The sequence below is a fragment of the Phreatobacter sp. genome (assembly GCF_027532945.1).
Lineage (GTDB): Bacteria > Pseudomonadota > Alphaproteobacteria > Rhizobiales > Phreatobacteraceae > Phreatobacter.
Genome location: NZ_JAPZTZ010000008.1, coordinates 54,408 through 109,390, shown reverse-complemented (window position 1 = coordinate 109,390; position 54,983 = coordinate 54,408). Strand labels below are relative to the sequence as shown.

54 protein-coding genes (1 of these 54 only partly in view) are annotated in these 54,983 nt (G+C 68.6%); 32 read left to right on the top strand and 22 right to left on the bottom strand.

Annotated elements, in window-relative coordinates; genetic code table 11:
• Positions 1-202 precede the first annotated feature (202 nt).
• Together fumC and O9344_RS06455 are read left to right on the top strand one after the other, a co-directional pair.
• Entirely contained in the window at positions 203-1,594 is a 1,392-nt protein-coding gene (gene fumC / locus O9344_RS06460; protein ID WP_298474402.1) for a class II fumarate hydratase, read from the top strand.
• An 80-nt stretch (positions 1,595-1,674) separates the two neighbouring features.
• Positions 1,675-2,538: a DMT family transporter gene (locus O9344_RS06455; protein WP_298474400.1), complete on the top strand. Its 864-nt coding sequence runs from the start codon at positions 1,675-1,677 to the stop codon at positions 2,536-2,538.
• A gap of 57 nt (positions 2,539-2,595) precedes the next feature.
• Here the strand turns inward: O9344_RS06455 and O9344_RS06450 are convergent, their stop codons facing one another.
• The 4 genes from O9344_RS06450 to O9344_RS06435 form a co-directional block, all read right to left on the bottom strand.
• Complete coding sequence (locus O9344_RS06450) at positions 2,596-3,033, bottom strand: flagellar protein FlaG (protein ID WP_298474398.1); 438 nt, start codon at positions 3,031-3,033, stop codon at positions 2,596-2,598.
• Positions 3,034-3,180: 147 nt separating this feature from the next.
• Positions 3,181-3,663 (bottom strand): hypothetical protein, encoded by a 483-nt coding sequence (locus O9344_RS06445; protein WP_298474396.1) that lies wholly within the window; start codon positions 3,661-3,663, stop codon positions 3,181-3,183.
• Between the two features lie 3 nt (positions 3,664-3,666).
• Complete coding sequence (locus O9344_RS06440) at positions 3,667-3,996, bottom strand: rod-binding protein (RefSeq protein WP_298474394.1); 330 nt, start codon at positions 3,994-3,996, stop codon at positions 3,667-3,669.
• Entirely contained in the window at positions 3,996-5,096 is a 1,101-nt protein-coding gene (locus O9344_RS06435; RefSeq protein WP_298474392.1) for a flagellar basal body P-ring protein FlgI, read from the bottom strand. Before O9344_RS06435 ends, O9344_RS06440 begins: the two co-directional genes overlap by 1 nt.
• Positions 5,097-5,338: 242 nt before the next feature.
• Between O9344_RS06435 and O9344_RS06430 the strand changes: the two genes are divergently transcribed.
• A complete protein-coding gene (locus tag O9344_RS06430) occupies positions 5,339-5,788 on the top strand; it encodes a flagellar assembly protein FliX (protein ID WP_298474390.1) in 450 nt (149 codons plus the stop codon).
• A 203-nt stretch (positions 5,789-5,991) separates the two neighbouring features.
• Positions 5,992-6,408, top strand: a complete 417-nt coding sequence (gene dksA / locus O9344_RS06425; protein ID WP_108178645.1) for an RNA polymerase-binding protein DksA — start codon at positions 5,992-5,994, stop codon at positions 6,406-6,408.
• 184 nt (positions 6,409-6,592) lie between these two features.
• On the opposite strand, the gene flgH is transcribed toward dksA, so the two are convergent.
• From flgH to flgF, 4 genes are read right to left on the bottom strand one after another with little or no spacing between them, the layout of a single operon-like run.
• A complete protein-coding gene (flgH, locus tag O9344_RS06420) occupies positions 6,593-7,342 on the bottom strand; it encodes a flagellar basal body L-ring protein FlgH (protein ID WP_298474471.1) in 750 nt (249 codons plus the stop codon).
• A gap of 41 nt (positions 7,343-7,383) precedes the next feature.
• Positions 7,384-8,391: a flagellar basal body P-ring formation chaperone FlgA gene (flgA, locus tag O9344_RS06415; protein WP_298474387.1), complete on the bottom strand. Its 1,008-nt coding sequence runs from the start codon at positions 8,389-8,391 to the stop codon at positions 7,384-7,386.
• A gap of 3 nt (positions 8,392-8,394) precedes the next feature.
• Positions 8,395-9,183: a flagellar basal-body rod protein FlgG gene (flgG, locus tag O9344_RS06410; protein WP_298474385.1), complete on the bottom strand. Its 789-nt coding sequence runs from the start codon at positions 9,181-9,183 to the stop codon at positions 8,395-8,397.
• A 12-nt stretch (positions 9,184-9,195) separates the two neighbouring features.
• Positions 9,196-9,945: a flagellar basal-body rod protein FlgF gene (gene flgF / locus O9344_RS06405; RefSeq protein WP_298474383.1), complete on the bottom strand. Its 750-nt coding sequence runs from the start codon at positions 9,943-9,945 to the stop codon at positions 9,196-9,198.
• 321 nt (positions 9,946-10,266) lie between these two features.
• Between flgF and fliL the strand changes: the two genes are divergently transcribed.
• The 5 genes from fliL (at position 10,267) to O9344_RS06380 (ending at position 16,898) form a co-directional block, all read left to right on the top strand.
• On the top strand, positions 10,267-10,782 hold the full coding sequence (gene fliL, locus O9344_RS06400) for a flagellar basal body-associated protein FliL (protein WP_298474381.1): 516 nt from the start codon (positions 10,267-10,269) through the stop codon (positions 10,780-10,782).
• 11 nt (positions 10,783-10,793) lie between these two features.
• Positions 10,794-11,951 (top strand): flagellar motor switch protein FliM, encoded by a 1,158-nt coding sequence (gene fliM, locus O9344_RS06395; RefSeq protein ID WP_298474379.1) that lies wholly within the window; start codon positions 10,794-10,796, stop codon positions 11,949-11,951.
• Positions 11,951-12,433: a DUF6468 domain-containing protein gene (locus O9344_RS06390; protein ID WP_298474377.1), complete on the top strand. Its 483-nt coding sequence runs from the start codon at positions 11,951-11,953 to the stop codon at positions 12,431-12,433. Before fliM ends, O9344_RS06390 begins: the two co-directional genes overlap by 1 nt.
• Before the next feature lie 10 nt (positions 12,434-12,443).
• Positions 12,444-13,166 (top strand): flagellar protein FlbB, encoded by a 723-nt coding sequence (locus tag O9344_RS06385; protein ID WP_298474375.1) that lies wholly within the window; start codon positions 12,444-12,446, stop codon positions 13,164-13,166.
• Positions 13,167-13,304: 138 nt separating this feature from the next.
• Positions 13,305-16,898: a hypothetical protein gene (locus O9344_RS06380; RefSeq protein WP_298474373.1), complete on the top strand. Its 3,594-nt coding sequence runs from the start codon at positions 13,305-13,307 to the stop codon at positions 16,896-16,898.
• A gap of 9 nt (positions 16,899-16,907) precedes the next feature.
• Here O9344_RS06380 and fliP read toward each other — a convergent pair whose 3' ends face one another.
• On the bottom strand, positions 16,908-17,630 hold the full coding sequence (fliP, locus tag O9344_RS06375) for a flagellar type III secretion system pore protein FliP (RefSeq protein WP_298474469.1): 723 nt from the start codon (positions 17,628-17,630) through the stop codon (positions 16,908-16,910).
• Between the two features lie 195 nt (positions 17,631-17,825).
• Complete coding sequence (locus tag O9344_RS06370) at positions 17,826-18,797, bottom strand: flagellar biosynthetic protein FliO (protein WP_298474370.1); 972 nt, start codon at positions 18,795-18,797, stop codon at positions 17,826-17,828.
• A gap of 214 nt (positions 18,798-19,011) precedes the next feature.
• On the opposite strand from O9344_RS06370, the gene flgB reads away from it, so the two are divergent.
• The 8 genes from flgB (at position 19,012) to O9344_RS06330 (ending at position 27,400) form a co-directional block, all read left to right on the top strand.
• On the top strand, positions 19,012-19,446 hold the full coding sequence (flgB, locus tag O9344_RS06365; RefSeq protein ID WP_298474368.1) for a flagellar basal body rod protein FlgB: 435 nt from the start codon (positions 19,012-19,014) through the stop codon (positions 19,444-19,446).
• A gap of 11 nt (positions 19,447-19,457) precedes the next feature.
• Positions 19,458-19,874, top strand: a complete 417-nt coding sequence (gene flgC / locus O9344_RS06360) for a flagellar basal body rod protein FlgC (protein ID WP_298474365.1) — start codon at positions 19,458-19,460, stop codon at positions 19,872-19,874.
• Between the two features lie 4 nt (positions 19,875-19,878).
• Positions 19,879-20,187 carry a flagellar hook-basal body complex protein FliE gene (gene fliE / locus O9344_RS06355; RefSeq protein WP_298474363.1) on the top strand — a complete coding sequence of 103 codons (309 nt, stop codon included), beginning with the start codon at positions 19,879-19,881 and terminating at the stop codon, positions 20,185-20,187.
• Positions 20,188-20,196: 9 nt separating this feature from the next.
• The gene (fliQ, locus tag O9344_RS06350; RefSeq protein ID WP_298474361.1) at positions 20,197-20,463 is read left to right on the top strand and encodes a flagellar biosynthesis protein FliQ; all 267 of its coding nucleotides are present in this window, start codon (positions 20,197-20,199) and stop codon (positions 20,461-20,463) included.
• A 91-nt stretch (positions 20,464-20,554) separates the two neighbouring features.
• Positions 20,555-21,298: a flagellar biosynthetic protein FliR gene (gene fliR, locus O9344_RS06345; RefSeq protein WP_298474467.1), complete on the top strand. Its 744-nt coding sequence runs from the start codon at positions 20,555-20,557 to the stop codon at positions 21,296-21,298.
• Positions 21,299-21,302: 4 nt separating this feature from the next.
• A complete protein-coding gene (gene flhB / locus O9344_RS06340; RefSeq protein ID WP_298474359.1) occupies positions 21,303-22,373 on the top strand; it encodes a flagellar biosynthesis protein FlhB in 1,071 nt (356 codons plus the stop codon).
• A gap of 151 nt (positions 22,374-22,524) precedes the next feature.
• Positions 22,525-25,245 (top strand): response regulator, encoded by a 2,721-nt coding sequence (locus O9344_RS06335; RefSeq protein ID WP_298474357.1) that lies wholly within the window; start codon positions 22,525-22,527, stop codon positions 25,243-25,245.
• Between the two features lie 37 nt (positions 25,246-25,282).
• The gene (locus tag O9344_RS06330; RefSeq protein WP_298474355.1) at positions 25,283-27,400 is read left to right on the top strand and encodes a DUF294 nucleotidyltransferase-like domain-containing protein; all 2,118 of its coding nucleotides are present in this window, start codon (positions 25,283-25,285) and stop codon (positions 27,398-27,400) included.
• 5 nt (positions 27,401-27,405) lie between these two features.
• Here O9344_RS06330 and O9344_RS06325 read toward each other — a convergent pair whose 3' ends face one another.
• The 5 genes from O9344_RS06325 to O9344_RS06305 all read right to left on the bottom strand — a co-directional run bounded on the left by O9344_RS06325 (position 27,406) and on the right by O9344_RS06305 (position 31,182).
• Positions 27,406-27,714, bottom strand: coding sequence for a hypothetical protein (locus O9344_RS06325; protein ID WP_298474353.1), 309 nt, complete (start codon positions 27,712-27,714; stop codon positions 27,406-27,408).
• A 22-nt stretch (positions 27,715-27,736) separates the two neighbouring features.
• The gene (locus tag O9344_RS06320) at positions 27,737-28,165 is read right to left on the bottom strand and encodes a hypothetical protein (RefSeq protein ID WP_298474351.1); all 429 of its coding nucleotides are present in this window, start codon (positions 28,163-28,165) and stop codon (positions 27,737-27,739) included.
• Between the two features lie 96 nt (positions 28,166-28,261).
• Entirely contained in the window at positions 28,262-28,864 is a 603-nt protein-coding gene (locus O9344_RS06315; RefSeq protein WP_298474349.1) for a hypothetical protein, read from the bottom strand.
• Between the two features lie 88 nt (positions 28,865-28,952).
• Positions 28,953-30,581 carry a fumarate hydratase gene (locus tag O9344_RS06310; RefSeq protein ID WP_298474347.1) on the bottom strand — a complete coding sequence of 543 codons (1,629 nt, stop codon included), beginning with the start codon at positions 30,579-30,581 and terminating at the stop codon, positions 28,953-28,955.
• 112 nt (positions 30,582-30,693) lie between these two features.
• Positions 30,694-31,182 (bottom strand): cupin domain-containing protein, encoded by a 489-nt coding sequence (locus O9344_RS06305; RefSeq protein WP_298474345.1) that lies wholly within the window; start codon positions 31,180-31,182, stop codon positions 30,694-30,696.
• A gap of 213 nt (positions 31,183-31,395) precedes the next feature.
• On the opposite strand from O9344_RS06305, the gene recA reads away from it, so the two are divergent.
• The 4 genes from recA to O9344_RS06285 all read left to right on the top strand — a co-directional run bounded on the left by recA (position 31,396) and on the right by O9344_RS06285 (position 37,982).
• A complete protein-coding gene (gene recA / locus O9344_RS06300; protein WP_298474343.1) occupies positions 31,396-32,475 on the top strand; it encodes a recombinase RecA in 1,080 nt (359 codons plus the stop codon).
• Positions 32,476-32,757: 282 nt separating this feature from the next.
• Positions 32,758-35,415 (top strand): alanine--tRNA ligase, encoded by a 2,658-nt coding sequence (alaS, locus tag O9344_RS06295; protein WP_298474341.1) that lies wholly within the window; start codon positions 32,758-32,760, stop codon positions 35,413-35,415.
• Positions 35,416-35,513: 98 nt separating this feature from the next.
• Positions 35,514-36,677, top strand: a complete 1,164-nt coding sequence (locus O9344_RS06290) for a cyclic nucleotide-gated ion channel (RefSeq protein ID WP_298474339.1) — start codon at positions 35,514-35,516, stop codon at positions 36,675-36,677.
• A gap of 66 nt (positions 36,678-36,743) precedes the next feature.
• On the top strand, positions 36,744-37,982 hold the full coding sequence (locus O9344_RS06285) for an amino acid permease (RefSeq protein WP_298474337.1): 1,239 nt from the start codon (positions 36,744-36,746) through the stop codon (positions 37,980-37,982).
• Positions 37,983-37,995: 13 nt separating this feature from the next.
• Here O9344_RS06285 and O9344_RS06280 read toward each other — a convergent pair whose 3' ends face one another.
• Both O9344_RS06280 and O9344_RS06275 read right to left on the bottom strand, forming a co-directional pair.
• On the bottom strand, positions 37,996-38,439 hold the full coding sequence (locus O9344_RS06280) for a GNAT family N-acetyltransferase (protein ID WP_298474335.1): 444 nt from the start codon (positions 38,437-38,439) through the stop codon (positions 37,996-37,998).
• A 14-nt stretch (positions 38,440-38,453) separates the two neighbouring features.
• Complete coding sequence (locus O9344_RS06275; protein ID WP_298474333.1) at positions 38,454-38,897, bottom strand: GNAT family N-acetyltransferase; 444 nt, start codon at positions 38,895-38,897, stop codon at positions 38,454-38,456.
• A 151-nt stretch (positions 38,898-39,048) separates the two neighbouring features.
• Between O9344_RS06275 and O9344_RS06270 the strand changes: the two genes are divergently transcribed.
• Positions 39,049-39,387 carry a hypothetical protein gene (locus O9344_RS06270; RefSeq protein WP_298474331.1) on the top strand — a complete coding sequence of 113 codons (339 nt, stop codon included), beginning with the start codon at positions 39,049-39,051 and terminating at the stop codon, positions 39,385-39,387.
• 280 nt (positions 39,388-39,667) lie between these two features.
• Here O9344_RS06270 and O9344_RS06265 read toward each other — a convergent pair whose 3' ends face one another.
• Positions 39,668-40,888, bottom strand: a complete 1,221-nt coding sequence (locus O9344_RS06265) for an NADP-dependent isocitrate dehydrogenase (protein ID WP_298474329.1) — start codon at positions 40,886-40,888, stop codon at positions 39,668-39,670.
• Between the two features lie 290 nt (positions 40,889-41,178).
• On the opposite strand from O9344_RS06265, the gene O9344_RS06260 reads away from it, so the two are divergent.
• Complete coding sequence (locus tag O9344_RS06260) at positions 41,179-42,369, top strand: MFS transporter (RefSeq protein ID WP_298474327.1); 1,191 nt, start codon at positions 41,179-41,181, stop codon at positions 42,367-42,369.
• Between the two features lie 4 nt (positions 42,370-42,373).
• Here O9344_RS06260 and O9344_RS06255 read toward each other — a convergent pair whose 3' ends face one another.
• Positions 42,374-43,654, bottom strand: a complete 1,281-nt coding sequence (locus O9344_RS06255) for an MFS transporter (protein ID WP_298474324.1) — start codon at positions 43,652-43,654, stop codon at positions 42,374-42,376.
• A gap of 166 nt (positions 43,655-43,820) precedes the next feature.
• Here O9344_RS06255 and O9344_RS06250 point away from each other — a divergent pair, with 166 nt between their 5' ends.
• Both O9344_RS06250 and O9344_RS06245 read left to right on the top strand, forming a co-directional pair.
• Positions 43,821-45,038: a TrmJ/YjtD family RNA methyltransferase gene (locus tag O9344_RS06250; protein ID WP_298474322.1), complete on the top strand. Its 1,218-nt coding sequence runs from the start codon at positions 43,821-43,823 to the stop codon at positions 45,036-45,038.
• Between the two features lie 139 nt (positions 45,039-45,177).
• On the top strand, positions 45,178-46,497 hold the full coding sequence (locus O9344_RS06245) for a TadE/TadG family type IV pilus assembly protein (RefSeq protein WP_298474320.1): 1,320 nt from the start codon (positions 45,178-45,180) through the stop codon (positions 46,495-46,497).
• 4 nt (positions 46,498-46,501) lie between these two features.
• On the opposite strand, the gene O9344_RS06240 is transcribed toward O9344_RS06245, so the two are convergent.
• Positions 46,502-47,404: a DMT family transporter gene (locus O9344_RS06240; protein ID WP_298474318.1), complete on the bottom strand. Its 903-nt coding sequence runs from the start codon at positions 47,402-47,404 to the stop codon at positions 46,502-46,504.
• Between the two features lie 178 nt (positions 47,405-47,582).
• Between O9344_RS06240 and O9344_RS06235 the strand changes: the two genes are divergently transcribed.
• Complete coding sequence (locus O9344_RS06235; protein WP_298474316.1) at positions 47,583-49,088, top strand: NAD(P)/FAD-dependent oxidoreductase; 1,506 nt, start codon at positions 47,583-47,585, stop codon at positions 49,086-49,088.
• Positions 49,089-49,159: 71 nt separating this feature from the next.
• Here O9344_RS06235 and O9344_RS06230 read toward each other — a convergent pair whose 3' ends face one another.
• The gene (locus O9344_RS06230; protein WP_298474314.1) at positions 49,160-49,480 is read right to left on the bottom strand and encodes a DUF1476 domain-containing protein; all 321 of its coding nucleotides are present in this window, start codon (positions 49,478-49,480) and stop codon (positions 49,160-49,162) included.
• A gap of 294 nt (positions 49,481-49,774) precedes the next feature.
• Between O9344_RS06230 and purC the strand changes: the two genes are divergently transcribed.
• The 5 genes from purC to purQ all read left to right on the top strand — a co-directional run bounded on the left by purC (position 49,775) and on the right by purQ (position 52,993).
• On the top strand, positions 49,775-50,563 hold the full coding sequence (purC, locus tag O9344_RS06225; protein WP_108178677.1) for a phosphoribosylaminoimidazolesuccinocarboxamide synthase: 789 nt from the start codon (positions 49,775-49,777) through the stop codon (positions 50,561-50,563).
• Between the two features lie 18 nt (positions 50,564-50,581).
• Positions 50,582-51,250: a hypothetical protein gene (locus tag O9344_RS06220; RefSeq protein WP_298474310.1), complete on the top strand. Its 669-nt coding sequence runs from the start codon at positions 50,582-50,584 to the stop codon at positions 51,248-51,250.
• A 90-nt stretch (positions 51,251-51,340) separates the two neighbouring features.
• Positions 51,341-51,934 carry a hypothetical protein gene (locus tag O9344_RS06215; protein WP_298474308.1) on the top strand — a complete coding sequence of 198 codons (594 nt, stop codon included), beginning with the start codon at positions 51,341-51,343 and terminating at the stop codon, positions 51,932-51,934.
• Between the two features lie 106 nt (positions 51,935-52,040).
• Positions 52,041-52,280: a phosphoribosylformylglycinamidine synthase subunit PurS gene (gene purS / locus O9344_RS06210; RefSeq protein ID WP_298474306.1), complete on the top strand. Its 240-nt coding sequence runs from the start codon at positions 52,041-52,043 to the stop codon at positions 52,278-52,280.
• 14 nt (positions 52,281-52,294) lie between these two features.
• A complete protein-coding gene (gene purQ, locus O9344_RS06205) occupies positions 52,295-52,993 on the top strand; it encodes a phosphoribosylformylglycinamidine synthase subunit PurQ (protein WP_298474304.1) in 699 nt (232 codons plus the stop codon).
• 478 nt (positions 52,994-53,471) lie between these two features.
• Here purQ and O9344_RS06200 read toward each other — a convergent pair whose 3' ends face one another.
• Complete coding sequence (locus O9344_RS06200; RefSeq protein WP_298474302.1) at positions 53,472-54,680, bottom strand: pilus assembly protein; 1,209 nt, start codon at positions 54,678-54,680, stop codon at positions 53,472-53,474.
• A gap of 173 nt (positions 54,681-54,853) precedes the next feature.
• Here O9344_RS06200 and purL point away from each other — a divergent pair, with 173 nt between their 5' ends.
• On the top strand, positions 54,854-54,983 hold the 5' portion of the coding sequence (gene purL, locus O9344_RS06195) for a phosphoribosylformylglycinamidine synthase subunit PurL (protein ID WP_298474300.1). 2,081 nt of this gene lie beyond the right edge of the window; the window shows 130 of its 2,211 coding nt (coding positions 1-130); it begins with the start codon at positions 54,854-54,856; the stop codon falls past the right edge of the window.

The following is a 54,983-nucleotide window of genomic DNA, read 5'->3' as shown; positions in this document are numbered from 1 at the left end:
TAGGGGCTTGGCCGGGAATAGTGTGACCCTTCCGACACGGCAGAAGTTAACCGGCAGGATTTGCCGGGTGCCTCGGGCGAGGGGATGCGCGATTGCGCATGGCCATCTGCGGGGCTATCTGCGCTGGCATCGAGACCGCGCGGGAGCGCCGCGACGTCGATGCTCCGCCTGCCCGGCGGCTTTGACAGGAAAGGCTCCGACCATGGCGTCCACCCGCACCGAAACCGACACGTTCGGCCCCATCGAGGTTGCCTCCGACCGCTACTGGGGCGCCCAGGCCGAGCGGTCGCGCGGCAATTTCCGCATCGGCTGGGAACGGCAGCCGCTGCCCGTCGTGCGGGCGCTGGGCATCATCAAGCGTGCCGCCGCCGAGACCAACATGGCGCTCGGTCGGCTCGATCCTGCCATCGGCGAGGTGATCGTCCGCGCCGCTCAGGAGGTGATCGATGGCAAGCTCGATGAGCATTTCCCGCTCGTCGTCTGGCAGACCGGTTCTGGCACCCAGTCCAACATGAATGCCAACGAGGTCATCTCTAACCGCGCCATCGAGATGCTCGGCGGGGTGATGGGCTCGAAGAAGCCGGTCCATCCCAATGACCACGTCAACATGAGCCAGTCGTCGAACGACACCTATCCGACGGCGATGCATGTCGCGGCGGCCGAGGAGATCGTCCACCGGCTCTTGCCGGCGCTGCGCCATCTCCATGCCGCGCTCGCCGCCAAGGCGGAGGCCTGGGGCCATATCGTCAAGATCGGCCGCACCCATACCCAGGACGCGACGCCGCTGACCCTCGGGCAGGAGTTCTCCGGCTATGCCCAGCAGGTGGCGAATGGCATCGCCCGGATCGAGCAGACCCTGCCCGGCCTGATGGAGCTCGCCCAGGGTGGCACGGCGGTCGGCACCGGCCTCAATGCGCCCGTCGGTTTCGCGGAAAAAGTTGCCGCTCGCATCGCCGCCATCACCGGCCTCGCCTTCACCTCGGCGCCCAACAAGTTCGAGGCGCTCGCGGCCCACGACGCGATGGTCTTCGCCCACGGCGCGATCAACACGGTCGCGGCCTCGCTGTTCAAGATTGCCAATGACATCCGCTTCCTCGGCTCGGGGCCGCGCGCCGGCCTCGGCGAGCTCGCCCTGCCGGAGAACGAGCCGGGATCCTCGATCATGCCGGGCAAGGTGAACCCGACGCAGTGCGAGGCTATGACCCAGGTTTGCGTCCAGGTCTTCGGCAATCACGCGGCGCTGACCTTCGCCGGCTCCCAGGGGCATTTCGAGCTGAACGTCTTCAACCCCGTCATGGCCTACAATTTCCTGCAGTCGGTGCGCCTGCTCGCCGACGCTTCGGTCTCCTTCACCGACCATTGCGTCGCCGGCATCGTGCCGCGCGAGGACAATATCCGCGCCGGCGTCGAGCGCTCGCTGATGCTGGTCACGGCTCTCGCCCCGACCATCGGTTATGACGCGGCGGCCAAAATCGCCAAGACGGCGCACAAGAACGGCACGACGCTGAAGGAAGAGGCGCTGAAAACAGGCCTCGTCTCGGCGGAGGATTACGATCGGTTGGTCGATCCCGCCAAGATGATCGGGCCGGGCTGACGCCCGCGCGAGGTATCCGGCATGTCTGCCCAGCGGTGGTGCCGGTAGCCCGGACGGCATGAAGCCGCTAGGCCGGCATCATGCTCGTCCGCGACTTCATCCTGCTGATGGGGGTCTGCCTGATCTGGGCGACCAACTTCGTCGTGACGAAGCTGGTCCTCGTCCATCTGGACATTCCCCCGCTGCTGTTCTCCTCGCTGCGCTTCGCCTTGGTGCTGCTTGTGGCGCTGCCCTGGCTGCTGCCCTGGCCGCGGCCGCACTGGCGCATCGTCGTGGTCGGGCTGATGATGGGGGCCGGGGGCTTCGGCCTCGTCTCGATTGGTCTCATGACGGCGACGCCATCGAGCGCGGCCGTGGTGACCCAACTCGGCGTGCCGCTCACCGCGCTCCTCTCGGTGTTCATGCTGGGCGAGAAGATCGGCTTGCGCCGCGGCATCGGCATCGCGCTCGCCTTCTCCGGCGCGGTCATCGTCATGTACGACCCCAAGGGCTTTTCGCTGTCCTTCGGCCTGCTCTTCGTCCTCGGCAGCGCCTTTGCCTCGGCCTTCGGGGTGGTGCTGCTGAAGAAGACCGAGAATGTCGCGCCGCTGCAGTTCCAGGCCTGGGTGGGGCTTGCCTCGTCCATTCCGCTCGGCCTCGCCTCCATGACGCTGGAGACCGGCCAGGTCGACCGCGCGCTGGCCGCAGGCTGGCCCTTCCTCGCGGCGCTCGCCTACACCGCCATCGCCGTCTCGCTGCTCGGGCACAGCCTGTTCTTCAAGCTGGTCATGAAATACGAGGCCAACCTCATCTCTACGCTGACGCTCATGTGCCCGCTCATGGGGATCGGGCTCGGCGTGCTGGTGACCGGCGACCCTTTTGACCTCCTGATGATCGCCGGCACGGCCGTGGTCCTGGCGGGGGTCGCCATCATTCTGGTGGCGCCCAAACGGCGGACGACCTGAGGCTCCAACGACAAAAGCCGCCCTCGCGGCGGCGGGTGGTCAGCCGGGCAGCGGCGGTCAGGCGACCTTCTCGACCCGCGGGTTCTCGGCAGCGTCCAGCTCTTCCTTGCGCGCCATCTCGCGCGCATAGGCCTTGAGCTTGAGGATCATCTCGTCGGGGAACTGGCGCACGACCTCGCCGGTCTGGCTGTCCACGGTGCGATAGACCAGCACGCCGGCGGCGTCGTCCTTCTCGATGCGGCGCTGGAGCGATTCGCGCATCGTGTCGGCGATGCGCTCCATGCGCGCGCGCCTGTCCGCGAGAATGCGATCGTCGCGCGCCGCCATGTCGCCGGCGCGGCGATCGTCACTCGCGGAGCCAGCACTATTGGACGCAGGCTGGCTCACCCGCTGCATGCGGGGCATTTCCGTCCGCACCGCTTCACGGTACTGGACGGCGTCCGACCGCGCGGTCGAAATCGTGCCGACGGCCGGCCGTGAGGACACAATGTCCATGACCGGTACTCCCTGTGGGGGAAGGACCTCGTGATCCCTCTTCTCCCAAGTGCCGGATCATGACGCGGAAATCCTAAACCCGCGTTAGGACTTATGGTAAATGTTGCGGCCGCGAATTCTGTCGAATACCGCGGAATGTCACCGCCTTTACAGCGAGCGTACGATGGCCACCGGGGCCGCGGCGCGCGGCGGCGGGGCGGCCGTGCGGCCATTGGCGCCGTAGAGGGTCGGCGAGCGCTTGGCCTCCACCGTCGCGGAGACGTGGCGGATGATGCCCTCGGCCACCGCATGGGCCGTCGCGAGCACGGCGAGATTGACCTCCAGGGCCTCCTGCATCGCGGCGTGATCCGCCTCGAGCGCCGCAAGGCCGCGGGCCGCATGGGCGCGAACCACCTCGCGGTGGAGCTTCATGCGGCCGAGATCGGCGAGATAGCGGCGCGACAACTCCGCTTTGCGGGCCTCCAGCGGCTGGGCGGCCTTCACCTTGGCGGTGCGGACCAGCGCGGTCTCCTCCTGCAGCACGCCGGTCAGCTCGGCCATGGTGGCGCGCAGGCCGGTGACGAGGGCGAGGGCTTCCTGGGCCGTGGTGATCGGCGCGGGCAGGGCGGCGGGACGGGGCTGCTGCTGCATGGGTCAGCTCCTTGCTGGAAGGCGGCGCGGCGCGGCTTCCTGCGCGCCGATTAGTTCACGGTAGATGTGGTTGGCGAGCCCGATACCGCCCTGCGAGGAGACGGATTTGGCGTATTCGTCGACCAGCATGCCGCGCCAGGCCTCGCTCTGCTTGCCGCCGAGGGGCGAGTCGTTGCCGAGGCCGGTGAACATTTGGGAGAACATGGTGTTGAGGAACACCTGCTCGAAATTCTGGGCCTGGTTCCAGGCGCGGTTCTCCCTGGACCCGGCGACCTTGGCAGCGGCCGGGGTATAGGCGTTGACGGCGGCGCGTTCGGGCGTCTGGCTGCGCATCAGAGCACCTCGATCTCGGCCTGGAGGGCGCCGGCCGCCTTGATGGCCTGGAGGATGGAGATCATGTCGCGCGGGCCGATGCCGAGCGCGTTGAGCCCATCGACGAGCTCCTGCAACGACACGCCCTCGCGGACGAGGGCGAGGCGCTTGCCCTCTTCCGTCGCCTGGATCTGGGTGCGGGGCGTGACGACCGTCTGGCCCTGCGACAGCGGGTTCGGCTGGCTCACCTGCGGCCGCTCGGAGATGGTGACGGTGAGGTTGCCCTGCGCCACCGCGACCGTGGAGACGCGCACGTCCTTGCCCATGACGATGATGCCGGAGGCCTCGTCGATGACGACCTTTGCGACCTGGTCGGGCTGGACGCGCAACTGCTCGATCTCGGTGAGCAGGGCGACGATGTTGCCCTCGAAGCGCTGCGGCACCTTGAGGTGGACCGTCGCCGGATCGGTCGGCTCGGCGGTCGGGGCGCCAATGAAATCATTGATCGCGGCGGCAATACGGCGCGCCGTGGTGAGGTCCGGGTTGCGCAGGGCGAGCTTCACCGAGGCGAGGCGGTTGATGGCGAAGTTCACCTCGCGCTCGACAATGCCGCCATTGGAGACGCGGCCGACGGTGGGTACGCCGCGGGTGATGCTGGCAGCGGCGCCCTGGGCCTGGAAGCCGGCAATGGCGACGGCGCCCTGGCCGACCGCATAGACCTCGCCGTCGGCGCCGATCAGCGGTGTCACCAGCAACTCGCCGCCCTGCAGCGAGCGGGCATCGCCCATGGCCGAGACCTTGATGTCGATGCGCGTGCCCTGGGTGGAGAAGGGCGGCAGGTTGGCGGTGACCATGACCGCGGCGACGTTGGCCGTGCGCAGGTTCATGCCGCGGGTGTTGACGCCGAGGCGCTCCATCATCGACTGGATGGACTGGCGGGTGAAGGGCGAGTTGTTCAGCGTGTCGCCCGTGCCGTTGAGGCCGACGACGAGGCCGTAGCCGATGAGCTGGTTCTCGCGGATGCCCTCGACATCGACGAGATCCTTGATGCGCGAGGTGTTGGCTCCCGCCGGGGCGGCGAGGGCGAACAGGCTCAGGAGGACGACGAGACGGCGGAGCATGGGTGTTCCGATCGTGGGTTCGCTGAAAGCCTCGCACAGGCCATGCCAAGACCATGCGATTCCCCAAGTTGTTGATTTGTTATGGTGATTGCCGAAAGGCGGGGTCATCCTCCCGGCCTTGATGGGGGTCACCCGGCAAGTCTTGCCGGGCATTAACGGCCCCTTAACCACGCAGGGGGTCTTCTTAACCTCATAGAAAGACGTGTTGCGCCTTCCTGAAGCGCCCGTCCCGGAGAAGGACCATGCGGATCATTACGCCGCCGACCGTCGGAGCGGTCGCCCAGGGCCCGGCCACGCAACGGGCCGATCGGCCGCGCTCGGCTTTCGAGCTGCCCGGCGGCAAGGCTGAGACGCCCTCGACCGCCGCCGCCCGCCCCACCGTCGCTGCGGCGGGCCTCGAGACGCTGCTCGCGGTCCAGGGGATGCAGCCCGAGGACCGGCGCGAGAAGCGCCGTCGCGCCATGCAGCGCGGCCGCCAGTCGCTGGACCTGCTCGACGATCTGAAGCTGTCGCTGCTTGCCGGTGAGCCCATGCCTTCGGTGTTGTTGAAGCTTCGCAGCGTCACCGCCACGGCGCTCGAAGGCTCGGGTGATCAGGGTCTCGATGACGTCCTCGCCGAGATCGATCTGAGGGCGCAGGTGGAGATCGCCAAGCGAGAGGCGGCGGCGCGTGAGGGCGGCGGCGAACGGTAATCGTCGCCAGCCGATTCCCGCGGCGCAAGCGTCTGAAATCCAGACAATTCCTGCCTTCTGGCACGGTTCCTGCCTCTCGGTGGCGCCCGTGTCCCCTTCCGTGACGCCCCGATGACCCGGTTTCAGGTTGTCTGGCATCGGAGCGGATGCTATGAGCGCGCCGAAACACGGGCTCAACACCGTGAATCAGAGGGGTTCGTTGCATGACGTTGGAGTTGGAAGCGGACTACCGCCCGAGCGACTCAGAGCCGTTCATGAACGAGCGGCAGCGCGAGTACTTTCGCAAAAAGCTGCTGTCCTGGAAGGACGACATCCTTCGCGAGGCGAAGGAGACCCTCCAGAACCTGCAGGACGAGAACCAGAACCACCCCGACATCGCTGACCGTGCATCCTCAGAAACCGATCGGGCCATCGAGCTTCGGGCCCGCGACCGCCAGCGCAAGCTGATCGCCAAGATCGACGCTGCGCTCGCCCGGATCGAGGACGGCACCTACGGTTTCTGCGAGGAGACGGGTGACCCGATTTCGCTCAAGCGCCTTGAGGCCCGTCCCATCGCGACCCTGTCGCTGGAGGCCCAGGAGCGCCACGAGCGCCGTGAGCGGGTCTATCGCGACGAGTGACGTTGCGGGCACCTTCGCTCAGCATGTGAGGCCGCCTCCGGGCGGCCTCTTCTTTTGGCTGTGCCCATAACGGCCAACGCCGCCCGCGTTGGGAGAACGCGGGCGGCGCCGGACTTGCCGTATTCGCCTGGGGAGCGGGGACGGCTGGGAGCTCGGGGAGGAGCGGGGAGGAGCGGGGAGGGCGTCAGAAGGGCAGGAGGACGTCGAGGACCTGCTGGCCGTAGCGCGGCTGCTGCTGGTCGGTGATCTGGCCGCGACCGCCGTAGCCGATGCGGGCCTGGGCGATCTTGTTGGAATCGATGGTGTTGTCGCTCTCGATGTCCTCCGGCCGGACGACGCCTGCGACGATCAATTCGCGCACCTCGAAATTGACGCGCACCTCCTGCTTGCCCTCCAGGACGAGGTTGCCGTTGGGCAGCACCTGCATGACGACGGCGGCGACGTTGGTGGCGAGCGTCTCGGAGCGGGTGACGGTGCCCTTGCCCTCGTTGGAATTGGTGCCGGTGGTGGAGACGAGGCTTGCCGGATCGGCGCCGGTGCGGGCGATCAGGCGCTCGGCGCCAAAGAGGCTCGGGGTGCCCATGGTCTGCGAGCCGGTGCGCGACTGGTTGGTGGTGTTCTGGACGTTGGCCTGGTCCTGGAACTTCACCTTGACGGTGAGGATATCGCCGACGCGCTGGGCGCGCTGGTCGCGGAAGAAGGCGCGCGAGCCGTTGCGCCACAGCGAATTGGGATTGTGCGAGATGGGCTGCGGCTCCGGCATGGGCATGGAGACCGGCCGGTAACCGGGCTGGGTCTGGGGGTTCTCAACCGCGGAGAGCTGCGGGGCCCGGCCGACATTGCGCAGCCGGTCCGGGGCGCCGCAGGCCGCGACCGACAGGCCGGCGGCGACGATAAGGAGCGGGCGGAGGCTGTGCTGGCTGCGGGCGAACATGGCGGATCCTGACGCGGGACGGCGGATGGCGGGCATGGTCATCACGGCGTCCTCGCGGTGGCGACGGCGGTGGTGGTGGTGACGGGCGGGGTGATGGATACGCGGTTGAGGCCGGTGACGGTGGCCTGAAGCCGCTTGCGCGACTGCAGGTTCTCCACCTGGATCATGTCGCCCTCGGCACCGGCCTCCAGCGCACGGCCGCGCATGGTCAGCGACAGGCCAGGCATCTCCATGGTGATGAGGACATTGCCGTTGCGCTCGACGAGCTCGGGCTTCATCAGGTCGGCCATGCGGAAGGGGCGCTCGGGACCAATGGGGCGGCGCGCCGCCATGCCCACGGCCTGTGTCGCGCTCACCACGGTGTCGAGGGTCAGCGCCGGCACCTGCGTGCGCGGCTTGCGGTCGATGACCAGGTCGGAGGAGCGGATGACCTCGCCGCGGCCGAGGGCGCGGGCGAGCACGACGAACTCGACCAGTTCGACCGCCGTCCCCTGAACCCGGAAGCCGCCATTGCGGTCGGTGCGGGGCGAGCCGCCGATGCCGAGCACGGCCTCGAAGCGGCCGGTGCGGGGGTCGTGCTCCATGCGCAGGATGTCGAGGCTACCCGACACGCCCTTCTCCACGGCGATGGGGCGGGTGCCGCGATCGAAGGCGACCTGGATGCGGTTCGAATCGGACAGGCCCATGGACGAGGCGAGCGCCATGGCGATGCGCTCCTCCATCTCGGCGAGCGGCAGGATGCGGGCGTCACGCGTGATCGAGACTTCGCGGTTGCGGTCACCTGTCTCCGGTTCGAGGCCGACGCGGCGGGCCGCCTCGATGATACGCCAGGCCGGCATCTGGCCGGTATGGCCGGGGTCGGGCGAGCGGAAGACCGGCACATCGGCGAAGCGGCCGGCATGCTGGAACAGGTCGCCGAGGCGCACCACCTCGCCGGATACGGCGACCTCGAGGCGCAGCACCGGGCGCGGCGGCGGCTCGTCGGCCGCCACGGGCGCCGCGGCGAGACCGAGAACGAGGCTTGCGAGGAGGGTCCGGAGGGTCCGCATGGCTCAGCGCATCAACTGCGAGGTGGACTGCAGCATCTGGTCGGCCGCGGAGATGATGCGGGCGTTCATCTCGTAGGCGCGCTGGGCGGCGATGAGGTCGGAGATTTCCGACACCGCCGTCACGTTCGACTGTTCGAGGTTCTTCTGCAGCAGCTGGCCCATGCCTTCGTTGCCCGGCGTGGTGGTGATGGCCTGGCCGGAGGCGGAGGTCTCGAGGAACAGGTTGTCGCCGATCGATTCGAGGCCCGCCTTGTTGACGAAGCGCGAGAGCTGGATCTGGCCGATGGTCTGGGCGGCGGTCTGGCCGGGCAGGGTCGCCTGGACGACGCCGGCGGCGCTGATGCTGACCGCCGTGGCGTTGTTCGGCACGGTGATGCCGGGGTCGAGCTGGTAGCCGTCGACGGTGACGATCTGGCCGTCGGCATTGCGCTCGAAGGAACCGTCACGGGTGTAGGCGGTGCGGCCGTCGGGCAGCTGGATGCGGAAGAAGCCCTCGCCGCGGATGGCGACGTCGTAGTCCTTCTCCGTCGCCAGCACGTTGCCCTGGGTCATGATGCGCGAGGTGCCGGCGGGCTTGACGCCCGAGCCGATGGAGATGCCGACCGGCAGCAGGTTGCCCTGCTGCGAGTTCTGCGTGCCGGCCCGGCGCTGGTGGTCGTAGAGCATGTCCTGGAACTCGGCCCGCTGGCGCTTGAAGCCCGTGGTCCGCATGTTCGCGATGTTGTTGGAGATCACCTCGACGGTGAGCTCCTGGGCCTTCATGCCGCTGGCGGCGGTGTGGAGCGCGCGCATGGGTCAGGTTCCTCAGGAGGTGGGGTTGCCGAGGGAGCGGATCGCATCCCGGCGCATCTGGTCGTGCCGCTCGAGGTTGGAGGCGAGCGACTGGTAGGCGCGGGTGACCTCGATCATCCGCGACAGGGCAAGGACGGGAGCGACGTTCGAGCTTTCGAGAGCGCCCTGGCGGACGTCGGTGAGCGCGACCGTCTCGGCGCGGCGGCCCTCGCGGAGGCGGAAGAGGTTGTCGCCTTCCTTCTCCAGGGCGCGCGGCTGGTCGCCGTCGACGATGCGCAGGCGGCCGCGGATGCCGCCGGAGGAGGAGACCGAGCCGTCGCGACCGATGGTGATGCCGACGTCGCGGGCCTCGAAGACGATGGGGCCGCCTTCGCCCATGACGAGCTGGCCCTGCTTGGTGACGAGCTGGTTCTGGGCGTTCAGCTCGAAGGAGCCGTTGCGGGTGAAGCGCTCGCCCTCGGGCGTCTGGACGACGAAATAGCCGCGGCCGTTGATGGCGACGTCGAGCACATTGCCGGTCTGGGTGATGCCGCCCTGGCCGAGATTGGTCGCGGTGGCGCGATCCCAGACGAAGGACATGCGCCGGTCGGCGCCGCGCTGGAACGTATCGTCCCGCGCGACAGGCATCAGGTATTCCTCAAAGACAACGTCGTCCTGCTTGAACCCCGTGGTGTTCAAGTTGGCGAGGTTGTTCGCAATGACGTCGAGCTCGCGCTGCAGGGCGACCTGCCGCGAAAGTCCGACCAGACCAATGTTTTCCATCGGACCGATCCCCTGATGTTCCGACCCTGATGGACCATCTCTCCCAAGACGGTCCGGGGCCGGTGCTCCCCAGCTGGACCGCAGGGCCGTTCTCCCAAACGGGTCCGGCGATCCGCAAAGGTCGTCGCAGGAGCCGTGCCAAGCGGGTGGGTAAAGGAAAATCAACCACTTAAGGCAAGGAAGCGGTAAGGGGGCGCTAGGCACGAACGGCCATCCCTGCGCTTTCGTCCCGGCAAAACTTGCCGATCCTTAACGGACGTAAACGGGCCGTTAACCATTTTGGCGCCACTGTCCCAACATGAGAATCCGGGGCGCTAAGTGATGGCGAAGAAACCCAAAAAGGCCGAAGGCGAAGCCGAGGACGGCGAAGAGGGCGAAGGCGCCCCCGAAGCCGGTGGCGGCAAGAAGAAGCTCATCATGATGGGCGGGGCCGCCGTGCTCGTGCTGGCCCTCGGTGGTGGCGGCTGGTTCTTCTTTTTGCGCAAGAAGCCCCAGCAGGTCGCGGCGCCGGCGCCCGTCGAGGTCGCCAAGCCTGTCGCCTTCGTCGATCTGCCGGACATGACGGTCAACCTGTCGGTCGGCCAGGACCGTCCGCAGTACCTGCGCGTGAAGGTCGCCCTCGAGGTCTCCGACACCAAGGTCGCCGACCAGATCCGGCCGATCATGCCGCGCGTGGTGGACGCCTTCCAGCTCTACCTCAGGGAGATGCGTCCCTCGGATATCGAGGGGTCGGCCGGCATCTTCCGCCTGCGCGACGAACTCACCCGGCGCGTCAACACCGCCGTCCATCCGGCACGGGTGAATGCCGTGCTGTTCCGCGAAATCGTCGTGCAGTGACGGGCTGATCGATGGCAGGCGATATCGACCAGGACGCCCTTGCCGCCGAATGGGGCATGGCCCTTGAGGAACAGGGCGCCACCGGCAACGACGCCGCCCAGTCCTGGGAGACCGTCGGCGAAGACGGTATGGCCCATGTCGGCGTCGGCTCGAAGGGCGGCGCCGAGCGCATCCTCAACCAGGAAGAGATCGACAACCTCCTCGGTTTCTCCATCGAGGACCTGGCGCTGTCCGACAATGGCGGCATCCGCGCCATCATCGACTCGGCGATGGTCGCCTACGAGCGCCTGCCGATGCTCGACATCGTGTTCGACCGCCTCGTGCGGTTGCTCACGACCAGCCTGCGCAACTTCACCTCCGACAACGTCGAAGTCTCGCTCGACCGCATCCACGCGGTGCGCTTCGCCGATTACCTCAATTCCATCCCGCTGCCGGCCATCCTCTCCATCTTCAAGGCGGAGGAATGGGACAATTTCGGCATCGCCACCGTCGATTCGAGCCTGATCTACTCGATCATCGACGTGCTGCTGGGCGGCCGCCGCGGCGTCACCGCCATCCGCGTCGAGGGCCGGCCCTACACGACCATCGAGATGGGCCTCGTCAAGCGGATGGTCGAGGTGATCCTCGCCGACGCCGAGGCCGCCTTCCGGCCGATCTCGCCGGTCAATTTCAAGATCGACCGGCTGGAGACCAATCCGCGCTTCGCGGCGATCTCCCGCCCCAACAACGCGGCGATCCTCGTCCGCTTCCGCATCGACATGGAGGAGCGTGGCGGCTCCATCGAGATGCTGCTGCCCTATGCGACGCTGGAGCCGATCCGCGATCGCCTGATGCAGACCTTCGTCGGCGAGAAGCTCGGCCGCGATCCGGTCTGGGAAGGGCATCTCTCCACCGAGATCTTCCAGGCCCGCACCCATGTCGAGGCCGTGCTCTACGAGAGCGAATTCCCGCTGCGCAAGCTGATGAACCTCAAGGTGGGGGACACGCTCGTCCTCGACATGAAGCCGGACGCCCTGGTGAAGGTGCGCTGCGGCGACGAGACCCTCACCGAGGGACGCATGGGCCGCGTCGGCGACAAGGTCGCGGTGCGCATCCAGAAGCCGCTGCGGCGGGGCCGGACAACCATGGCGCAGTTCGAGCAGGTGTCCTCAGGCGGACAGGAGATGTGATGAGCAGCTTCACGGTGTCCATGATCATCGAGTTGCTGGTGGCAGGCCTGCTGGTGGCCACCATCGCCTATTGCGTGACCCTCAACCGGCGGCTCACCCGCCTGCGCTCCGACGAGCAGTCGCTGAAGGCGACCATTGCCGAGCTCATCACCGCCACCGAAATCGCCGAGCGGGCGATCCAGGGCCTCAAGGTCACGGTGCGCGAATGCGACGGCACGCTCGGCGAGCGGCTGCGCACCGCCGAGCGCTTCCTGGTCGACATCGAGCGCGAGGTGAAGGCCGGCCAGACGGTGGTAGAGCGGATCAGCCGCATCACCGAAGCTGCCCGCGACGCCGGCAAGACCCGCGCGCCGATCCCGGCGGTCGAGCCAATCGTGCCGGTTCTCGTCCGCGAGCCGGCGGAGGGGCAGGGGGCAAGCGCTGCCTCGACCCTCGCCGCCGCCAAGGCCTTCGCCGCCCGCGTCCAGACGCGCGCCGCCTGAGGAGGGCTCCATGCGGGACCTGCGCCTTCTGCCGATCGTCACCTTCGCCGCTGGCGGCCTGCTCTTCCTGAAGGCCGTCGGGCTGCTGAGCGGCGACATGGCCGGTCCCCGCGCGGTCCGGGCGCAGGACACCTCGATCCCTGGCATCGAGTCGCCCGCAGACGCCAATCTCGTCACCGGTGCGACACCGGCCGCTGCGCCGGCTGCGGCCGCGCCGCCCCCGCCGCCGCCCCAGGCGGTCCCGGCCAATCAGCCGCCGGCCATTTCCTCCGCCGAGCGCGCGATCCTCGAGCGCCTGCAGGAGCGTCGCCAGGAACTCGACACACGCCAGCGCGAACTGGAGATGCGCGAGAACCTGTTGCGCGCCACCGAGCGCCGCATGGAGCAGCGCATCAATGAGCTGCGCGAACTGGAGTCGCGCATCACCGGGCTCGAGCAGCGTCGGGACGAGGCCGAGCAGACCCGCTTCCGCGGCGTGGTCAGCATGTACGAATCCATGCGGCCCAAGGACGCGGCGCGCATCTTCGACAGCCTCGACATGAGCGTTCTGATCGAGGTGGCCCGCGCCATGCGCCCGCCGAAGCTTGCCGACGTCATCGCCCAGATGCAGCCGGAGCCCGCCAAGCGCCTGACGACCGAGCTCGCCCGCCGGCCGCAGCAGCAGGCTGCCGTCGATCCGCGCTCGGTGTCGCCCGACACGCTGCCGAAGATCGAGGGCCGCCCGACGCGGTAACCGCAACGCGGTGTTAATCACGCCTGTCCATGATGCACCGACAGCGGGGGCATGGAGCGCCTGCAAGCCTGTTCCTCGGAGCCGGCGGAAGGGTCGAGTGGCGATCCCATGGACGGGAACGCATGGTGCGTAAGGCGTTTGACGCGGGCCGGCCTGACAGCCGCCCTGTTTTGTCATGTCTCCGTCGCCGCCGTCGAAGCCCAGACCGCCCGCCCCGCCCCGCCCGCGGCGGTTCCTGTCGCTCCCGCCGCGCCAGCGGCTCCGACACCCCCCGCGGCCAAGGCTGAGGTCGCCTCTTCCACCTCCGGTGGCCATGCCCGTCTCGTCTTCTCCTTCGATCAGCCGTTGGCCGCTGAGGTGAAGGTGACGGGCGGCGTGCTGGTCATCAGCTTTGCCCGTCCCGTCGACATGCAGGTCAACCAGCTGACCGCGCAGCTCGCCGACTACGTCACCGCCGTGCGGCGCGATCCCGATGGCAAATCGCTGCGCTTCGCCCTGTCGCAGCGGGTCACCGTCAACTCCATGGAGGCCGGCGAGCGGCTCTTCGTCGACCTCCTGCCGGACAGCTGGCGTGGCAACCCGCCGGGCCTGCCCAACGAGATCGTCGAGGAACTCACCCGCCGTGCCCGCGATGCCGAGCGCCGCGCCCGTCTTGCCGAGGCGCAGCGGGTGGCGCGGGCCCTGCCGCCGGTCACCGTGCGGGTCGGCAATCACCCGACCTTCTCGCGTTTCGTCTTCTCGCTGCCCGAGCCGGTGGGCGTCGCCATCGACCGGGCCGGCGACAGGCTGACGCTGCGCATCGCCAAGCCCTTCACCGCCGAACTGAAGCATGTGCGCGACGCGCTGCCCGCCTTCGTCTCCGAGATGGAGGCTGACACCGGCGCCGATGAACTGGTGTTCCGCATGGCGGTGTCGCCGCAGGCGGATGTGCGCGCCTTCCGGGAAGAGGGAACCTATGTCCTCGACCTGACGATGCGTGGCGGCCAGCCGACGGCGGCCGGCCGGGCCGCTCCCGCCGCCCGCGTGCCGAGCTCCGCGCCTCCCTCCGCCATGGTCCTGCCCGGCAATGTGCCGACGCCGCCGCTCGCCGCGCCGCCGGTGGCCATGCCGATGCCCGTGCCGCCGCCTGCGCCGCGCCTCGCGAGCGCTCCGCCGGCTCCGCCCGCCGCCCCTGCGGTGATAGCGCCGGCCGCCGCGGCACCCGTTGCTGCCGCGCCCCTTCCCGTCGAACGGCCGATGGCTCCTGTGCCGGACAATCCTCCGGTCGAGACTGCCGAGCCTGCGCCCCGGCCCGCTGCCGCCCCCGGTCCGGCTGGCCCGGTCGCCGTCCAGGCGCGCCGCGCCGGTGGCACGATCCGCATCCTCGTGCCCTTCACCAAGGAGACGCCCGGCGCCGTGTTCCAGCGCGGCGACACGCTGTGGCTGGTCTTCGACACGCTGGAGGACGTGGCGCTCGCCGGCTTGCAGGCGGAGGCCGCGGGAAGCTTCTCGTCGGTCGATGCCTCGCGCTCGCGTTCCGGCATCGCGGTGCGCATCGGCCTGGAGCGCGCGAGCCTCGCCTCGGCCGGGCGCGACGGACTCGCCTGGATCATCACCCTTGCCGATACGGTCCTCGAACCGCCGCGGCCGGTGCACCTGACGCGCGCCAGCGACCAGGGTGATCGCCTCATCGCCACCGTCGACTTCCCCAATGCCGGCTCGGTCCACCGCCTCACCGATCCGCTGGCGGGTGACACCCTGCTCGTCGTCACCGGCGCAGGGCCGGCCCGCTCCTTCGTCCAGCAGCGCGACTTCGTCGAGTTCTCGGCGCTGGCCGGCAGTCACGGCCTCGTCGTCCAGCCCATTGCCGACGACCTGCAGGTGACCATTTCCGGCGACAGCGTCGCGATCGGCCGCCCCTTCGGCCTGCAGCTGAGCGCCGGCCTCGCACGCCCACCCTCCGTCCAGCGGATGGTCCGCCGTCCGCGCACCATCGCCTTCGATCTCGAATTGTGGGCCGCCGACGAGCGCGCCGCCTTCCGCGACCGCGAGAGTGACCTCCTTGCCAATGCCGCCGCGGTCCACGAGACCCATCGCACCGCCAGGCGTCTGGAGCTCGTGCGCTTCTACATGGCGCAGCAGCGCTGGGCCGAGGCCAAGTCGGTGCTCGACGCCATCGTCCGCCAGGACCGCCGCATCGCCGAGGACGGCACCATCCAGGGCCTGCGGGGCGTCGTCGCCATCATGATGCATCGCCCGACCGATGCGCTGCGTGAGTTCTCCCATCCCGCCATGTCGGCGGCGCCGGACATCGCCATGTGGCGCGCCACGGCGCTCGCCATGGATGGACGGTCGAAGGAGGCGCACGAGACCTTCGAGGCGGCCGATGTCTCGCCGGCGACGCTGCCGAACCCACTCGCCCGCGCCGTCCTCACCCGCGCCGTCTCGGCGGCGCTGGACGCCGGCTCGGTGGACCGGGCCGACAAGCACCTCGCCGAACTCCAGGAGATCGGCGTGCCGCCGGAGGCCGAGCAGCAATTCGCCCTGCTGCGGGGGCGGCTCCTCGAGGCCAAGGGCCAGGAACGCGACGCGCTCATCGCCTATTCCCTTGCTGCCAACGGCCCGGACCTGCCCTCGCGTGCCGATGCCGACCAGCGTCACCTCGCGGTGCGGCACAAGCTGGGCGATGTCGACCGCAAGGCGGCGATCGAGGAGCTTGAGGCGCAGAGCTATGCCTGGCGCGGCGACGACATCGAGGCGCGCACGCTCGCCCTCCTCGCCAAGCTCTATGCCGACCAGGGCCAGTTCCGCGACGCTTTCACCACGATGCGCCTGGCCATGCGCGTCCATCCGCGCTCGGAATCGGTGCGCGGCATGCAGGACGACGTCGCCCGCCATTTCGAGCGGCTGTTCCTCGAGGGCAGCGCCGACCAGATGAAGGCGGTCGACGCCCTGGCGCTGTACTACGATTTCCGCGACATGACCCCGCAGGGCCGCCGCGGCGACGAGATCATCCGCCGCCTCGCCGACCGGCTCGCCGGCATGGACCTGCTCGACCAGGCGGCCTCGCTGCTGCAACACCAGATCGACCGGCGCCTGACCGGAGCGGCCCGCTCGCAGGTCGCCGCGCGCCTCGCGCTCGTCCACCTGATGAACCGCAAGCCGGCCGCGGCGCTGCAGGTGCTGCGCACGACGCGCCTGTCCGAATTGCCCGAGGAGCTGCGCAACCAGCGCTACCTGCTCGAAGCCCGCGCCCATGCCGACATGAACCGCCCCGAACAGGCGATGGAGATGATCGGGGGGATCCGCACGCCCGAGGCGGAGATGCTGCGCGCCGACATCCTGTGGGGGGCCCAGCGCCATCGCGAATCGGCCGAGCAAAGCGAGCGCTGGGTCGCCTCCCGCAGCGCCGGTGCTCTCGGCGACGATGAGCGTCGCCACATCCTGCGCGCCGCCATCGGCTATGCGCTGGTGGACGACACGCTCGGCCTCGACCGTCTGCGCGGCCGTTACCGTGCGGCCATGCGCGGCACCCCCGACGAGCGCGCCTTCGACGTCGTGACCTCGCCGATCGAGGCGCGCGGTGTGGAATATCGCGAGATCGCCAAGTCCATCGCCGACCGTGACACGCTCGACGCCTTCCTCAAGAACTACCGGGAGCGCTATCCGACCGAGACGCCGGGGGCCTCGCAGCCCACCGCCTCGACGCCGCAGCAGCAGTCTGGCACTGGCGGCGGGCAACGGCCGGGCTGAGGCGTCGCCTTACGGCCCGAAACTTCGCACCAGGCTGCCGGCGACCAGGTTCCAGCCGTCGACGAGGACGAAGAAGATCAGCTTGAAGGGCAGGGACACCGTCACCGGTGGCAGCATCATCATGCCCATCGACATGAGCACCGAGGCGACGACGAGGTCGATCACCAGGAAGGGCACGAAGAGCAGGAAGGCGATCTCGAAGGCGCGGCGCAGCTCGGAGATCATGAAGGCAGGCACGAGGACGCGGAAGGACACTTCCTGCGGCGTCGCCGGGATGGCTTCGCGCGAGAGCTCCTGGAACAGGGCGAGATCCTTCTCCCGGACGTGCTTCAGCATGAAATCGCGGAAGGGGCCCGAGGCGCGCTCGAAGGCCTGCGGCGCATCGATCTGGTTCTCGATCAGCGGGCGGATACCGAGGTCGTAGCTCTGCTGCAGCGTCGGCGCCATGACGAAGCCGGTGAGGAACAGCGACAGTCCGACGATGACGGCGTTGGGGGGCGCGGTCATGGTGCCGATGGCGGTGCGCAGCAGCGACAGCACCACGGCGATGCGCACGAAGCTCGTCACCATGATGAGAATGGACGGCGCCACCGACAGGACGGTGATGAGCGCGATGAGCTGGATGACGCGCTCGTTCACGCCGGCGCCCTGGCCGAGATTGATCGAGATGTCCTGGGCGGCGGCCGGCCCGGTGGCGAGCGTGGCTGCGGCGAGCAGGGCGAGGCCGGCCATCCGGCGGGCCCGCCGGGCGTCGGTCCTGCGATGAGGGGTCTCAGCGGCCATGGCCGTCCTGCACCGGGGCGAATCGTCTCCGGAGTGTAGCAGTTCGCGGCGGGCGGGCCTGTGGACGGGGACGCGGCGGCAGGTCGCGGAACGACAAAGGGCTCCCGGTGGGGAGCCCTCGCGTCATCTGCGGGGTGGCGGGTTTCAGCCCTTGGGCGGCGTCGGACCGCGGCCGAGCAGGGCGGCCATTTCTTCCTCGAGGCTGTCGAAGACCGACTTCTCGTCGGGCGACAGGCTCTTGGGTGCCGTGGCGGGGGCCTGGGTCATGGCCGGCCGCGGTGCCGGAGCGGGCGGGGTCGCGGGGCGGACGGGGGCAGGCGCCACGGCGGCGGGCGCCGCGCCGATCGGCTTCTTCAGCGCTGCCTCGAGACGGGCAGCGACATCGTCTGGGACGGCAGCGCCGGCAGACGCCGGGCTCGCCGGACGGGCGGGCGGCGGAGTGGGCGTTGCCGGCCGCACGGGTTGCGTGACCACCGGGGTGATCTTCGGCACCTCCGGACGGGCGACCTCGGGGCGCGCGATGTCCGGGCGAGGCGGCTCAGGCCGGGCCACCGGAGGCGGCGGGGGCGGAGCGCGCGTCGGCTCGGGCCGCAGGGTCTGCTGCGGCGCGGGCTGCGGCGCGGGGCGGGCCGGTTCGGGCATCCGCAGCGAGGTTTCGGGGCGCATGGCCGGGGCGGGGGCCGGCAGCTCGCCGGCCGCCTGACGCGCCGCCTCGCGCAGGGAGGCGCGCTGCGCCGGCATGGGCGGATCGGGCTCGACATAGACGGGGGCCTGCGCCGCCGCGACCTCGCGCAGGGCGGCGGCCTGCACCGGTGCGCCACGGACGATGGAGGTCTCGACCACGACATCGGTCGGCCCGCCGAGCAGCAGGAGATGCTCCACATTGTCGCGGCGGATCAGCACGAGCTTCCGGCGCTGGTCGACGTCCGCATAGTCGAGCACGGCGAGGCGCGGCTGGCGGCCACGGCCGCCCGAGCCGATGCCGAGGCCACGGCCGCGGACGATACGGAAGATCCACGCCGTCAGTCCGATCAGCACCAGAACAGCGGCGAAGGCGACGATGAACGTCGCGGCCAGCGGCGCGTTCGGGCCGAGCAGATTGCTGATGTAATTCATCGAGACCGATCCCGTGGCATTCCCGACGCCCGCCCCCGAAGGCAGGCCTTAAAACTATGTTGAGGTTAACAGACCCGGCAAGGCTTGCCGATCTCGACCTCGCCGGATGGTTAACCCGCCCGGCCAGAGGTTGAAAGTCCCTTAACGGTTAACCGGTCGTTAACCATGTGCTGGGCATCCTTTGCCTACCACAGGGGCGGGGACATCGGCTGCCATGGCCACCAGCGACGTGCCGATCTTCTCCATGCTCCGCAACCGGATGCGGTGGCACCAGGACCGGCAGAAGCTGCTGGCCGAGAATGTCGCCAATTCCGAGACCCCGGGCTACCGGGCGCGCGATCTCGCCCCCCCGAACTTCGATTCCATGCTGCGGGGCGGGCCACGCGCCGCAGCCTCCGCCGGCGCCAGCACGGGCGTCGGGCCGGTTCGCACCGATCCCGGTCATATCGGGGCGACTGGCTCCACCGTGCAGAATCGCTTCGATGTCCGCCGCAACACCGGCCTCGTCGCGACCCCGGACGGCAACCGCGTGAACCTCGAGGACGAGATGCTCAAGGTGGCGCAGAACCAGATGGACTACCAGGCCGTCGCAGGCCTCTACCAGCGCTCGCTTGGCCTGGTCCGCATCGCAATCGGCAAGAAAGCCTGAGGAGACGACGCATGTCCGAGGATTTCCTCAAGTCGATCCGCATCGCCGCCGGCGGCATGCGGGCCCAGGCCGGGCGCATGCGCGTCTCGGCGGAGAATATCGCCAACGCCAATTCGACCGCCGCGACGGCGGGCGGCGACCCCTATCGCCGCAAGATTCCGACCTTCCGCACCACCTTCGACCGCGAGCTGCAGGCGACCACCGTCCAGCTCGGCCCGGTGCGGCAGGACCAGAGCGAGTTCCGCACCCGCTACGACCCCAACCACCCCGCCGCCGACCCGCGCGGCTACGTCAAGGTGCCGAACGTCAATTCTCTGGTGGAGAGCATGGACCTGCGTGAGGCCCAGCGCAGCTACGAGGCCAACCTTAACGTCGTCACCTCCACCCGGCGCATGATCCAGCGCACGATCGAACTCCTGAGGTCGTAAGGCCATGTCATCCTCCTCGATTGCCGCCAATGCCTATGCGACAGCCGCCAGGCTCTTCGCCCCCAACACTGCCGCGACGCGTCCGACGGGCCAGGGCGGCAGCTTCGGCGACCTTCTGAGGGGCGCCGTGCAGAACCTCGACCAGACGGCGCGCCAGACCGACCAGCGCACCGCCGCCATGGCCGCCGGCCGCGCCGACCTCATCGACGTGGTCACTGCCGTCGCCGAGACCGAGGTCGCCGTCGAGGCGCTGGTCTCGGTGCGCGACAAGGTCGTGCAGGCCTATGACGAAATCATGCGGATGCAGATCTAGGAGAGATCGATGAACCCGGCCGACATTCTCGACATCGCCCGCGACGGCATCCTCACCGTGATCCTGGTCTCCGCGCCGCTCATGGTCGTCGGCCTCGTGGTCGGCGTGATTGTCTCGCTCATCCAGGCGCTGACCCAGATCCAGGAGCAGACGCTGGTCTTCGTCCCGAAGATCCTTGCCATCTTCGCCACGATGATCATCGCCCTGCCGTTCATGGGCGACATGATGAACAGCATTACCGCGCGCATCATGGCGAAGGTGGTCTCCGGCGGGTGAATCAGCTTGGATCCGGCGTGTCCGCACCGAGCGGACGCGACCGGCCGCTCCAGGAGGGGCGATCCCCGTGACCCTGCCGATCTCGCCCGAGATGATCGTCGTCTTCCTGCTCGTCTTCGCGCGGGTCGGGACGATGATGGCGCTGATGCCGGGGCTCGGCGAACGGTCGCTGCCGGTGCGCGTGCGCCTCGGCGTTGCCCTGCTTCTCACTCTCGTGCTGTTTCCTCTCCACCGGCCGCTCTACGAGATCGACCTTGGGCGCCCCGCGGGCGTCTTCATGGTGCTTTTGATGGAGATCGCGGTCGGCTTCACGCTGGGGATGGCCGGCCGCATCGCGGTCTCGGCGCTGCTCACGGCCGGCGTCGTCATCGCCCAGGCCATGGGCATCGGATTTGCCATGCAGGTGGACCCCACCCAGGGCCAGCAGGGCGCCGTCATCGGCACGTTCCTGTCGCTGGTCGGCGTGGCGCTGGTCTTCTCGACCGACCTGCACCACCTCGTCATCGCCGCCATCTCAGACAGTTTCACCATCATCCGGCCCGGCGTGCTGCCGGCCTCGGGCGATGCGGCGCAGTTCCTGACCATGGTCATGGCCAAGGCCTTCGTCATCGCCATCCAGCTCTCGGCGCCGTTCCTAGTCTTCGCGCTGGTCTTCAACATCGGCCTCGGCGTGCTGTCGAAGCTGATGCCGCAGATGCAGGTCTTCTTCATCGCCATGCCGGTCACCATCGGCGTCGGCTTCCTCATCCTCCTCCTCGTCCTCTCGGTAATGATGGCCCACTACATGGGCTCGCTCGAGGCCGTGCTCGGGGAGATGGCGGTCAACCGGAGGTGATGCGGTGGCCGAGGGCGATGACGACAAGGACCAGAAAACACACGACCCTACACAGAAGAAGCTCGACGATGCGCTGAAGAAGGGCGACGTCGCGAAGAGCCAGGACCTCGTCGCCTGGTTCCTGTTGTTCATCTCGACCCTCGTCATCGCCACCATGGGGGCGAGCAGCGCCGGCAGTCTCGCCGTTCCGATGAAAAACCTGCTCGCCAATGCCGACCTGCTGCAGGTCGACCGGTCCGCGCTGATGCAGCTTCTCATCTCGATCATCATCGCCATCGTCGTGGCGGTGGGCCTGCCGATGCTGGCACTGTTCCTGACCGGCGTCGGCGCCAACCTGATGCAGCACCGCCTGGTCTTCTCCGGCGAGAGCCTGAAGCCGAAATTCTCGAAGATCTCGCCGCTGGCGGGGTTCAAGCGGATCTTCGGGCTTGATGCGATCGTCAATTTCGCCAAGGGCGTCGCCAAGATCACCATCGTCGGCACGGTGATCTTCGTCGTGCTCTGGCCGCAGCGATCCAGCGTCGACGCCATGGTCCGCATGGACGTGGAAATGCTGCTGCCCCACACGTTCGCGCTGGTCATGAACGTGCTGATGGCCGTCGTGGCGATCCTCGCCATCATCGCCATCGCCGACTACGTCTACCAGTACCAGCGCTGGTACACCCGGCAGAAAATGTCGATCCAGGAGCTCAAGGAGGAGTTCAAGCAGTCCGACGGTAACCCGGAGATCAAGGCGAAGATCAAGCAGATCCGCCGCGAGCGCTCCCGCAAGCGGATGATGGCCAACGTCCCCAACGCCACCGTGGTCGTCACCAACCCGACCCACTTCGCCGTGGCGCTGAAATACGAACCGGGCATGGCCGCCCCTGTCTGCGTCGCCAAGGGCATGGACCTCGTCGCCCTGAAGATCCGCGAGATCGCCACCGCCAACGACGTGCCCATTGTCGAAAACGTGCCGCTCGCCCGCGCCCTGCACGCCAGCGTCGAGATCGACCAGCCGATCGAGGAGGAGCACTACCGCGCCGTCGCCGAGGTCATCGGCTACGTCATGCGGCTCAAGGGCACGCTGCGCTGAGGCCTGCCGCTTGGCGCCTGCCGGCGCGATTTGGCCCTTGCCGTGGCCCCGCCGCCCTTGCCTCGCGGGCGGCGAAGCGGCACCACTAGAGTTGAGAATCATCCGCCCGGATTCTCGCGTCCGATCCAGCAACAGCGGCACACCCGACGCCATGGCCCTTGCCGAAAAGACCGCCCGTGCCGATGCCGCCGCCCGCGCCGGCGGACGCCGTTCCGTGGACCGGTCGGATCAGGCCGGTTCTACCGCCATGGTGCTGGTGGTCGCGGTGGTGCTGGTCGGGGCAGCGCTGTTCTTCCTGATGATCGGCCGCGACAACGCCTATCCTTACGTGATCGGCCTTTTGGCGACGCTGGCGGTCTGCGGCGTCTTCTCGCTCTTCGCCTATGCCTCCGGCATCCTGCGCTTCGCCACCGAGGACGGGCGCAACGACGTGACCAAGGCGATTGCGGCCAGCGCCGGCGAGGCGCTGGTGGTGAGCGAGCCCTCGGGCCGTGTTCTCTATGCCAACCCCGCCTATCTCGCCATGACCGGGGCGACCGGCGAGGACGACGTGCGCGGCGTCGAGCGCGCCTTCACCGGCGCGCCGGAGATCTCGGAGGCCATCTACCGCCTGTCGCAGGCCGCCCGCGAGGGCCGCCGCCACCAGGAGGAGGTGCGCCGCGCCGATGGGCCCGAGCCGCGCTGGCTGCGCCTCAAGGTCCGGCCGCTGAGCGGGGAGGGGGCCGAGCGCGTGCGCGGCGCCGCCCGCCCCAGCGTCTGGACGGTCGAGGACATCACCCGCGACCGCGCCAGCGCCGAGAGCGCCTTCGAGACGCTGCAGAAGGCCATCGACTTCCTCGACCATGCCCCGGCCGGCTTCTTCTCCATGGAGCCGGACGGCGAGATCGGCTACATGAACGCGACCCTCGCCGGCTGGCTCGACCATGACCTCACCGAGGTCGGTCCCGGGGGGCTGGCGCTGGCCGACATCCTCGCCGCCGATGCTGCGGCGCTGCTGCGCACCGTTCCCGCCAAGCCCTCCGACGTCACCACCGCGACCTTCGACGTCGACATGAAGCGCCGCTCCGGCGAGGCCCTGCCGGTGCGGCTCCTGCACAAGGTCGCCTTCTCCGCTGACGGCGCGCCGGGCGCCTCGCGCACCCTCGTCATCAACCGCGGCCGCGGCACCGATAGCGGCGACAGCCTGCGCGCCGCCGAGGTTCGTTTCGCCCGCTTCTTCAACTCCTCGCCCCTGGGCATCGCCACCGTGGACCGCGACGGCCATGTCGGCCGCGCCAACCCGATCTTCGCCCGGATGCTGGCCGAGGTTGCGCCGACCACCGAGGTCGGGCCGCGCTCGATCCTGTCGCTGGTGAAGGAGAGTTCGCGCCCGCTGCTCATCCAGGCCATCGGCGAGGCGGCCGCCGGCAAGGGCGACCTTGCTCCTGTCGATGCCGCGTTCCAGGGTGACGGCAACCGGTTCTGCCATTTCTTCGTCGCGCCGGTGGATGACCCGGAGCAGCCGGGCGAAGCGGCCATCGTCTATGCGGTGGAGACGACCGAACTGCGCCAGCTCCAGGAGCAGTTCGCCCAGTCGCAGAAGATGAACGCGGTCGGCCAGCTCGCCGGCGGCGTGGCGCATGACTTCAACAACTTGCTGCAGGCCATTATCGGCCATGCCGACCTGCTGCTGATGGACCACAAGCCTGCGGACCCCTCGTTCAACGACGTCATGCAGATCAAGCAGAACGCCAACCGCGCGGCGAGCCTGGTTCGCCAGCTCCTGGCCTTCTCGCGCAAGCAGACGTTGCGGCCGCAGGTGGTGCAGCTCGGCGACGTGCTCTCGGACATCTCCATGCTGCTGCGCCGCTCGCTCGGTGAGCGCGTCGGCCTCGACATGGTCCATGGCCGCGACCTCTGGCCAATTCGCGCCGACGTCACCCAGCTCGAGCAGGTGATCCTCAACCTCGCGGTGAATGCGCGCGATGCCATGCCGGAGGGCGGCAAGCTGACGATCCGCACCGCCAATGTTCCGGCGGGCGAAGTGGCGCGCCACCGCTCCAAGGACGATCCGGTGGAGATGCCGGAGACGGATTCGGTGATGATCGAGGTCACCGATACCGGCACCGGCATTCCCGACGACATCAAGCAGAAGATTTTCGATCCGTTCTTCTCGACCAAGGATGTCGGCAAGGGCACGGGCCTCGGCCTGTCGACGGTCTACGGCATCGTCAAGCAATCAGGCGGCTACATCTTCGTCGACAGCCAGGTCGGCCGCGGCACGATCTTCCGCATCTTCCTGCCGCGCCATGTCGAAGGCGAGGAGCCGGTCGTGGTCGCTCCGCCGGTGGCGCCCGAGCGCACGCCGGCCGCCCCCGCCGCCATGCTTGTCTCCGGTGGCGTTGAGGCGCCGGGCGCGCCGTCCGCCGCGTCCACCGAGCCTGTCGGTGCGGCCGAAGCGTCAGCGGAGCCGGCCGAGGCCGCCGCGTCGCCTCCGGCTGCCCCGGTGCTGCGCGAGGAGACAGGTCCCGGCACGATCCTGCTGGTCGAGGACGAGGAGGCGGTGCGGGCCTTTGCCTCGCGCGCCCTCATCTCCCGCGGCTACACGGTGCTGGAGGCCGGTTCCGGCGTCGAGGCGCTGGAGGTCATGGCCGAGCATGGCGGGACGGTGGACCTCGTCGTCTCCGACGTGGTCATGCCGGAAATGAACGGCCCGACGCTGCTCGGCGAGCTGCGCAAGTCCAATCCGGGCATCAAGGTGATCTTCGTCTCGGGCTATGCCGAGGAGGCGTTCAAGAACGACCTGCCGGAGGGCCAGTCCTTCGCCTTCCTGCCGAAACCCTTCTCGCTGAAGCAGCTCATCGAGGCGGTGAAGGAGCAGGTGAAGGTCTGACTGGAAAGGCCGTCGAGGCCCCGCTAGCCTGCCATCCATGCAGGCCGCGCCAGCTCAGCCTCTCCTCGCTCTGGACGCCGTTGTCGTCGACACGGAGACAACCGGGCTCGACCCCGCGAAAGCACGCATCGTTCAGATTGGCGCGATGGTCGTCCGGAACGGCCGGCTGGTGCCGGAGGAGTGTTTCGAACGGCTGGTCGACCCTGGCATTTCCATTCCTCCCGGGGCCACGGCCATTCACGGTATCGACGACGCAGCGGTGCGTGGCGCGCCGGCCTTTCTGCAGGCCTTCACGGCCTTCGAGGCCTTCCGGGCCGGCAGGGTCGCCATTGGTCACAACCTCGGCTTCGACCTCGCCCTGTTCCGAAGGGAGTGCCGCCTCGCCGGAGCTGAGTTCGCGCCGCCGCCCTCCCTCGACACGCGGCTGCTGGGACAGATCTGCTTTCCGACCTTGCCCGACTTTACCCTCGAGATTCTCGCGGACAGGCTCGGCGTTGCGCTCGACGCCTCGCGGCGGCACGACGCTGTCGGCGACGCGGAAAGTGCCGGCCGGATCCTTGTGGCCCTCATACCGCTCCTGAAGGACAAGGGAATCCGCACGCTCGCCGAGGCGAACGAGGCCAGCCGCCGGCTGGACAGGACCATGGAGGTCTTCGCGCGGGCCGGGTGGGAAGCACCGCAGCCGCTGGCTGGCGGACACGGCCCCCTTGAGCGGCTGGACGCCTATCCGTTTCGCCACCGGGCCGGCGACGTCATGGGTCACCCGCCCGCGATCGTCCATCCGGGCATGTCTCTGACCGATGCGGCGCGCCGGATGATTGAATTGCGCGTGTCCTCGCTGTTCGTCTCGGCTGATCCCGAACCGCATGTCGCCGACACCGGCATCGTGACCGAAAGGGACGTGTTGCGGGCTGTGGCCGCCAGCAGCGCCGGTGCCCTCGACCAACCCGTCGGTGCACTCGCGTCCCGTCCCCTCGCCCATGTGCTGGCGGACGATTTCGTCTATCGCGCTATCGGCCGGATGGACCGGCTGAAGCTGCGGCACCTCGGCGTGACCGATGCTGCCGGGAGGGTCGTTGGAGCCCTGTCGGCGCGGGACCTGCTGCGGATGCGGGCGAGCGACGCGCTGCTCCTCGGCGACGCGATCGAGGCGGCCGAGGATGCGCCCGCCATGGCCAGCGCCTTCGCGCGGATGCCCCTGGTGGCGAGGCGCCTGATCGAAGAGGGGGTCGAGGCGACGGCCATTGCCGCGGTCATCAGCCATGAGATCGGGGCCTTGACCGCCAGGGCGGCACAGCAGGCGGAGGCCATCCTGCTGGCCGAGGGCCGGGGTCCGCCTCCCGTGCCCTTCGCCGTGCTGGTGCTTGGTTCGGTCGGGCGCGGCGAGAGCCTGCTGGCCGCCGACCAGGACAATGCGCTGGTCACGGCCGTTCCGGACGACCCCGAAGCTGCAGATCGCTGGTTTGGGCGCTTCGGTGTGGTCATGGCCGATCTGCTGGACAGCGCCGGCGTCGTCCATTGCAAGGGCGGCGTGATGGCGAGCAATCCGACCTATCGCGGTTCCCTCGACGACTGGCGGCGCCGCATCGAGGGCTGGGTGGGCAAGACACGGCCCGACGACCTCCTCTCGGTCGACATCTTCTTCGATGCCCGCGCCGTGCACGGGGACATGGATGTCGCCCGGACGCTGTTCGACGAGGCCTTCGCGGCGGCGCATCAAGCGCCGATGCTGGCCAAGCTCCTCGCCGAGCAGATCGGCGTGTTCCATCCGCCCCTGACCCTGTTCGGTGGGCTGAAGCTGACGGATGGCCGGGTGGACCTGAAGATCGGCGGCCTCTTCGCGGTCGTGGCCGGGGCCCGCTGCCTGGCGCTCCGGCACGGCATTGCCGTCCGATCGACGCGGGAGCGCATCAGTGCGCTGCGGGACATGGCGATCGGCGGCGCGGAGGACCTTGACCGCTGGCGCGAGGCTCACGGTGTCCTCGTCCAGGCCATCCTCGTGCAGCAGGTCGCCGATATCGCGGCCGGACGGCCACCCGGCAGCCGGGTGGATCCGGCACTGCTCGACAAGGCACTGAAGGCGCGGCTCAAGGCGGCCCTCCACGACCTCACCCATGTCGCCGATACGGTGAGGGATCTGCTGTTCCGGGCCTGAGCCGCTCACCGGCAATTGCGGTCGATGATCTCGTTCCAGTCGGCGATCGAGCCCTGTATCTGCGCGATGTTCTCACGGGCGTGGAAGCCGCTTGTGCAGCGCCGGAACGTGTCGCTCGCCGCCTGCATCACCCGGACATGATCGCGGAAGACAGGGCAGCGCCGGGCCATCGGAGCGCGAGTCGTCTCGGAGAGGCGGGCCGAAGCCTCGCGCAGGCGGATCTCCATGACTGCGAGGTCGCCGTCGCAGGTTTCCGCGGCGACGGCGGGACCTGAGGCCAGGAGCACGGCGGCGAGGAGCAGGGCGCGGCGCATTGCAGGTCCGCAGCGGAATGCCTCAGCGGCAGCCATGGGCCACGACGCCCTGCCATTCCATCTGCGACTGGCGGACCAGACCGATCTTGGCGTTGCGATCCATGCCGGAGGAGCAGGCCTCGATGGTGCCGGCGGCGCGGCGCAGCGAGGCGAGGTGGCCCTGCATGGCCGCGCACTGGTCGGCGCCCGCGGCATCGCCGAGGCTCTCGACGGCGGTGAGGCTGCGGTGCATCTCGGTCTCCACCGCCGCGAGACGGTCGCCGCAGGGCAGCGCCGAGGCGCGCACCGGCCAAGCCGTGAGGACCATGGCGAGGAAGGCGACGGCGGTGGCGGCCACCAGGGCGGCGGCGATGAGGGCGAGCCCATGGGCGTCGGCGCTCTGGGCGCGGGCCTGGGCGAAGGTCGGCGTGCCGAAAGCCTGATGGGCGATGGCGGTCTGGGCGATGCGCATGGCGTGTCCCTCCGGGTCTGACGCCTTGCATGAACCCCCGCCGTTTCACCGATGTTCCGGAGCGGCGGGGGCATGTTTCCAGTCGGAAACGGAAGATCAGCCGAACCAGACGTCGACGATCCGTCCCGAGCCAGGATCAAGCTCGACATTGGCACGGTCAGGCCGGAGATCCTTGGTGAGCGCGTCACCCGTGCGGTAAACTCTCAGGCTCTTGCCGAGGAGGTCGATCAGGAGTTGCGTCGGGTCCACCCGGCGACCGGCGACCGGGAAGGGATCATCGTCCCCCGCCCGCACCCGTCGGATCGCCTCGTGAGCAGGAACCGGCATCTCGTCGGGCAGCGCCACATATCCCTCGAAGGACCGTGTGCCATAGCTTTCCTTGATGCTGTTGGTCCGCGAATGGACACGCACGCCAGTGAGCGGCCTGCCCGGCCCCCAATAGTCGAGCGGTGACCGCTCGATCACCAGGCTCGCCTCGATGGGCGAGATCACCTGCGCAGCGAAGCCAATGGGCGGCTCTGCCACGAAGTCGAAGTCCTGCACGCCGTCCTCGGGCGGGTTTATGTAGAACCACGGTTCGATGGCCGGCTTCTTCCAGCCGGATGTGGGAACCTCGCCGCTCGCGGCGAGGAAGAGTTTGGGCGGCATGGTCTTGATCAGGGCGATCGAGACCTTGGTGACTGCGAGGATGCGCTGCATGAACCCCTCCACATGCCGGGCCTGAAACGGCCGACGCGGAATCATAGTTCATTTGCAACTTATTCGTGTATCCGGGATGACCCGCAGCTCAGCCGAGGTTCAGTTCCTTGAAGAAGTCATTGCCTTTGTCGTCGACGACGATGAAGGCGGGGAAGTCCTCGACCTCGATGCGCCAGATGGCCTCCATGCCGAGTTCGGGATATTCCAGAACCTCCACCTTCTTGATGCAGTCCTGGGCGAGGCGGGCGGCGGGGCCGCCAATGGAGCCGAGATAGAAGCCGCCATGCTTGGCGCAGGCCTCGCGCACCTCGCGGGAGCGGTTGCCCTTGGCGAGCATGACCATAGAGCCGCCGGCGGCCTGGAACTGGTCGACGAAGCCATCCATGCGGCCGGCGGTCGTTGGGCCGAAGGAACCGGAGGCATAGCCCGCCGGCGTCTTGGCCGGACCGGCATAATAGACCGGGTGGTTCTTGAAATAGTCGGGCATGGGCTCGCCGCGGTCGAGCCGCTCGCGGATCTTGGCGTGGGCCGCGTCACGGGCGACGATCATCGGACCGGTGAGCGAGACGCGGGTCTTGATCGGGTGCTTCGACAGGGTGCCGAGGATCTCGGCCATGGGCTTCGTCAGGTCGATCTTGACGACATCGCCGCCGAGCGAGGCCTCGTCGATCTCCGGCAGGTACTGCGCGGGGTGATGCTCCAGCTCCTCGAGGAAGACACCGTCGCGGGTGATCTTGCCCTTGGCCTGGCGGTCGGCCGAGCAGGAAACGGCAATGGCGATGGGCAGCGAGGCGCCGTGGCGCGGCATGCGGATGACACGCACGTCGTGGCAGAAATACTTGCCGCCGAACTGCGCGCCGACGCCCATGGCCTGGGTGAGCTTGTGGACCTCGGCCTCCATGGCGAGATCGCGGAAGGCATGGGCGAATTCCGACCCCTGTGTCGGCAGGGCATCGAGATAGCGGGCCGAGGCGAGCTTCGCCGTCTTCATCGTGTGCTCGGCGGACAGGCCGCCGATGACGATGGCGAGGTGATAGGGCGGGCAGGCGGCCGTGCCGAGCGTCAGGATCTTCTCGTGGAGGAACTTGATCATCCGGTCATGGGTGAGGATCGAGGGCGGCGCCTGGAACAGGAAGCTCTTGTTGGCGGAGCCGCCGCCCTTGGCCATGAACAGGAACTTGTAGGCCTCCTCGCCCTCGGCATAGATCTCGATCTGGGCCGGCAGGTTGTTGCGGGTGTTCTTCTCCTCGAACATCGAGATGGGCGCCACCTGCGAATAGCGCAGGTTCTTCTTGGCATAGGCGTCGAGCACGCCCTGGCCGAGCGCCGCCTCGTCCTCGCCCTCGGTCCAGACCAGCCGGCCCTTCTTGCCCATGATGATGGCGGTGCCGGTGTCCTGGCACATGGGAAGCACGCCGCCGGCGGCGATATTGGCGTTCTTCAGGAGGTCATAGGCGACGAACTTGTCGTTGGCGGTCGCTTCGGGGTCATCGAGGATGCGGCGCAGCTGCGCGAGATGGCCGGGGCGCAGCAGGTGGTTGATGTCGATGAAGGCGGCTTCCGACAGCAGCCGGATCGCCTCGCGCTCCACCACCAGAACCTCCTTGCCGAGGACCGTCTCGACGCGGACGCCGTCGGAAGTCAGCTTGCGGTAAGGGGTCTCGTCCTTGCCGAGGGGAAAGAGCGAATAGGAGCCGGCGGCGAGCGGAGCGTTCATGGGCGGAGCCTCTCGAAGAGGTGCCGCGCCGTCGAAAACCGGGCGGTCCGGCACCGCGGCCTGTCTAGCCCAGCGCCGGACCGAATTGAAGTCGTTCCAAAGTGTGGAGGGGTCAGGCCGGGGAGGCGAGGGGCTTGGCCTTCTCCACCACGAAGGTGCTGACGATCTTCACCTTGCCCGCGCTCGGCTTGCCGCCGCCATGGACCGTGCCGGGCGGCACCTGGAAGGCATCGCCGGGCTTGAGGTTGCGGGTGCCGACGCCCTGGATCGGCAGTTCGACCTCGCCCTCCAGCACATAGCCGGTCTCGATGCCGGGATGGGTGTGGGGCGCCACCACCGCGCCGGGGCTGATCTCGACCTCGGCGATAATGGTGACATAGCCCGGCGCCGGGCCGTCGGTCTGCGAGAGCACCTTGCGGGAGAGGCCGCCGGCGGGCGGAGCGCCCTGCGCCGAGGCGGCGGTGGCAAGGCCGGTGGCGGCGAAACCGGCGACGGCGCAGAGGGCGCAGCCGGTAAAGACCCGTCTGGTCATCCGCGGACGGCGCGCGGCGGGGGTGTCGGCGGTCGTTTGGGCGGTGATGTCGGCGGTGATGTCGGTCATGGCGATCCTCCAGGTCGGCAGGCCTCTTGCGGGCCGCCTTAGGCTTCAGGATGCCACCTGCGGCAGGCCGCCGCATCAGGGCCGGGGAGGGGCTCCGATCGGCCATTCGGACGAGAACGAAAAAAGAACTTGCGAATGAGAACAAAGCATGTACATTGTGGGGTATCAGAGGTTTTGGGCCGAAGGCCTTGCCAGCGGAGGGGAACGACAGCCATGAGTCAGGCCGCACTGCGACTCGTCGAAGGTTCATCCATGGACAAGACCAAGGCGCTGGACGCCGCTCTCTCCCAGATTGAGCGTGCCTTCGGCAAAGGCTCGATCATGCGGCTCGGCAAGAGCGACAAGTCGATCGAGATCGAAACGGTCTCGACCGGGTCGCTCGGCCTCGATATCGCGGTTGGCATCGGCGGTCTGCCGCGCGGCCGCATCGTCGAGATCTACGGGCCGGAATCCTCGGGCAAGACGACGCTGGCACTGCATACCATCGCCGAGGCGCAGAAGAAGGGCGGCATCTGCGCCTTCATCGATGCCGAGCATGCGCTCGACCCGGTCTATGCCCGCAAGCTCGGGGTCAATCTCGATGAGCTGCTGATCTCGCAGCCCGATGCCGGCGAGCAGGCGCTGGAGATCTGCGACACGCTGGTTCGCTCCGGCGCGGTGGATGTGGTGGTGGTCGATTCGGTCGCGGCCCTTACCCCGCGCGCCGAGCTCGAGGGCGAGATGGGCGAGAACCAGCCGGGCATGCAGGCCCGCCTGATGAGCCAGGCCCTGCGCAAGCTCACCGCCTCGATCTCCAAGTCGAACACGATGGTGATCTTCATCAACCAGATCCGCATGAAGATCGGCGTCATGTATGGCTCGCCGGAGGTGACCACCGGCGGCAACGCACTGAAGTTCTACGCCTCCATCCGCCTCGATATCCGCCGCATCGGCGCGATCAAGGACCGCGAGGAGGTGGTCGGCAACCAGACCCGCGTGAAGGTGGTGAAGAACAAGCTCGCCCCGCCCTTCAAGCAGGTCGAGTTCGACATCATGTACGGCGAAGGCGTCTCGAAGATGGGCGAGCTCATCGATCTCGGCGTCAAGGCCGGCGTGGTCGAGAAGTCCGGCGCCTGGTTCTCCTATGACAGCCAGCGGGTCGGCCAGGGCCGCGAGAATGCCAAGGCCTTCCTCAAGCAGAACCCGGACATGGCCGCCAAGATCGAGGCTGCCATCCGCCAGAATGCCGGGCTCATCGCCGAGAAGATCCTTGGCGAGGTCGATCCGGACGGCGACGCGGACAGCCCGGATTGAGGCCGTCATGCCCGCCATGCGGGCGGGCGCCGCCGCTGATCTTTGAGAAGGCCGGGTTCGTCCCGGCCTTTGTCGTTGAAGGACAGGCGGGGGCCTCTGACGGGGGTTGGGCGTCATGGCCGGCGCCGCCGCCGGTGGCTGGTTCCGCCTGCGGCAAGACCCTCTGCGACGCCGCCCCCCGCGATAAGCGGTTTCGTTTCGGAAAAAATGCTCTAGAACACCCGCCGACCTTCATCTCAGGCGGGCTCCGATCAACGGGGCGGCCCAACCAGCGTTTCGGCCATGACCGGCGTCAACCAGATCCGCAAGACCTTCCTCGATTTCTTCGCCAAGAACGGCCATGCCGTCGTGGATTCGTCGCCGCTCGTGCCGCGCAACGACCCGACGCTGATGTTCGCCAATTCCGGCATGGTGCAGTTCAAGAACGTCTTCACCGGTGTCGAGAAGCGGCCCTATTCCACCGCGACCACCGCGCAGAAATGCGTGCGCGCCGGCGGCAAGCACAACGATCTCGACAATGTCGGCTACACCGCCCGGCACCACACCTTCTTCGAGATGCTCGGCAATTTCTCGTTCGGCGACTATTTCAAGGATCGCGCCATCGAGCTGGCCTGGAACCTCATCACCAGGGAATACGAGCTTCCGGTCTCCCGCCTCCTCGTCACCGTCTATTCCGAGGACGACGAGGCCTTCGGCCTGTGGAAGAAGATCGCCGGCCTTCCAGATTCCAAGATCATTCGCATCCCGACCTCCGACAATTTCTGGCGCATGGGCGATACCGGCCCCTGCGGCCCCTGTTCGGAGATCTTCTACGACCACGGCGACAAGATCTGGGGCGGCCCGCCCGGCTCGGCCGAGGCCGACGGCGACCGCTTCATCGAGATCTGGAACCTCGTCTTCATGCAGTACGAGGAGCAGGCCGGTGGCATCCGCACCAACCTGCCGCGTCCCTCCATCGATACCGGCATGGGCCTCGAGCGCATTTCCGCCGTCCTTCAGGGCACCCACGACAATTACGAGATCGACCTGATGCGGGCGCTGATCGGCGCCTCGGCGGTCGAGACCGGCGTCGAGCCGGACGGGGCCCAGAAGGTCTCGCACCGGGTCATCGCCGACCACCTGCGCGCCTCGTCCTTCCTTGTCGCCGATGGCGTGCTGCCCTCCAACGAGGGCCGCGGCTACGTGCTCCGCCGCATCATGCGCCGCGCCATGCGCCACGCCTCGCTGCTCGGTGCCAAGGAGCCGCTGATGCACAAGCTGGTGCCGACGCTGGTGCGCGAGATGGGCCAGGCCTATCCCGAACTCGCCCGCGCCGAAGCGCTGATCGCCGAGACGCTGAAGCTCGAGGAGACGCGCTTCCGCAAGACGCTGGAGCGTGGCCTCACCATTCTCGATACCGAATCAGCGGGCCTGTCGGAGGGGGCGACCTTCTCCGGCGAGACCGCCTTCACGCTCTATGACACCTATGGCTTCCCGCTCGACCTGACGCAGGACGCGCTGCGCCCGCGCGGCATCGTCGTCGATACCGGCGCCTTCGACGCCGCCATGCAGCAGCAGAAGCAAAAGGCGCGCGCCGCCTGGGCGGGCTCCGGCGAGGCTGCCACCGACACGGTGTGGTTTGGCGTCAAAGAGAAGACCGGCGCCACGGAATTCCTCGGCTATGACACGGAAGCTGCCGAGGGCCAGATCCTCGCCGTGCTGAAGGACGGCGCCGAGGTCGCGGCGCTATCCGCCGGCGAGACCGGCCTCGTCGTCGTCAACCAGACGCCGTTCTACGGCGAATCCGGCGGCCAGCAGGGCGATCGCGGCAGCATGGCCGGCGAGGGTTTCCGCGCCGAGGTCACCGACACCCAGAAGAAGCTCGGCGATCTCTTCGTCCATGTGGTCTCCGTCACCGAGGGCCGTCTTGCCCCCGGCCAGCCGGTGCTGCTGGCCGTCGACCACGCGCGCCGCTCGGCCATCCGCTCGAACCATTCGGCCACGCACCTCCTGCACGAGGCGCTGCGCCAGATTCTCGGCGACCATGTCGCGCAGAAGGGCTCGCTGGTCTCGCCCGACCGGCTGCGCTTCGACTTCTCCCACAACAAGCCGATTGGCGACGATGAGCTTGCCGCGGTCGAGGACCTCGCCAACCGCGTCCTCCTCGCCAACACGCCCGTCGTCACCCGCCTGATGGGCCAGGAGGAGGCGGTGGCCTCCGGCGCCCGCGCGCTGTTCGGCGAGAAGTACGGCGACGAGGTTCGCGTCGTCTCGATGGGCCCGACGCCGGAAGGCTCCAATGCGTCCGGCTGGTCGGTCGAACTGTGCGGCGGCACCCATGTCGCCCGCACCGGCGATATCGGCCTCGTCACTGTGGTGGGTGAGGGCGCAGTCGCGGCCGGCGTCCGCCGCATCGAGGCGATGACGGGCGATGCCGCTCGCCGCCACCTCGCCGAGCAGGCGCGCAAGCTCGAGGCCGTCGCAGCCCTGGTGAAGACCTCGGTCGGCGATGTCGAGGCGCGCGTCGAGGCCCTGGTCGAGGATCGCCGCCGGCTCGAGCGTGAACTCGCCGAGGCGAAGAAGAAGCTCGCCATGGGTGGCGGCGCCGCCGGCGCCGATCCGATCAAGACGGTCGGCAGCGTCAAGCTGCTCGCCAAGAGCGTCACCGGCATCGACATGCGCGACCTCAAGGGCCTCGCCGATGCCGGCAAGGCGCAGGTCGGCTCGGGCGTCGTCGCCATTGTCGGCGTCACCGAGGACGGCAAGGCCGGCATCGTCGTCGGCGTCACGCCGGACCTCGCCGGCCGGCTGAACGCGGTCGATCTGGTTCGCGTCGGCTCCGAGGCGCTGGGTGGCAAGGGTGGCGGTGGCCGCCCCGACATGGCCCAGGCCGGCGGCCCCGACGGCAGCAAGGCCGACGAGGCCCTTGCCGCCATCGAGAAGGCGCTCGCCGCCGCCTGACGACCGCCCCTCCCGGATGCGCCGTCCGCGTTGACCGGCGGGCGGTGGGCTTGGCACAGTCCTCGGCGACGGCTCCACCTGGAAGCCGGGGAGCAGCCATGCCAACGGCCACCATGCGGCACCGGGCCTATGAGGCTCTCGACAAGGGCCTTGCGGGTTCGCCCGCGGCCGACGCCGTCCATGTGACGCTGATCGTCCTCATTATGGTCAACGTGGTCGCCGTCATCCTCGAATCCGTGCCCACGATCGCCGGGACCTACGGCACGCTGTTCGTCGTCGTCGAGATCGTGTCCACAGTGATCTTCACGATCGAGTATGGCGTGCGGCTGTGGACCGCGCCGGAGCATCCGCTGCTGCAATCGCTGAAGCCGCTGCGCGCCCGGCTGCGCCACGCGATGTCGCCGGCCATGGTGGTCGACCTCCTCGTCATCCTGCCCTTCTATGTCAGCCTGATCGGCGGGATCGACCTCCGGTTCCTGCTGCTGCTGCGCCTGGCCCGCTTCTTCAAGCTGGCGCGCTATTCGCCCGGTTTCGCCAGCCTGACCGAGGCTCTGTGGAGCGAGCGGCGGGCGCTCGGCGCCTCGCTCATCATCTTCATCGGCGTGCTCGTCATCGCCGCCGCGGCGATGCGCCTCGCCGAGCACGACGCCCAGCCCGACAAGTTCGCCACCATTCCCGACGCGCTGTGGTGGGCGGTCATCACCCTGACCACGGTGGGCTATGGCGATGTCTTTCCGGTCACGCCGGCAGGAAAGCTGATCGCCGGGGTGACCGCCATCACTGGCGTCGCCATGCTGGCCTTGCCGGTCGGCATCATCGCCACCGCCTTTGCCCGCGAGATCCAGCGCCGCGACTTCGTGGTGACCTGGAGCATGGTGTCGAGCGTGCCGCTCTTCGCCGGGCTCGATGCCGCCTCGATCGCCGATGTGATGCGGTCGCTGAAGAGCGTGACCTACGAGCCGGGCGCGGTCATCTGCCGTTCAGGACAGCAGGCGCGAGCGATGTTCGTGGTCGCCGAGGGCGAGGTGGTGGTCGAGACCGACGATGGGCCGATCGGGCTCGCTGCAGGCCAGTGCTTCGGTGAAACTGCGGTGCTGAACCGCACGCCGCTGCATGCGACTGTCCGCGCCATGCAGCGCGCCAAGGTGCTCATCCTCGATGCCGAGGACCTGCATCATCTCATGTCGCTGCGTCCCGCCATCGGGGTGGTCATCGCGGCCCAGGTGCAGAACCTGGCGGCGGGAGCGCCGGACCAGGCCTGAGCCGCTTCTGCCGGGTTGGTGGATATCACCTCGACGCAGCCTGCTTTTCCGGGCGAGGATGCCGGCATGACCGCACCATCGCCATCGACGATGTCCGCCACTCCGGCACTGAAGCGGCGGCTGGGACTCACGCTTCTCGTGCTCTATGGCGTCGGCATCACCGTGGGGGCCGGCATCTATGTGCTGATCGGCGCGGTTGCGGGCCGTGCCGGTCCCCACGCCCCCTGGGCATTCGTCATGGCGGCCGTCGTCATGGCGTTGACGGTGGCCTCCTATGCCGAGCTCTGCACCCGGTTTCCCGTCAGCGCGGGGGAGGCGGCCTATCTGCGGGAGGCCTTCGGATCGCGGCTCGTCTCGACGCTGACCGGGCTTCTGACCCTCGTGGTCGGCATCGTCTCATCCGCGGCGGTGACGCTTGGCGCCGCCGGCTATATCCACGCGCTGACGGGCTGGCCGCAGGAGGCCATCATCGTCGCGGTGGTGCTCGGCCTCGGCATCGTCGCCGCTTGGGGCATCCTCGAATCCGTCGTGCTGGCGGCGATCTTCACGGTGCTCGAGGTGGGCGGCCTCCTCATGGTCATCGTGGCCGCCACCGGCGCGGGCGTTCCCTATGGCGCGGCGATCGTCACGCTGCCGCCGATGGACCTCACGGTCCTGTCCGGGATCGCCGCGGCCAGCCTCATCGCCTTCTTCGCCTTCATCGGCTTCGAGGACCTCGCCAATGTGGCGGAGGAGGCACAGGATCCCCATCGCACCCTGCCGCTTGCCATGGTGCTGACGCTGGCCATCACCACCGTGCTCTATGTGGTCGTCGCGGCGGTCGCGGTGACGGCGGTCCTTCCCGCCGAATTGGCAGCCTCCGAGGCGCCCCTCAGCCTCGTCTTCCAGCGCGTGGCGGGAACGAGCCCGGTCACGCTGGGCCTCATCGCCATCGTGGCGACGCTCAACACCGTCCTCGCCCAGATGACCATGGCGACGCGCGTCGTCTATGGCATGGCGCGGCAGGGCGACCTGCCGGCACGGCTGGCCGCGGTCCATGCCGGCACCGGCACGCCGCTGCGGGCGACGGCTCTGGTTGCCATCGCGGTCCTGGTCCTTGCCCTCGGCTTCGGGCTGGAGCGCCTTGCCGCCGGCACCTCCTTCGCCACGCTGCTGATCTTCGCGCTGGTCAACCTCGCCCTGCTCCGCCTGAAATGGCGGGGCGTCGTCACGGCGGGCCCGCATGTCAGGGTGCCGGCCTGGATGCCGGCGGCGGGGCTTGTCACCTGCCTCGCCATGGCTGCGATGGCGCTGCTGCTGCGCTGAGCCCCGGGCCGGTTCAGAAGATCTTGCGGTACTGAACGAAGCCTGACCGGTCAGCGATGCGGTCGTAGAGCAGCATGGCGTGGGTGTTCGTCTCGTGGGTCAGCCAGTGGACGCGGCCGGCGCCCTTTTCCTTGGCGATCGCATAGACCTTTTCGATCAGGGCGCGGCCGGCGCCGGTGCCGCGCACCTCCGGATCGACGAAGAGGTCCTGCAGGTAGCAATAGTCCTCCACCGTCCAGCAGGAGCGGTGCAGGATGGCGTGGACGATGCCGACCATGCGCTCGCTGTCGAAGGCGCCATAGGCCCACATGGGCTCGGCCGGGTCATGAAAGCGCGCCCAGGTCACGTCGGTGACGGAGGCGGGGATGTCCACCTTGTAGAAGGCCTGGTAGCCGCGCCAGAGCGGCTCCCACTGGGCGCGGTCGGCCGGGGTGAGGAGGCGGGTCTCGGTGGCCATGGTTGGTCCTCGGTTCAGAGCGTGTGGCGGTAAAGGATGAAGCCGGGCTTCTCGGCGACCCGGTCGTAGAGCCGCATGGCGGTCGTGTTCGTCTCGTGGGTCGTCCAGTAGACGCGGCCGCAGCCGTGCCGCGCGGCGAAGGCGTAGACCGCCTCGATCAGCGCCTGGCCGACACCGCCGCCGCGCGTGTCGGGGGCGACGAAGACGTCGTTGAGATAGCAGGACGGCTGTTCGAACGAGGTGACGAGGTGGCGCACCGTATGGGCGATGCCGAGGAGGCGTGGCCCGTCGAAGGCGCCAAAGGCGTCGAGCGGCACGGCCGGGTCCATGAAACGCTGCCACGAGAGGTCGATCATCGCCTGAGGCAGGGTGCGGCCGTAAAAGGCCTGGTAGCCGCGCCAGAGCGGCTCCCACTGGGCGCGGTCGGCGGGGGTGAGCTCTCGGGTGGTGACGGTCATGCGGTCCTCTTCCCGCCGAGTGTGCCGATGGCGAGGTGAGCGTCCAGCGCGCTTTCGTCATCGGCGCCATCAGCGGCGGCGATGGAGGCCGATGGCAACGGCCCGTTAAGAGGTCGCGGGCATGCTTGTCGGTGAGGAAAGGATTTCCGCCATGGTCTCCAGTCTCGGCCCGAGTGCCTGGGACACGATGCAGTCGTTCCGCTCCAGCCGCAGCTACGGCGCGGCGCAGGGGCTGGCGAACTCGTCCGCCATGGCCAGCCAGCTCTTCGGGGCCGATCCTTCGACCAATGCCGCGTTGGCGATTTTCGGCGTCGACACGGGGTCAGCCGACAACCTCTTCGCCGCCACCAACGAGGGTCTCGAGGCCTCGATGACCATCGCCATGGCGCGCGTGGCCTGGGCCAAGGACACGCCGACCAAGGCGGACGAGGTGACCGCCAAGGCGCTGGCCGGCGACGGGCTCGGCGACATTTTCGACTTCTTCGCCTGAGGGGCTGCGGGTCTTTTCCGTTTCTGCCGCGATCGGCCATGCAAGCACCGACCGCTTGGTCATGCCCGGCCTTGTGCCGGGCATCCACGACTTGACCTCCGCCCTCCGAGACATTCGTGGATACCCGGGCCAAGCCCGGGCATGACGGAGAATGGCCGGCGAGGGCGGTGACCTCGTCCCTCTCCCGGATCAAGCCCTCCCCCGGAAACGACAAAGGCCGCCCGGATCGCTCCGGACGGCCCTGTCACACAGCGGCCGGGCCGCTGGTGTCAGTTCGTCGTCAGTTCCACTTGCCCATGGCGGCCGAGAGGTTCTCGGAGACCTTGTCGAGGAAGCCGGTGGTGGAGAGCCACTTCTGGTCGGCGCCGACGAGGAGCGCGAGGTCCTTGGTCATGTAGCCGGCCTCGACGGTGTCGATGCAGACCTTCTCCAGCTCCTCGGCGAAGCGCTTCAGCTGGGCGTTGTCGTCGAGCTTGGCGCGGTGCGCGAGGCCGCGCGACCAGGCGAAGATGGAGGCGATCGAGTTGGTCGAGGTCTCCTTGCCCTTCTGGTGCTCGCGGTAGTGGCGGGTGACGGTGCCGTGGGCGGCCTCGGCCTCGACGGTCTTGCCGTCGGGGGTCAGCAGCACGGAGGTCATCAGGCCGAGCGAGCCGAAGCCCTGGGCGACGATGTCCGACTGCACGTCGCCATCGTAGTTCTTGCACGCCCAGACATAGCCGCCGGACCACTTGAGCGCCGAGGCGACCATGTCGTCGATGAGGCGGTGCTCGTAGTGGATCTTCTTCTTGTCGAACTCGGCCTTGAACTCGGCGTCGAAGATCTGCTGGAAGATCTCCATGAAGCGGCCGTCATACTGCTTCAGGATGGTGTTCTTGGTCGACAGGTAGACCGGGTAGGAGCGGGCGAGGCCGTAGTTGAACGAGGCCCGGGCGAAGTCCTTGATGGACTCGTCGAGGTTGTACATGGCCATTGCGACGCCGGAGCCGGGGGCCTTGAAGACCTCGCGCTCGATGACCTGGCCGTCCTCGCCGACGAACTTGATGGTCAGCGTGCCCTTGCCGGGGAACTTGAAGTCGGTGGCGCGATACTGGTCACCGAAGGCATGGCGGCCGACGACGATCGGCTGGGTCCAGCCGGGGACGAGGCGCGGCACGTTCTTGCAGATGATCGGCTCGCGGAAGATGACGCCGCCGAGGATGTTGCGGATCGTGCCGTTGGGCGACTTCCACATCTCCTTCAGGCCGAACTCCTTCACGCGGCCCTCGTCGGGGGTGATGGTGGCGCATTTCACGCCGACGCCGTGCTTCTTGATGGCGTTGGCGGAGTCGATCGTCACCTGGTCGTTGGTGGCGTCGCGATGCTCCACGCCGAGATCGTAGTACTCGAGGTTCACGTCCAGATAGGGATGGATCAGCTTCTTCTTGATCAGATCCCAGATGATGCGGGTCATTTCATCGCCGTCGAGCTCGACGACGGTGCCCGTGACCTTGATCTTCGACATGGGTCGGCCTTGCAGGGGCGCTGCGGATCGTGAGGACTCAGCGTCGGGGCATCCGGTCGCGCGCCCTCCGACGTCCGGCGCCGCCGCCACTGGCGCGGGCCTCTTAGCAGAGGCAAGGCGCGGGGGACAGGGAGAAGAAAGGAGGGGGAGGGCGTCATTTACGCCGGAAATTCCGCGATGGGTCTGTTCATTCGCGTTTGTCCGGATGACAGCCTCCCGAAAGACCCGCTGACCGGCCCGGCCGCGATCGGCTAAGTCCAACGCCCCGTCTGGCGCGATCCCCTGGCCCCATGCACATCTTCGCCGCCCTGCTCCTCGCCTACGTCCTGTCGATCTTCTTCCGCTCGTTCCTCTCGGTGCTGGCGACGAAGATCATGGCGGACATGGGCATCGGCGCCACCGAGCTGGCCGCCATGAGCTCGGCCTGGTTCATCGTCTTCGCGGTGATGCAGTTCCCTGTCGGCTGGGCCCTCGATGCGCTGGGTCCGCGCCGCACCGTCCTGCCGCTGATGCTGGTCGGCGGCATCGGCGTCGTGCTCTTCCCCTTCGCGCCGGACGCCACCACGGGCGCCGTCGCCATGGGGCTCATCGGGGTCGGCTGCGCCCCGGTCTTCATGGGGGCGCTCTACATCTTCGCCCGCACCGCCGAGCCGCGGCGCTTCGGCCTGCTCGCCTCGCTGCTGCTCGGCTTCGGGTCCATCGGCAATCTCATTGGCACGACGCCGCTGGCGCTCGCCGCGGAAGCCTGGGGATGGCGGCAGGCGATGATGGGCCTCGCCGTGCTCTATGGCCTCGCCTTCGTGATGGCCGTGCTCTTCCTGAAGGACCCGCCGCGCATCGCCCCGCAGCCAGGATCGGGCGTCTTCGCCGGGCTCGGCGAGATCCTCCGGCAGCGCGTCATCTGGCTGTTCATGCCCATCGTCCTGTTCAGCTATGCCATCACCGTGACGCTGCGCGGCCTGTGGGTCGCGCCCTTCCTCGAAAAGGTGGTCGGCCTCGATACGATGGCGCAGGGCGATGTCGCGCTCGCCATGGCCATCGCCATGACGCTGAGCGCCTTTCTCTTCGGCGCCATCGAAAGCCGCATCGGCCGCGCCAAGGCGCTGGCGCTGGGCGGCAATCTCGTCATGGTCGGCGTGCTCGCCGCCCTCGCGGCGGTGGGAAAGCCGACCGTGCCGGCGGCAACCCTTGCCTTCATCGTGCTCGGCTTCTGCGGCTTCGGCTACACGATCCTCATGGCCCACATGCGCCCGCTCTTCCCCGACCACCTCGTGGGCCGCGGCATGACGCTGATGAACTTCCTCTTCATCGGCGGCGCCGCGCTGGTCCAGACCGGTTCGGGTTGGCTCATCGACCAGGGCCGCATGGCCGGGATCGGCGAGGTCGAGACCTTCGCGCGGATGCATCTGGTGCTGGCCGCGGTGCTGTTCGCGGCGACGCTGGTCTACATGCTGACGCCGCCGGGGCCGCGGCGGCGCTGAGGCGTCACGCCGCCTTCACTCGCCCCGCCACGGCCCGGATCTGCCGGGGGCCCGCCATCCAGATGGCGGCGGCGGAGGCAAGGCTCACGGCGATGCCGATGAGGAAGGCGAGGCGGTAGCTGCCGGTGAGGTCGTGGATGAGGCCGGTGACATAGGGCCCAGCGGCTCCCCCTGAGAGCGCCACGAACATGACCGTGCCGAAGATCGTGCCGAAATGCCGGCCCTGGAAGATCTCGGCCACCACGGCGCCCATGATCGAGGTGAGGCCATAGCCGAAGAAGCCCTGGACCGCGACCATGGCATAGACGAGGACGAGGGAGGGGGCGCTCTCCAGCGCCACCAGGGCGATGAAGCAGAGGGCGAAGCCGCCCACAGCGATGGTCCAGATCCATTCGCGGCCGATGCGGTCGGAGAGCGCGCCGAGGGCGATGCCGCCGGGCACGCCGAGCAGGCTGACGATGCCGAGCGCCCAGGCCGCCGCCGTCGAGCCGAAGCCGATCTCGACGAGGTACTTCGTCTGGTGGACCTGCACGGCGTACCAGACGTAGAGCCCGCCGAAATAGCCGGTGGCGAGCCACCAGAAGCGGGCGGTCCTGAGCGCCCGCGCCAGCGTCCAGTCGGTCGCGGCCCAGGCTGTGTCGATGATGTTGGAGGGCGGCGGGGTGGCGCCCGCCAGCGGCCGCGCATCGCCGTCGGGTTCGAGACCCATGTCCTGCGGGCGCTTGCGCAGGAGCAGGTTGAGCGGCGCGAGAACGACCAGGATGAGGATGCCCATGGCGAGGCTCGCCTGCCGCCAGCCCGCCCCGTCGATCATGGTCTGCACCCAGGGCAGCAGCGTCACCGAGCCGAGGCCGACACCGGCGAAGGCCATGCCGATGGCAAGGCCCCGGTTGCGGACGAACCAGTTGGGCAGGAACAGCGACTGGCCGGAATAGCCGAGGCAGACCGAACCGGAGCCGACGAGGACGCCGATGGTGAGATACAGGTGCCAGGGCTGGGAGGTGAGGGGGGCGAGCAGGAGCCCTGCACCCATCAGCACCACGCCGAGCTCCATCACCGTGCGCGGGCCGGTGCGGTCCATCAGCTTGCCCATGAGCGGGGAGAGAACCGCCGAGACAAGGAAGCCGAAGGAGAAGGCGCCGGCGGTGAGGCCGCGGTCCCAGCCGAACTCGTCGATGATGGGGGCATAGAGCAGGGAGAAGGAGGTGCGGGCGTTCACGCCGATGCCCATGGTGACGAAGGTCACCGCGACGATGACCCAGCCGTAATAGAAGGGCAGGCGCATGGGTCTCTCCCCGGCGCCCTTCTGTTCTATCGTTGACGGGCGCCGCCGGCATCATGGCCCGCGTCGTCCGCCGGGCCAATTCCGTCGAATGTCGTTTGCGAAGGTCATTTGCGGGCTGGACAGCTTTGCGGCTATGAGGCCGCCTTCCTCCAACACCGCCGAGCCCATGTCCGACGCCGAGACGCCCGATCCCGCCGAGACCCCGCCGCCCGCCGCGACGCCGGTCATCGTCCTCGTCGAGCCGCAGATGGCGGAGAATATCGGCACCACGGCGCGGGCCATGGCGAATTTCGGCCTGTCGCGCCTGCGCCTCGTCGCGCCCCGCGACGGCTGGCCCAATGCCAAGGCCTATCCGGCGGCCTCCGGCGCCAACCGGGTCCTCGATGAGGCGGAGCTGTTCGACACGCTGGAGGAGGCGATCGGCGATCTGTCCTACGTGCTCGCCACCACCGCCCGCCAGCATGACCAGGCCAAGCCCGTGGTCGGCCCGCGTGAGGCGGTGGGCGAGCTCGTGACACGGATCGGCGGCGGCGCGCAGGTTGGCGTCGTTTTTGGCCGCGAGCGCAACGGGTTGCTGAATGGCGAGGTGGCGCTGGCGGACGCCATCCTCACCTACCCCGTCAATCCCGACTTCTCCTCGCTCAACCTCGCCCAGGCCGTGCTGGTGCTCGGCTATGAATGGTTCTCCCAGGCGCGCGGCGGCGTGCTGCCCTATGGTGCGTCGCATGGCTCGGAGCCGGCCACCAAGGCGCAGATGCTCGCCTTCTTCCGTTCGCTGGAGACTTCGCTCGAGCGCGTCGAGTTCTTCCGTCCCCCGGAAAAGCGCGAGGGCATGGTCATCAACCTCCGCAACATCTTCCAGCGCATGGTGCTGACGCGCCAGGACGTGGCGACGCTCCACGGCGTCGTCACGGCGCTGGCGGAAGGTGCGCAGGGGCCGGCGCGCGGCGGCACGCTCACCCCCGACGGGGCGGAGGCGCTGCGCAATTTCCTCGCCGATTCCACCCGCGGCCTTACCGGCGGCACGGCGCCGATCCGCGGCATCTCCCGCCTCATCCGCCGCAATCCCACCGAGGCCGAGAAGGCCCTGTGGGAGGTGCTGGTGAAGGACCGGGGCTTTGCCGGCCGAGGCTTCAAGCGGGCGGTGCCGATCGGCCCGCATGTCGCCGATCTCGTCTCCTTCGACGAGCGGGTGGTGGTCGATTTCGAGCCGCATACGCAAGGGGATGCCGCCGCCGGCCGCCGCGCCGAGAAGCTCGCCTGGCTCGCCGAGCGCGGCTATCGCATCGTCGTGATGGAGGCGCGGGTGGTGGAGGCCGATCCGGCCGCTGCGCTCGAGGACCTGCGCGCCCGTCTGGCGGTGCTGCCGCCGCCGTCGCGCTAAGGGACCATTCACCCTGCCCTGTAACTCTGCGTTGCAGGCAGGGCGCAGCACGCGGATTCATCGATTTCGCCGGTTCGCGTTTACCGGTCGTCAGCCCTGATGGGCGCATTCATCCATCAAAGTCGATGGAGTTCGCGCCATGTCAGACCCTCTCGCCTGCAACGCGCCCCGCGCCGAAGGCCTGCGCGCGCGCCTCGCCCGGCTGGCGGCGCGCTTTCGCGCCTCCCGCTCCGGCGGCGTCGCCCTCATTTTCGCGATCGCCCTGCCGCCGCTGCTCGGCGTCGTCGGTTCGGCGGTCGACTACACCTTCACCTCGCGCGCCAAGGCCAAGCTCGACGGTGTCGCCGACATGGCAGCGCTTGTGGGCGTGAAGATTTCCGCGACCCTGCCGACGGCCACGGTGGCAAGGGCCAATGCCATCGCCACATTCAACGCCAACAATGACGCCATGGCGCGCGTCACCCTCACCAGCCTCGACATCACGGTGACCGACAGCGGTCTCGTGCGGTCGGCGACCGTTACCTATACCGCAACGGTCCAGACGGCCTTCATGGGCCTGTTCGGCTTCACCACCATGCAGATCGGCGGCACGGCCAAAGCGGCGTCGAACCTGCCCACCTATATCGACTTCTACCTGCTGCTCGACAATTCGCCGTCCATGGGCATCGGCGCCACGCCGGCGGACGTGGCCACCATGGTCGCCAACACTTCCGACCAGTGCGGCTTCGCCTGCCACGACCTGTCGAACCCATCGAACAACTACTACAAGCTCGCCAAAAAGCTGAACGTCACCATGCGCATCGACGTGGTGCGGCAGGCGACGCAATCGCTGATGGACACGGCGCAGTCCAGCCAGACGGTGACGGGTCAGTTCCGGGCGGCCATCTACACCTATGGCGAGTCCTGCACGGTGACCGGCCTCACCGAGATTGCAGCGCTCACGACGAGCCTGTCGTCGGCCAAGGGCAAGGCCAATTCCATCGACCTGATGACCATCCCCTATCAGAACTACAACAACGACCAGTGCACGGATAACACCGGCAACCTGACGGCCATCAACAAGCTGATCGCCACGCCCGGCGATGGCTCGACCGCTGCCGCGCCGCAGAAGGTTTTGATGCTGGTCGCCGACGGTGTCACGGATGCCTACTACCCGTCGAGCTGCACCCGGCCCACAGTGAGCGGCGGACGCTGCCAGGAGCCGCTCAATCCGGCGATCTGCGAGACGATCAAGGCGCGGGGCATCCGCATCGCGGTGCTCTACACCACCTACCTGCCGCTGCCGACGAACGGCTGGTACAACACCTGGATTTCACCGTTCCAGTCGACCATCGGCACACGGATGCAGAGCTGCGCCTCGCCGGGCCTCTTTTTCGAGGTGAGCCCGACCCAGGGCATCTCCACGGCCATGAACGCCCTGTTCCAGAAGGCTGTCGCCACCGCCCGCCTGACGCAGTGAGGCGTCACGCCCGGATGGCGATGGTCATGCCGGTCATGACCACGGCCATGCCGACGAGTTCGGAGGCCGAGGGCCATTCGCCCAGCAGGATGGCGCTCGCCACCGCAGTGATCGCCGGCACCAGCGGCAGGAAGAGCGAGGCGCGGGCCGCGCCCAGCCGCTGGTTGGCGGTGGCATAGAGGAAGACCGAGGCGATGCCGACGAGCAGGCCCTGGTAGATCGCCTGCAGGGCGATGGCGCCGATCCCTGCCGAGGCGATCTTCAGCGGTACGGCCAGCGCCAGGAGCGGCAGCACTGCCAGCGACAGGATCGACAGGGTGATGGTGATGTCGAGCGCGTCGGCTTGCCAGCGCTTGGCGAGGATGCCGAAGATCGCCCACATGGTGGACGCCAGCACGAAGAGCAGGTCGCCGCGCCAGGCGCCGTCCGAGGCTCCGGCGAAAAGGCCCTGTCCCGCCACGAGGCCGATGCCCGCGACGATCAGCACGAGGCCGACAATGCGCGCGGGCGGGCTCGTCTCGCGATAGGCGGCATAGGCTATGAGCGCCGTTACCACCGGGATGAGGCTCGGGGCGATGACCGCCGTGTGCAGGGCGGGGGCGAAGGTCGAGCCGCCGACGAGGACGGTGGAGAAGGGGGCGCCGGCGAGGAGGGTGAGGATGAGCGAGCGCTTCCAGCCGAGACGGCCGACGGGGAAAGGCTTCAGCCGCATCAGCCCGAAGGGCGCCAGCACGGCGGCGGCGGTGAGGAAGCGCAGCAGCGTCACGTCGACGGGCCCAAGGCCGTCGCCCACCGAGCGGCGCGACACCACGGCCTGGATGCCCCAGATCAGCGCCGCGCCGGCGCCGCAGGCAAGGCCGATCAGCGCGTCTCGTGAGGCGGGGGCTGCGGGTGGTGCTTCGGCCATGGGACGGGTCGCCTTGCGCGCCATCGGGCGCGTACGGCCTACCTGCCCCGCCGGGGCCGGGGCGACAACCCGGCCGAAGGCAGGGCAGGGGCGCGAATACCCCCGCCGATCCGCCGATGTTGACCCGTTACCGGTGACCGATAGGCTTCCTCCCCGGTACCCGCGAGGTGGCACGCCCATGGACGCGACGGCCCTTGCAGAGACGAGCGCGGCCTCGCCGGCTCCCGACGAGACCCTCGATGTGCTGATCGTCGGCGCCGGCATGTCCGGCATCGGCAGCGCCTATCACCTGGCGAAGCGCCTGCCGGACCTGACCTTTGCCGTGCTGGAGGCGCAGGACGGTTTCGGCGGCACCTGGCGAACCCATCGCTTCCCCGGCATCCGCTCCGACAGCGACCTCCACACCTTCGGCTACAGCTTCAAGCCCTGGACCGGCCCGCCCATCGCCACGGCGGCCGAGATCAAGGCCTATCTCGAGGGCATCATCGCCGAGAACGGCCTCGACCGCTTCATCCGCTACGGCCGCGCGGTGGTGGCGGCGGACTGGTCGGATGCCGAGCGGCGCTGGACGGTGACGGTGCGCGAGCGCGCAACCGGCGCGACGCGGCGGATCGCAACGCGCTTCCTGTGGATGTGCCAGGGCTATTACCGCCACGACGCGGGGCACGTGCCGGACTGGCCGGGCATGGCGGATTTCGCCGGCACCATGGTCCATCCGCAGACCTGGCCGGAGGATCTCGACACCACGGGCAAGCGGGTGGTCGTCATCGGCTCTGGTGCGACGGCGGCGACGCTCGTCCCCGCGCTTGCCGGGCGCTCGGCCCATGTCACCATGCTGCAGCGCTCGCCCACCTATTTCCGCACGGGCCGCAACGCCATCGAGCTCGCCGAGACGCTGCGCCAGCTCCAGGTCGACGAAAGCTGGATCCACGAGATCGTCCGCCGCAAGATCCTGTTCGATCAGGATGCCTTCACCCGGCAGACCTACGAGCAACCGGACAAGGTCAAGGCTGAGCTGATCGGCGTCATCCGCGCCATTCTCGGGCCTGACTACGACGTCGAGACCCATTTCACGCCGCGTTACCGGCCGTGGCGCCAGCGCATCGCCTTCGTGCCCGATGCCGACCTGTTCCACGCGATACGCCGGGGCGAGGCCTCCGTCGTCACCGGCGAGATCGAGCGATTCACTCACCGAGGCATCCTGATGCGGTCAGGGGAGGAGGTTCCCGCCGACATCGTCGCCACCGCCACCGGCTTCCGCCTCAGCGTCATGGGCGATATCCCCTTCAGCCGCGACGGCGTGCCGATCGACTTCGCCGAGACGGTGACCTGGCGGGGGACGATGTTCACGGGGGTGCCGAACCTCGTCTGGGTCTTCGGCTATTTCCGCGCCAGCTGGACGCTGCGTACCGACCTCGTCGCCGATCTCGTCTGCCGGCTCCTGCCGCACATGGCGGCGCGCGGCGCGGATGTCGTCGAGCCGGTGCTCGCCGCGGCGGATGCGGGAGCCCGCGGGCCGTGGACCGACCCGCAGGACTTCAACCCCGGCTATCTCCTCCGCGACCTCGACCGCCTGCCGAAGACGGCACCGGGCGAGGTCTGGCGGCACAGCCAGAACTACTGGGCCGACAAGGACGCCTTTCCGGTCATCGACCTCGACGATCCCGCCTTCCGCTACACCTGACGCGCCCCCGCAACGAAAAGGCCGCCGGACACGAGCCCGGCGGCCTTCGAGATCGTCGCTGCGGTGCTGGCTCAGCCGGCCTGGATCTGGGCGATGGCGGTGGCCATCAGCTCGTCCATGGTGCGGCGGATCTGGTGCTCGGACTGGCCGGCATTGGCGGCGTCGAGATCAGCCTTCACCTTGCGGAACACGTCGTCGTCGCCGGCCTCCTCGAAGTCCGACATGACGACGGACTTGGCATAGGCCTCGGCGTCGGCGCCGGTCTTGCCCATGAGCTCGGCGGCCCAGAGGCCGAGCAGCTTGTTGCGGCGCGCGGTCGCCTTGAACCGCAGCTCCTCGTCGTGGGCGAACTTCTTCTCGAAGCCTTCCTGGCGCTGGTCGAAGGTGCTCATCGGTGGCTCCTGGCTCGTCTGTCATCAGCATGGCGGATCGCCGATCCGCCGGGAAGGGGTCGTCCCCGTCGGCCTTGCATATAGTCGCCCGATCCCCACCTTGGCGAGAGCCTTGGCGTCGCATCGCGTCGCTTTGCCGTCTCATCCGGGCGCGTCCTGCACCGATTCATTGTGCATTGGCGAACGATCAGATAGGAAGGCAAGGCGGGCAAAGGCGTCAGCGCGCCCGATTCTGTGGGTCGCGCGCCCAATGCTTCGTCGCCGGAGACCGGCAAACCGGAAACCTGGTGAGAGATGGATTTCCTCAAGACACGGTATGTCCCTATGAGCCGCCGTCGCCGCATTTATGAAGGCAAGGCCAAGGTTCTCTACGAAGGCCCGGAACCGGGAACCCTCATCCAGCACTTCAAGGACGATGCCACGGCGTTCAACGCCAAGAAGCACGAGGTCATCGACGGCAAGGGCGTGCTCAACAACCGCATCTCCGAGTATCTCTTCTCGAAGCTCAACGACATCGGCGTGCCCACGCATTTCATCCGCCGGCTGAACATGCGCGAGCAGCTCATCCGCGAGGTGGAGATCATCCCGCTCGAGGTGGTGGTGCGCAATGTCGCCGCCGGCTCGCTGTCGACCCGCCTCGGCATCGAGGAGGGTACCCAGCTGCCGCGCTCGATCATCGAGTTCTATTACAAGAACGACGCGCTGAACGATCCGCTGGTCTCCGAGGAGCACATCACCGCCTTCGGCTGGGCGACGCCCCAGGAGATCGACGACATCATTGCGCTGGCCATCCGCGTCAATGACTTCCTCTCCGGCCTCTTCCTCGGCGCCGGCATCCGCCTCATCGACTTCAAGATGGAGTGCGGCCGCCTGTGGGAGAACGACATCATGCGGATCGTCGTCGCCGACGAGATCTCGCCGGATTCGTGCCGGCTGTGGGACATCCGCTCCAACGACAAGATGGACAAGGACCGCTTCCGCAAGGATCTCGGCGGGCTGATCGAGGCCTATACGGAAGTCGCCCGTCGCCTCGGCGTCATGGGCGAGAACGAGCGCCCGACCGGCCCGGTCCTCGTCCAGTAAGGCGCCGTGCGCGCTGACGTGCCCGCTTCTGCCTCGTCCCGCGGTATCGCCGCGGGCGAGGTTTTTTCGCTCCTGCGGGCCGGCTTCCTTGCCGTGGTCGGCGTCGTCATGCTGGCGTCCTGCGCCTATGTGCCGGTGGCGGTAGACGGCGTTTCCGTCCGCCCCGATGTCGCGGCGGGGGCCGCTTCCGACAATCCCTGGATCTTCGTGCCCGCCAATGGCTGGATCACCCGAGACACGGTGATCCCGGTCTCGGTCGGCGCCTGCGCCGCGACATCCTGCCCCCAGAAGGTGGCGGTGGCGGTGATCGAGGCGCGCGGCGCCGAGGCGCGGGCGCTGGCACGGAGCCTCAACGATCCCCGCAGCCTTGTGACCCGCATCAGCGAGGGCAATCGGCGCCGCATCGCGCTGGTGACACAGGCCCAGCGCGGCGTGCCGCGGGCGACTGCCGCCCGCCGCATTCCGTACCGCGTCGTCAGCCGCACCGCCGCCTTCCGTCACCGGACCTTGAGCGGCTTCACGCTGGAGATGCGCCGTGCCGCGGCTGGCCGCAACGAGGCCCGTCCCGCCCATGCCGCCGTGCTTGCCCGGTCGCGCGGCGGGACCGTGAAGCTGGTCCTCGTCATCGGTGAGCGGGCAGGGCAGGTGCAGGCCACCGCCCGCGCCGTCGCCGACGCCAACCTCTAGACCGCTCCGCCGCCTTTTCGCCCGCCCCTCGCCGTCAAACGGAAATGTTCGGCTGGCACAAGGGCGCGTCATCCCGCCCTCAGGTGCCCCATGATTCGTCGTCTCGTTGTCGCTCTCGGCCTTGCCGCCGCCACGCTTGCCCCCGCGCCGATGCTCCAGGCGCAGGAGGCGCCCGCGGCCGCGGTCGTCAATGTCGAGGGATGGGAGCGCCAGGTCGCCCAGACCGGCACTGTCTTCTACCGCTGCAAGCCGGGCGGCAGCTGCGCCGCCGGCTCCACGGTGAGCTTTCGCGGCCAGGCCGCGGCTCCCGTGCCGACCGTCGCCGTCTACCGCGAGCGGCAGGAGGGCCTGAACCGCCGCATGGTCGAGCAGAGCAATGGCCGCCTGTCCGCCGTCGAGATCATCGAGGTCGCCGAATCGACCCGTGGCACCGCCAAGGTGCTCACTGCCGTTAAGGCGCTCGTCGCCGTGAACGGTCCGCGCCAGTTCCTCGCCACCAGCCTCGTCGCCGATGGTGACCGACATTTCTCCATCGTCTCGACCGCGGCGACCGAGGCTGCCTCGCGCGCCAATGTCGCGACCTTCCTGCCGGCCCTGCTCGCCGCGCCGCGCAGCGCCACCGCCCCGCCGCCGGCTCCGGCCGGCCAGCCGGCGCGCCCCGCCGAGCCGCGCCGTACCCCCTGATGCGGGGAAAGACGGCGGTTCGGGCGTCAAGCGCCCATTCCTCCATTGATCGCGGCGGCGTGGCGGTCTAGACGGACCCCATTCCGAACCCGCCGAGGAGCGCCCGATGAAGGCCCGCGTCACCGTCACGCTGAAGACCGGCGTTCTCGATCCGCAGGGCAAGGCGATCGAGGGCGCGCTGAAGAGCCTTGGCGTCGAGGGCATCGGCGCGGTGCGCCAGGGCAAGGTCTTCGACCTCGAGATCGCCGACATGGACCGCGCCGCCGCGGAAGCCGCCATCAAGGCGGCCTGCGAGAAGCTGCTGGCCAATACGGTGGTCGAGAACTACCGCATCGACATCGCCTGAGCGGGAGAACGCCGATGAAGGCCGCCGTCATCGTCTTTCCCGGATCGAACCGCGAGCGCGATATCGCCTATGCGCTGGAGCTGACCTCGGGCCAGAAGCCCGCCCTGGTCTGGCACGGCGACCGCGACCTGCCGGCCGGCACCGACCTCGTCGTGCTCCCCGGCGGCTTCTCCTATGGCGATTATCTGCGCTGCGGCGCCATTGCTGCCCGCGCCACCATCATGGACGCGGTGCGGGCCCATGCGGCGCGTGGCGGCCTCGTGCTCGGCGTCTGCAACGGCTTCCAGATCCTCTGCGAGGCGGGGCTGCTGCCAGGCGTGCTGATGCGCAACGCGCAGCTCAAGTTCATCGCCCGCAACGTCCACCTGAAGGTCGAGCGCTCCGATACGCCCTTCACCCGCCGCTACAATGCGGGCGCGGTGATCGAGGTGCCGGTGGCGCATGGCGAGGGCAATTTCATTGCCGATGCCGAGACGGTCGCAAAGCTCGAGGGCGAGGGGCGGGTGATCTTCCGCTATTGCGACGCGGCAGGCCAGGTAACGGCGGGCGCCAATGTCAACGGCGCCACCAATGCCATTGCCGGCATCGTCTCGGAGAACCGCCGCGTGCTCGGCATGATGCCGCATCCCGAGAACCACGTTGACCCGGCCATCGGCTCCACCGACGGCCGCGGCCTGTTCGAGAGCCTCGCCGAGGCGCTCCAGACGGCGTGAGGGCGGGGCCGTTCGGGCTGCAGACCAGCCAGTGCGTCCTTCGAGGCTCGCTATCGCTCGCACCTCAGGATGAGGTGGGTTGGCGTGTTGCACCGAGGCTACCGGTGCGCGGCGCCGCGCTGTCTTTTCGACGCTGATGCCACGCTCCCCTCTCCTCATCCTGAGGTGCGAGCGGTAGCGAGCCTCGAAGGACGCACTTGGGTCATGCAGGGCTGCCGCCCGCAGCAGCACCGGACCCTTCCGTTATTCCCGCACCAAACCCGCATGACGATGCCGCGAGGGCTCCGCCCCAACCCTCTCCCCTCGCGGGAGAGGGTGCCCGCGTCGGCGGGCGGGTGAGGGGGATTGCCGATCGCCCTTTGCTTCGCCCCTCATCCGGCGCCTCATAGCATCGAGCGAACGCGAGATGCGTTCGCATCTCGCTATCCGGCGCCACCTTCTCCCACGAGCGGAGAAGGAAAGGGCAGTCGAGCGCCTCTCACGCCGACAGGCGCATCCGCTTGATCATGCTGGTGATCGCCTTGAAGGCGTCGCCGATGCCGCCGGAACTCGTCACGTTGAAATACATCGACGGGTCGGTGGCGCAGGCGCGCAGCAGCGCCGCATTGCCCTCGATGACCCGCACCGTGAACAGCGTCACGCCCGTCGCCTTCACCGCGTTGCAGGCGAGCGCCGTGCGGGCGTCGATGGACGAGGTGGTGCCGGTCCAGCGGTTCTGGGTGTTGTCGCCATCGGTCAGCAGGATCATGTAGCGCAGCACATCGGGGCTGGTCTCGCTCTGCGCGAAGGGCGCGCCAGGCGAAGCGATCGCGAGGCCCGTCTGCAGGCCGATGGTGATGTTGGTGTTGCCGGCCGGATGCATGGCGGCGATGGTCGCGCGCGCCAGGGCGAAATTGGTCGAGAGCGGCTGGACGGCGGCGAGCAGGCCGGTGGCGCATTTGGCCCCGCGATAGCGCGTGGGGTCCGAGGTCGGCGCGGCGTCGGTGGTGTCGGCGGGCTGGTCCCGGTCGGTGAGGCAGCCGGTCCAGTCGGTGCGCGTGGTGACAAGCGACGAGGCGATGCCGGTGCCATCGAAGCGCAGCCAGGACTCGTTGCGATAGCCGGTGCCGATGTTCACCTGGGTGTCGAACGGCACGACGGCGATCTTCACCTGGTCGGACGAGACGCGGTTCGCCTCGAGATCGGCGATGAGGTCGAGGGCGGCGGATTTCAGCGCCGTCATCTTGCCGCTCCAGCCCATCGAGCCGGTATTGTCGAGGACGAGGGTGATCTCGATCTTCGGCTCGTTCCACGAGGCCTGGGAGGCGACGCCAATCGGCATGGCGCTGACGCCCATGGTCGCGGCGATGGTGGTCTGCAAGCTGCCGTCGATGGCGAGGCGGATGGTGTTGCCGGTGCGGTTCACCTGCAGGGTCCCGAGCGTCAGGTCGGCGGGACGGGTGAAATTGCCGGCGAAGGCCTTGTTCGCAGCATCCTGCAGGGCGGTGTCGGAGAGGCGCCGCGAATCCTTGGCCACGGCCAGCGAGGCGGCATCGAGAGCCGCCTGGATCTGCGTGCTGGTGCGGGAGGCGCGGGTATAATCCACCGCCGCGCCGACCACGCCGAACAAGGGCAGGGCCGCCATGGCGAAGAGCATGGCGACGTTAGCGCGGGTGTCGGACCCGAATCGAGACAGAGTCTTCGTCATCTGTGCCGCTCCCGGACGTCCGCCCCGTCCGACGGCGTCCCTGGGGCCGACGCTTCAAGCCGCGTGCCGTTGATGCCGTCTTGCTGCGGGAAACCGCCTTTCGCCGTTGCGAAACGGGGGCGCGGGGGCTAAGTGCAACGCTTCACGGACTGGCCCGCGGGACGGACGACGGCATGATCCCCAACGAACCGAAGATCACCCCCGAACTGGTTGCCAGCCACGGCCTGAAGCCGGATGAATACCAGCGGATCCTTGAGCTCATCGGCCGCGAGCCGACCATCACCGAGCTCGGCATCTTCTCGG

Excerpts from the sequence above, each read along its gene's own strand:
- purC (WP_108178677.1), top strand. The coding sequence starts at position 49,775 with ATGGATTTCCTCAAGACACGGTATGTCCCTATGAGCCGCCGTCGCCGC.
- O9344_RS06230 (WP_298474314.1), bottom strand. The coding sequence starts at position 49,480 with ATGAGCACCTTCGACCAGCGCCAGGAAGGCTTCGAGAAGAAGTTCGCC.
- fliP (WP_298474469.1), bottom strand. The coding sequence starts at position 17,630 with ATGGCCGGCCTCGCCCTGCTCGCCGCAGCCACGCTCGCCACCGGGCCG.
- O9344_RS06370 (WP_298474370.1), bottom strand. The coding sequence starts at position 18,797 with ATGAATTACATCAGCAATCTGCTCGGCCCGAACGCGCCGCTGGCCGCG.
- O9344_RS06390 (WP_298474377.1), top strand. The coding sequence starts at position 11,951 with ATGAGCAGCTTCACGGTGTCCATGATCATCGAGTTGCTGGTGGCAGGC.
- O9344_RS06315 (WP_298474349.1), bottom strand. The coding sequence starts at position 28,864 with ATGCAGCGCATCCTCGCAGTCACCAAGGTCTCGATCGCCCTGATCAAG.
- fliL (WP_298474381.1), top strand. The coding sequence starts at position 10,267 with ATGGCGAAGAAACCCAAAAAGGCCGAAGGCGAAGCCGAGGACGGCGAA.
- dksA (WP_108178645.1), top strand. The coding sequence starts at position 5,992 with ATGACGTTGGAGTTGGAAGCGGACTACCGCCCGAGCGACTCAGAGCCG.
- O9344_RS06200 (WP_298474302.1), bottom strand. The coding sequence starts at position 54,680 with ATGACGAAGACTCTGTCTCGATTCGGGTCCGACACCCGCGCTAACGTC.
- O9344_RS06335 (WP_298474357.1), top strand. The coding sequence starts at position 22,525 with ATGGCCCTTGCCGAAAAGACCGCCCGTGCCGATGCCGCCGCCCGCGCC.
- O9344_RS06445 (WP_298474396.1), bottom strand. The coding sequence starts at position 3,663 with ATGCAGCAGCAGCCCCGTCCCGCCGCCCTGCCCGCGCCGATCACCACG.
- alaS (WP_298474341.1), top strand. The coding sequence starts at position 32,758 with ATGACCGGCGTCAACCAGATCCGCAAGACCTTCCTCGATTTCTTCGCC.
- O9344_RS06290 (WP_298474339.1), top strand. The coding sequence starts at position 35,514 with ATGCCAACGGCCACCATGCGGCACCGGGCCTATGAGGCTCTCGACAAG.
- flgA (WP_298474387.1), bottom strand. The coding sequence starts at position 8,391 with ATGCGGACCCTCCGGACCCTCCTCGCAAGCCTCGTTCTCGGTCTCGCC.
- O9344_RS06265 (WP_298474329.1), bottom strand. The coding sequence starts at position 40,888 with ATGTCGAAGATCAAGGTCACGGGCACCGTCGTCGAGCTCGACGGCGAT.
- purS (WP_298474306.1), top strand. The coding sequence starts at position 52,041 with ATGAAGGCCCGCGTCACCGTCACGCTGAAGACCGGCGTTCTCGATCCG.
- flgH (WP_298474471.1), bottom strand. The coding sequence starts at position 7,342 with ATGTTCGCCCGCAGCCAGCACAGCCTCCGCCCGCTCCTTATCGTCGCC.
- fumC (WP_298474402.1), top strand. The coding sequence starts at position 203 with ATGGCGTCCACCCGCACCGAAACCGACACGTTCGGCCCCATCGAGGTT.
- O9344_RS06235 (WP_298474316.1), top strand. The coding sequence starts at position 47,583 with ATGGACGCGACGGCCCTTGCAGAGACGAGCGCGGCCTCGCCGGCTCCC.
- O9344_RS06255 (WP_298474324.1), bottom strand. The coding sequence starts at position 43,654 with ATGCGCCTGCCCTTCTATTACGGCTGGGTCATCGTCGCGGTGACCTTC.
- O9344_RS06325 (WP_298474353.1), bottom strand. The coding sequence starts at position 27,714 with ATGCGCCGCGCCCTGCTCCTCGCCGCCGTGCTCCTGGCCTCAGGTCCC.
- O9344_RS06310 (WP_298474347.1), bottom strand. The coding sequence starts at position 30,581 with ATGAACGCTCCGCTCGCCGCCGGCTCCTATTCGCTCTTTCCCCTCGGC.
- O9344_RS06435 (WP_298474392.1), bottom strand. The coding sequence starts at position 5,096 with ATGCTCCGCCGTCTCGTCGTCCTCCTGAGCCTGTTCGCCCTCGCCGCC.
- O9344_RS06270 (WP_298474331.1), top strand. The coding sequence starts at position 39,049 with ATGGTCTCCAGTCTCGGCCCGAGTGCCTGGGACACGATGCAGTCGTTC.
- O9344_RS06250 (WP_298474322.1), top strand. The coding sequence starts at position 43,821 with ATGTCCGACGCCGAGACGCCCGATCCCGCCGAGACCCCGCCGCCCGCC.
- flgF (WP_298474383.1), bottom strand. The coding sequence starts at position 9,945 with ATGGAAAACATTGGTCTGGTCGGACTTTCGCGGCAGGTCGCCCTGCAG.
- O9344_RS06330 (WP_298474355.1), top strand. The coding sequence starts at position 25,283 with ATGCAGGCCGCGCCAGCTCAGCCTCTCCTCGCTCTGGACGCCGTTGTC.
- flgB (WP_298474368.1), top strand. The coding sequence starts at position 19,012 with ATGGCCACCAGCGACGTGCCGATCTTCTCCATGCTCCGCAACCGGATG.
- O9344_RS06320 (WP_298474351.1), bottom strand. The coding sequence starts at position 28,165 with ATGCGCATCGCCCAGACCGCCATCGCCCATCAGGCTTTCGGCACGCCG.
- O9344_RS06285 (WP_298474337.1), top strand. The coding sequence starts at position 36,744 with ATGACCGCACCATCGCCATCGACGATGTCCGCCACTCCGGCACTGAAG.
- O9344_RS06275 (WP_298474333.1), bottom strand. The coding sequence starts at position 38,897 with ATGACCGTCACCACCCGAGAGCTCACCCCCGCCGACCGCGCCCAGTGG.
- fliR (WP_298474467.1), top strand. The coding sequence starts at position 20,555 with ATGATCGTCGTCTTCCTGCTCGTCTTCGCGCGGGTCGGGACGATGATG.
- O9344_RS06455 (WP_298474400.1), top strand. The coding sequence starts at position 1,675 with ATGCTCGTCCGCGACTTCATCCTGCTGATGGGGGTCTGCCTGATCTGG.
- O9344_RS06240 (WP_298474318.1), bottom strand. The coding sequence starts at position 47,404 with ATGGCCGAAGCACCACCCGCAGCCCCCGCCTCACGAGACGCGCTGATC.
- O9344_RS06215 (WP_298474308.1), top strand. The coding sequence starts at position 51,341 with ATGATTCGTCGTCTCGTTGTCGCTCTCGGCCTTGCCGCCGCCACGCTT.
- O9344_RS06430 (WP_298474390.1), top strand. The coding sequence starts at position 5,339 with ATGCGGATCATTACGCCGCCGACCGTCGGAGCGGTCGCCCAGGGCCCG.
- O9344_RS06385 (WP_298474375.1), top strand. The coding sequence starts at position 12,444 with ATGCGGGACCTGCGCCTTCTGCCGATCGTCACCTTCGCCGCTGGCGGC.
- flgG (WP_298474385.1), bottom strand. The coding sequence starts at position 9,183 with ATGCGCGCGCTCCACACCGCCGCCAGCGGCATGAAGGCCCAGGAGCTC.
- O9344_RS06305 (WP_298474345.1), bottom strand. The coding sequence starts at position 31,182 with ATGACCGACATCACCGCCGACATCACCGCCCAAACGACCGCCGACACC.
- O9344_RS06280 (WP_298474335.1), bottom strand. The coding sequence starts at position 38,439 with ATGGCCACCGAGACCCGCCTCCTCACCCCGGCCGACCGCGCCCAGTGG.
- O9344_RS06245 (WP_298474320.1), top strand. The coding sequence starts at position 45,178 with ATGTCAGACCCTCTCGCCTGCAACGCGCCCCGCGCCGAAGGCCTGCGC.
- recA (WP_298474343.1), top strand. The coding sequence starts at position 31,396 with ATGAGTCAGGCCGCACTGCGACTCGTCGAAGGTTCATCCATGGACAAG.
- fliM (WP_298474379.1), top strand. The coding sequence starts at position 10,794 with ATGGCAGGCGATATCGACCAGGACGCCCTTGCCGCCGAATGGGGCATG.
- purQ (WP_298474304.1), top strand. The coding sequence starts at position 52,295 with ATGAAGGCCGCCGTCATCGTCTTTCCCGGATCGAACCGCGAGCGCGAT.
- fliQ (WP_298474361.1), top strand. The coding sequence starts at position 20,197 with ATGAACCCGGCCGACATTCTCGACATCGCCCGCGACGGCATCCTCACC.
- O9344_RS06450 (WP_298474398.1), bottom strand. The coding sequence starts at position 3,033 with ATGGACATTGTGTCCTCACGGCCGGCCGTCGGCACGATTTCGACCGCG.
- flgC (WP_298474365.1), top strand. The coding sequence starts at position 19,458 with ATGTCCGAGGATTTCCTCAAGTCGATCCGCATCGCCGCCGGCGGCATG.
- fliE (WP_298474363.1), top strand. The coding sequence starts at position 19,879 with ATGTCATCCTCCTCGATTGCCGCCAATGCCTATGCGACAGCCGCCAGG.
- O9344_RS06260 (WP_298474327.1), top strand. The coding sequence starts at position 41,179 with ATGCACATCTTCGCCGCCCTGCTCCTCGCCTACGTCCTGTCGATCTTC.
- O9344_RS06440 (WP_298474394.1), bottom strand. The coding sequence starts at position 3,996 with ATGCGCAGCCAGACGCCCGAACGCGCCGCCGTCAACGCCTATACCCCG.